55 protein-coding genes and 2 tRNA genes (1 of these 57 running past the window's edge) are annotated in these 55,646 nt (G+C 67.8%); 31 read left to right on the top strand and 26 right to left on the bottom strand.

Annotation, left to right across the window (positions count from 1 at the left end; translation table 11 throughout):
• From FL625_RS18620 to FL625_RS15705, 5 genes are all read right to left on the bottom strand, one after another.
• Window positions 1-657, bottom strand: the 5' end (the start) of a protein-coding gene (locus FL625_RS18620) for an aminotransferase class V-fold PLP-dependent enzyme (protein WP_354001263.1). It extends 1,317 nt beyond the left edge of the window; the window shows 657 of its 1,974 coding nt (coding positions 1-657); the start codon lies at window positions 655-657; its stop codon lies beyond the left edge, outside the window.
• Window positions 658-728: 71 nt separating this feature from the next.
• Window positions 729-1,517: an inositol monophosphatase family protein gene (locus FL625_RS15720; RefSeq protein WP_160147801.1), complete on the bottom strand. Its 789-nt coding sequence runs from the start codon at window positions 1,515-1,517 to the stop codon at window positions 729-731.
• Window positions 1,518-1,664: 147 nt separating this feature from the next.
• Complete coding sequence (locus tag FL625_RS15715; RefSeq protein WP_149589625.1) at window positions 1,665-1,979, bottom strand: 2Fe-2S iron-sulfur cluster-binding protein; 315 nt, start codon at window positions 1,977-1,979, stop codon at window positions 1,665-1,667.
• A gap of 9 nt (window positions 1,980-1,988) precedes the next feature.
• Complete coding sequence (locus FL625_RS15710) at window positions 1,989-3,281, bottom strand: type I glutamate--ammonia ligase (RefSeq protein WP_149589624.1); 1,293 nt, start codon at window positions 3,279-3,281, stop codon at window positions 1,989-1,991.
• A gap of 15 nt (window positions 3,282-3,296) precedes the next feature.
• The gene (locus tag FL625_RS15705; protein ID WP_149589623.1) at window positions 3,297-4,553 is read right to left on the bottom strand and encodes a cytochrome P450; all 1,257 of its coding nucleotides are present in this window, start codon (window positions 4,551-4,553) and stop codon (window positions 3,297-3,299) included.
• A gap of 61 nt (window positions 4,554-4,614) precedes the next feature.
• On the opposite strand from FL625_RS15705, the gene FL625_RS15700 reads away from it, so the two are divergent.
• Entirely contained in the window at window positions 4,615-5,361 is a 747-nt protein-coding gene (locus tag FL625_RS15700; RefSeq protein ID WP_235019451.1) for a type 1 glutamine amidotransferase, read from the top strand.
• Here the strand turns inward: FL625_RS15700 and FL625_RS15695 are convergent.
• On the bottom strand, window positions 5,353-6,018 hold the full coding sequence (locus FL625_RS15695) for a GntR family transcriptional regulator (RefSeq protein ID WP_149589621.1): 666 nt from the start codon (window positions 6,016-6,018) through the stop codon (window positions 5,353-5,355). The genes FL625_RS15700 and FL625_RS15695 overlap by 9 nt on opposite strands.
• Before the next feature lie 262 nt (window positions 6,019-6,280).
• Between FL625_RS15695 and FL625_RS15690 the strand changes: the two genes are divergently transcribed.
• From FL625_RS15690 to FL625_RS15615, 16 genes are all read left to right on the top strand, one after another.
• Window positions 6,281-7,294 (top strand): BMP family protein, encoded by a 1,014-nt coding sequence (locus tag FL625_RS15690; protein WP_149589620.1) that lies wholly within the window; start codon window positions 6,281-6,283, stop codon window positions 7,292-7,294.
• Window positions 7,291-8,826 carry an ABC transporter ATP-binding protein gene (locus tag FL625_RS15685; RefSeq protein WP_149589619.1) on the top strand — a complete coding sequence of 512 codons (1,536 nt, stop codon included), beginning with the start codon at window positions 7,291-7,293 and terminating at the stop codon, window positions 8,824-8,826. Before FL625_RS15690 ends, FL625_RS15685 begins: the two co-directional genes overlap by 4 nt.
• Window positions 8,816-9,859 (top strand): ABC transporter permease, encoded by a 1,044-nt coding sequence (locus tag FL625_RS15680; protein ID WP_149589618.1) that lies wholly within the window; start codon window positions 8,816-8,818, stop codon window positions 9,857-9,859. Before FL625_RS15685 ends, FL625_RS15680 begins: the two co-directional genes overlap by 11 nt.
• Window positions 9,856-10,800, top strand: coding sequence for an ABC transporter permease (locus tag FL625_RS15675; RefSeq protein WP_149589617.1), 945 nt, complete (start codon window positions 9,856-9,858; stop codon window positions 10,798-10,800). Before FL625_RS15680 ends, FL625_RS15675 begins: the two co-directional genes overlap by 4 nt.
• Before the next feature lies 1 nt (window position 10,801).
• Window positions 10,802-12,070 (top strand): amidohydrolase family protein, encoded by a 1,269-nt coding sequence (locus tag FL625_RS15670; RefSeq protein WP_149589616.1) that lies wholly within the window; start codon window positions 10,802-10,804, stop codon window positions 12,068-12,070.
• 324 nt (window positions 12,071-12,394) lie between these two features.
• Window positions 12,395-14,683 carry a protein kinase domain-containing protein gene (locus FL625_RS15665; protein ID WP_149589615.1) on the top strand — a complete coding sequence of 763 codons (2,289 nt, stop codon included), beginning with the start codon at window positions 12,395-12,397 and terminating at the stop codon, window positions 14,681-14,683.
• Window positions 14,684-14,984: 301 nt separating this feature from the next.
• Complete coding sequence (locus FL625_RS15660) at window positions 14,985-16,100, top strand: LysM peptidoglycan-binding domain-containing protein (RefSeq protein ID WP_149589614.1); 1,116 nt, start codon at window positions 14,985-14,987, stop codon at window positions 16,098-16,100.
• Between the two features lie 177 nt (window positions 16,101-16,277).
• Window positions 16,278-17,372, top strand: coding sequence for a LysM peptidoglycan-binding domain-containing protein (locus FL625_RS15655; RefSeq protein WP_149589613.1), 1,095 nt, complete (start codon window positions 16,278-16,280; stop codon window positions 17,370-17,372).
• A 154-nt stretch (window positions 17,373-17,526) separates the two neighbouring features.
• On the top strand, window positions 17,527-18,363 hold the full coding sequence (locus FL625_RS15650) for a MurR/RpiR family transcriptional regulator (RefSeq protein WP_149589612.1): 837 nt from the start codon (window positions 17,527-17,529) through the stop codon (window positions 18,361-18,363).
• A 65-nt stretch (window positions 18,364-18,428) separates the two neighbouring features.
• Window positions 18,429-20,339 carry a bifunctional 5-dehydro-2-deoxygluconokinase/5-dehydro-2-deoxyphosphogluconate aldolase gene (locus FL625_RS15645; RefSeq protein ID WP_149589611.1) on the top strand — a complete coding sequence of 637 codons (1,911 nt, stop codon included), beginning with the start codon at window positions 18,429-18,431 and terminating at the stop codon, window positions 20,337-20,339.
• On the top strand, window positions 20,336-22,177 hold the full coding sequence (gene iolD, locus FL625_RS15640) for a 3D-(3,5/4)-trihydroxycyclohexane-1,2-dione acylhydrolase (decyclizing) (protein ID WP_149589610.1): 1,842 nt from the start codon (window positions 20,336-20,338) through the stop codon (window positions 22,175-22,177). The genes FL625_RS15645 and iolD overlap by 4 nt, the downstream gene beginning before the upstream one ends.
• Window positions 22,178-22,187: 10 nt before the next feature.
• Complete coding sequence (iolE, locus tag FL625_RS15635) at window positions 22,188-23,096, top strand: myo-inosose-2 dehydratase (protein ID WP_149589609.1); 909 nt, start codon at window positions 22,188-22,190, stop codon at window positions 23,094-23,096.
• Between the two features lie 8 nt (window positions 23,097-23,104).
• A complete protein-coding gene (iolB, locus tag FL625_RS15630) occupies window positions 23,105-23,911 on the top strand; it encodes a 5-deoxy-glucuronate isomerase (protein ID WP_149589608.1) in 807 nt (268 codons plus the stop codon).
• A gap of 226 nt (window positions 23,912-24,137) precedes the next feature.
• Window positions 24,138-24,923 (top strand): 5'/3'-nucleotidase SurE, encoded by a 786-nt coding sequence (surE, locus tag FL625_RS15625; RefSeq protein WP_149589607.1) that lies wholly within the window; start codon window positions 24,138-24,140, stop codon window positions 24,921-24,923.
• Window positions 24,920-25,591 (top strand): protein-L-isoaspartate(D-aspartate) O-methyltransferase, encoded by a 672-nt coding sequence (locus FL625_RS15620; RefSeq protein WP_149589606.1) that lies wholly within the window; start codon window positions 24,920-24,922, stop codon window positions 25,589-25,591. Before surE ends, FL625_RS15620 begins: the two co-directional genes overlap by 4 nt.
• A 56-nt stretch (window positions 25,592-25,647) precedes the next feature.
• Window positions 25,648-26,823 (top strand): M23 family metallopeptidase, encoded by a 1,176-nt coding sequence (locus FL625_RS15615; RefSeq protein ID WP_149589605.1) that lies wholly within the window; start codon window positions 25,648-25,650, stop codon window positions 26,821-26,823.
• A gap of 15 nt (window positions 26,824-26,838) precedes the next feature.
• On the opposite strand, the gene FL625_RS15610 is transcribed toward FL625_RS15615, so the two are convergent.
• Genes FL625_RS15610 through FL625_RS15590 form a run of 5 tightly spaced genes read right to left on the bottom strand, consistent with a single transcriptional unit; the run spans window position 26,839 to window position 30,715 of the window.
• On the bottom strand, window positions 26,839-28,113 hold the full coding sequence (locus FL625_RS15610) for a hemolysin family protein (protein ID WP_149589604.1): 1,275 nt from the start codon (window positions 28,111-28,113) through the stop codon (window positions 26,839-26,841).
• Window positions 28,114-28,164: 51 nt separating this feature from the next.
• Entirely contained in the window at window positions 28,165-29,004 is an 840-nt protein-coding gene (locus tag FL625_RS15605) for an ATP-binding protein (protein ID WP_149589603.1), read from the bottom strand.
• Window positions 29,001-29,906, bottom strand: coding sequence for a twin-arginine translocase subunit TatC (tatC, locus tag FL625_RS15600; protein WP_149589602.1), 906 nt, complete (start codon window positions 29,904-29,906; stop codon window positions 29,001-29,003). The genes FL625_RS15605 and tatC overlap by 4 nt, the downstream gene beginning before the upstream one ends.
• The gene (gene tatB / locus FL625_RS15595) at window positions 29,903-30,475 is read right to left on the bottom strand and encodes a Sec-independent protein translocase protein TatB (RefSeq protein ID WP_149589601.1); all 573 of its coding nucleotides are present in this window, start codon (window positions 30,473-30,475) and stop codon (window positions 29,903-29,905) included. The genes tatC and tatB overlap by 4 nt, the downstream gene beginning before the upstream one ends.
• 27 nt (window positions 30,476-30,502) lie before the next feature.
• Entirely contained in the window at window positions 30,503-30,715 is a 213-nt protein-coding gene (locus tag FL625_RS15590) for a twin-arginine translocase TatA/TatE family subunit (protein ID WP_149589600.1), read from the bottom strand.
• Window positions 30,716-30,874: 159 nt separating this feature from the next.
• Between FL625_RS15590 and FL625_RS15585 the strand changes: the two genes are divergently transcribed.
• A complete protein-coding gene (locus tag FL625_RS15585; protein ID WP_149589599.1) occupies window positions 30,875-31,231 on the top strand; it encodes a helix-turn-helix transcriptional regulator in 357 nt (118 codons plus the stop codon).
• A 15-nt stretch (window positions 31,232-31,246) separates the two neighbouring features.
• Here FL625_RS15585 and FL625_RS15580 read toward each other — a convergent pair whose 3' ends face one another.
• Window positions 31,247-32,329, bottom strand: coding sequence for an ABC transporter ATP-binding protein (locus FL625_RS15580; protein ID WP_149589598.1), 1,083 nt, complete (start codon window positions 32,327-32,329; stop codon window positions 31,247-31,249).
• Window positions 32,330-32,560: 231 nt separating this feature from the next.
• On the opposite strand from FL625_RS15580, the gene FL625_RS15575 reads away from it, so the two are divergent.
• Window positions 32,561-33,025, top strand: a complete 465-nt coding sequence (locus FL625_RS15575; protein ID WP_235019449.1) for a hypothetical protein — start codon at window positions 32,561-32,563, stop codon at window positions 33,023-33,025.
• Window positions 33,026-33,031: 6 nt separating this feature from the next.
• Here FL625_RS15575 and FL625_RS15570 read toward each other — a convergent pair whose 3' ends face one another.
• Both FL625_RS15570 and FL625_RS15565 read right to left on the bottom strand, forming a co-directional pair.
• On the bottom strand, window positions 33,032-33,808 hold the full coding sequence (locus FL625_RS15570; RefSeq protein WP_149589596.1) for an SDR family oxidoreductase: 777 nt from the start codon (window positions 33,806-33,808) through the stop codon (window positions 33,032-33,034).
• 109 nt (window positions 33,809-33,917) lie between these two features.
• Entirely contained in the window at window positions 33,918-34,976 is a 1,059-nt protein-coding gene (locus FL625_RS15565; protein ID WP_160147800.1) for a sugar-transfer associated ATP-grasp domain-containing protein, read from the bottom strand.
• A gap of 517 nt (window positions 34,977-35,493) precedes the next feature.
• On the opposite strand from FL625_RS15565, the gene FL625_RS15560 reads away from it, so the two are divergent.
• Window positions 35,494-37,089: a peptide chain release factor 3 gene (locus tag FL625_RS15560; protein WP_149589594.1), complete on the top strand. Its 1,596-nt coding sequence runs from the start codon at window positions 35,494-35,496 to the stop codon at window positions 37,087-37,089.
• 74 nt (window positions 37,090-37,163) lie between these two features.
• Window positions 37,164-38,039: a hypothetical protein gene (locus FL625_RS18120; protein ID WP_160147799.1), complete on the top strand. Its 876-nt coding sequence runs from the start codon at window positions 37,164-37,166 to the stop codon at window positions 38,037-38,039.
• Window positions 38,040-38,084: 45 nt separating this feature from the next.
• Here FL625_RS18120 and FL625_RS15550 read toward each other — a convergent pair whose 3' ends face one another.
• Window positions 38,085-38,681 carry a histidine phosphotransferase family protein gene (locus FL625_RS15550; RefSeq protein WP_149589593.1) on the bottom strand — a complete coding sequence of 199 codons (597 nt, stop codon included), beginning with the start codon at window positions 38,679-38,681 and terminating at the stop codon, window positions 38,085-38,087.
• A 26-nt stretch (window positions 38,682-38,707) separates the two neighbouring features.
• Here FL625_RS15550 and FL625_RS15545 point away from each other — a divergent pair, with 26 nt between their 5' ends.
• The 3 genes from FL625_RS15545 (at window position 38,708) to olsA (ending at window position 40,608) form a co-directional block, all read left to right on the top strand.
• Window positions 38,708-38,890 (top strand): DUF3553 domain-containing protein, encoded by a 183-nt coding sequence (locus FL625_RS15545; protein WP_149589592.1) that lies wholly within the window; start codon window positions 38,708-38,710, stop codon window positions 38,888-38,890.
• 120 nt (window positions 38,891-39,010) lie between these two features.
• A complete protein-coding gene (gene olsB, locus FL625_RS15540) occupies window positions 39,011-39,790 on the top strand; it encodes an L-ornithine N(alpha)-acyltransferase (protein ID WP_149589591.1) in 780 nt (259 codons plus the stop codon).
• Complete coding sequence (gene olsA / locus FL625_RS15535; RefSeq protein ID WP_149589590.1) at window positions 39,787-40,608, top strand: lyso-ornithine lipid O-acyltransferase; 822 nt, start codon at window positions 39,787-39,789, stop codon at window positions 40,606-40,608. Before olsB ends, olsA begins: the two co-directional genes overlap by 4 nt.
• 73 nt (window positions 40,609-40,681) lie before the next feature.
• Here the strand turns inward: olsA and FL625_RS18615 are convergent, their stop codons facing one another.
• From FL625_RS18615 to FL625_RS15520, 4 genes are all read right to left on the bottom strand, one after another.
• Complete coding sequence (locus FL625_RS18615; RefSeq protein ID WP_200833967.1) at window positions 40,682-40,765, bottom strand: hypothetical protein; 84 nt, start codon at window positions 40,763-40,765, stop codon at window positions 40,682-40,684.
• Window positions 40,765-40,959 carry a DUF2200 family protein gene (locus tag FL625_RS18420; protein ID WP_200833965.1) on the bottom strand — a complete coding sequence of 65 codons (195 nt, stop codon included), beginning with the start codon at window positions 40,957-40,959 and terminating at the stop codon, window positions 40,765-40,767. Before FL625_RS18420 ends, FL625_RS18615 begins: the two co-directional genes overlap by 1 nt.
• 25 nt (window positions 40,960-40,984) lie before the next feature.
• Window positions 40,985-42,253: a lytic murein transglycosylase gene (locus tag FL625_RS15525; RefSeq protein WP_149589589.1), complete on the bottom strand. Its 1,269-nt coding sequence runs from the start codon at window positions 42,251-42,253 to the stop codon at window positions 40,985-40,987.
• A gap of 205 nt (window positions 42,254-42,458) precedes the next feature.
• The gene (locus tag FL625_RS15520) at window positions 42,459-43,196 is read right to left on the bottom strand and encodes an RNA methyltransferase (protein WP_149589588.1); all 738 of its coding nucleotides are present in this window, start codon (window positions 43,194-43,196) and stop codon (window positions 42,459-42,461) included.
• A 133-nt stretch (window positions 43,197-43,329) separates the two neighbouring features.
• On the opposite strand from FL625_RS15520, the gene FL625_RS15515 reads away from it, so the two are divergent.
• Window positions 43,330-43,950 (top strand): thiamine phosphate synthase, encoded by a 621-nt coding sequence (locus FL625_RS15515; protein ID WP_149589587.1) that lies wholly within the window; start codon window positions 43,330-43,332, stop codon window positions 43,948-43,950.
• An 82-nt stretch (window positions 43,951-44,032) separates the two neighbouring features.
• Here FL625_RS15515 and FL625_RS15510 read toward each other — a convergent pair whose 3' ends face one another.
• From FL625_RS15510 to FL625_RS15495, 4 genes are all read right to left on the bottom strand, one after another.
• On the bottom strand, window positions 44,033-44,572 hold the full coding sequence (locus tag FL625_RS15510; protein WP_149589586.1) for a GNAT family N-acetyltransferase: 540 nt from the start codon (window positions 44,570-44,572) through the stop codon (window positions 44,033-44,035).
• Between the two features lie 189 nt (window positions 44,573-44,761).
• Window positions 44,762-45,031, bottom strand: coding sequence for a 50S ribosomal protein L27 (gene rpmA / locus FL625_RS15505; protein WP_149589585.1), 270 nt, complete (start codon window positions 45,029-45,031; stop codon window positions 44,762-44,764).
• A 6-nt stretch (window positions 45,032-45,037) separates the two neighbouring features.
• Window positions 45,038-45,511 (bottom strand): 50S ribosomal protein L21, encoded by a 474-nt coding sequence (gene rplU / locus FL625_RS15500; RefSeq protein ID WP_149589584.1) that lies wholly within the window; start codon window positions 45,509-45,511, stop codon window positions 45,038-45,040.
• 181 nt (window positions 45,512-45,692) lie between these two features.
• Window positions 45,693-46,550, bottom strand: a complete 858-nt coding sequence (locus tag FL625_RS15495) for a DUF2059 domain-containing protein (RefSeq protein WP_160147798.1) — start codon at window positions 46,548-46,550, stop codon at window positions 45,693-45,695.
• A 187-nt stretch (window positions 46,551-46,737) separates the two neighbouring features.
• Between FL625_RS15495 and FL625_RS15490 the strand changes: the two genes are divergently transcribed.
• The 5 genes from FL625_RS15490 to FL625_RS15470 all read left to right on the top strand — a co-directional run bounded on the left by FL625_RS15490 (window position 46,738) and on the right by FL625_RS15470 (window position 51,320).
• Window positions 46,738-46,827: transfer RNA gene (locus FL625_RS15490), tRNA-Ser, on the top strand.
• Between the two features lie 103 nt (window positions 46,828-46,930).
• Entirely contained in the window at window positions 46,931-47,965 is a 1,035-nt protein-coding gene (locus FL625_RS15485; protein WP_149589582.1) for a cysteine synthase A, read from the top strand.
• Entirely contained in the window at window positions 47,962-50,403 is a 2,442-nt protein-coding gene (locus tag FL625_RS15480) for a DUF3772 domain-containing protein (protein ID WP_149589581.1), read from the top strand. The genes FL625_RS15485 and FL625_RS15480 overlap by 4 nt, the downstream gene beginning before the upstream one ends.
• Entirely contained in the window at window positions 50,400-51,113 is a 714-nt protein-coding gene (locus tag FL625_RS15475; RefSeq protein WP_149589580.1) for an alanyl-tRNA editing protein, read from the top strand. The genes FL625_RS15480 and FL625_RS15475 overlap by 4 nt, the downstream gene beginning before the upstream one ends.
• 117 nt (window positions 51,114-51,230) lie before the next feature.
• Window positions 51,231-51,320: transfer RNA gene (locus FL625_RS15470), tRNA-Ser, on the top strand.
• A gap of 265 nt (window positions 51,321-51,585) precedes the next feature.
• Here the strand turns inward: FL625_RS15470 and FL625_RS15465 are convergent.
• Both FL625_RS15465 and FL625_RS15460 read right to left on the bottom strand, forming a co-directional pair.
• The gene (locus FL625_RS15465) at window positions 51,586-52,302 is read right to left on the bottom strand and encodes a M48 family metallopeptidase (RefSeq protein WP_149077448.1); all 717 of its coding nucleotides are present in this window, start codon (window positions 52,300-52,302) and stop codon (window positions 51,586-51,588) included.
• Window positions 52,299-54,437 carry a type I restriction endonuclease subunit R gene (locus tag FL625_RS15460; RefSeq protein ID WP_200833964.1) on the bottom strand — a complete coding sequence of 713 codons (2,139 nt, stop codon included), beginning with the start codon at window positions 54,435-54,437 and terminating at the stop codon, window positions 52,299-52,301. Before FL625_RS15460 ends, FL625_RS15465 begins: the two co-directional genes overlap by 4 nt.
• On the opposite strand from FL625_RS15460, the gene FL625_RS15455 reads away from it, so the two are divergent.
• A complete protein-coding gene (locus tag FL625_RS15455) occupies window positions 54,406-54,771 on the top strand; it encodes an Rrf2 family transcriptional regulator (RefSeq protein ID WP_200833963.1) in 366 nt (121 codons plus the stop codon). The genes FL625_RS15460 and FL625_RS15455 overlap by 32 nt on opposite strands.
• A gap of 481 nt (window positions 54,772-55,252) precedes the next feature.
• Here FL625_RS15455 and FL625_RS15450 read toward each other — a convergent pair.
• The coding region (locus tag FL625_RS15450) for a multicopper oxidase domain-containing protein (protein ID WP_235019448.1) at window positions 55,253-55,646 on the bottom strand (394 nt) is incomplete at its 5' end.

The raw sequence follows: 55,646 nt of genomic DNA, 5'->3' as shown, positions 1-55,646 counted from the left end.
AAGGATCCCCGCGCCGGGCGTGCCGCACAGCCATTTCAGGCTGGTCGAGACGACGAAATCCACTTTCGGGTTCATCGCATCGAAGGGCATCAGCCCCGCCCCTTGCGTGATGTCGGCGACCATCAGGCTGCCCATGGCCCGGCCATGCGCGACCAGCGCCGGATAATCCATCTTCGACGAGCCGATCGAGGTCACCCAGGTCAGCAGCGCCAGCCCCACATCCGGGCCCCAGTGGGCGAGAAAGTCCTCGGTCTCCACCCAGGCGCGGCCCTCGGACAGCGGCACGGTGGTCAGCGTGAAGCCCATCTTCGGCGCCAGACCCTGCAACAGGAAATGCAGCGAGGGGAAACAGTCCGCCGCCGTCAGCACCCGTTTCCCGCGCAGCATCCCGTCCGGCAGCGCGCGGAGGATCTTCTGCAACCCCTCGGTCACGTTGTCCACCGTGGTCAGGCTGCCCTTGGGGACGTTGATCAGCCGCCGCCAGCGGTCGATGAAATCCTGCCGCTTGCGCAGCACATAGCCCCATTGCCTGTCATCCGGGGCAGACCAGACCGCCGAGAACTCGGCCATCGCGCGGGCGAGGTCGTCCTCCTTGCCCGGATAGATGCCGATGGAATGATAGAGGAAATACCCCCCCGCCGTGCTGTTCGTGGCCAAGTGATCCCGTCCTTCCCGCCCGGTTCGCGCCCCGGCAGGTTAGGGGAAGTGCCGGGCGGCCTCAAGATGTTTCAAGCTTGAAAAGTCTGACGCTCTCCCGGCACCAGATCCGCGGCCCAGGGCCTGCCTTCGACCAGGCCGAACACCTCGCCCGCCACAAGGTCCACCGTCCCGTCCGCATGGGTCCGGAAGGCGGTCGGCAGGCCGGCGGCCCGGCAGAGGGCAAGGCCTCCGGCGCAGTCCCACAGGCCACCGACCCGGGCCTCGACATAGCCGGCCAGCCGTCCGGTCGCGACCAGCATCAGCGCCAGCGCGCAAGAGCCGAGGACGCGCGGCGCAAGGCCCGCGGTCTCGCAGGCGGCCTCGACGGCATGGCGGTCGGCCACCGGCCAGCGCGGGTTGCGTCCAAGGCCGATGCAGCCGGGCATGGCGGCGCGCGATCCGGCGGCAAGGCCGGTCTCGTGCAGGGGGCCGGCGCCGCCGCCCACCGCCATCAAGCCCAGCGCCGGGGCGATGATGCCCCCGGCAACGGGGCGGCCTTCGTCCATCAACCCGACGGAAATGGTCCAGAACGGCAGACCGGAGAGGAAGTTCGCCGTGCCGTCGATCGGATCCACGGCCCAGAAGCGACCCTTCGACGTGCCGCCCATCTCCTCGCCCAGGATGCCGTCGCCGGGGAAGTCGTGGGCCAGAAGGCGGCGGAGCGTCGCCTCGACCGCGCGGTCGGCGTCCGACACGAGGTCGCCGGGCGCCTTGGCCTCGATGGCACGGTCGGCGAGAGTGTCGAAGAAGCCCAGCGCCTGTGTGCCCGCTTCGGTCAGGATTCTGGACAGGCGGTCAAGGTCGATCAGGTCGGTCATGGGCGCATCCTCTGGCTCGCCGTGGCAGGCTAGCCGGACCACATCACCGGCGAAAGACAAGCTGCCCTCCTCGTTCGGCTTCGCCTTCTCGTCGGGGGCACCAGCGAGGAGTGCCGAAGGCATCGACGAGCGATGCCGGGGGAAGGGTCAGCCCTGCGGCACCCGAACGACGATCCCGTCCAGCGCCGCGCTCATCCGGATCTGGCAGGACAGGCGCGAGGTCGGCTCGCGACCGGCCTCGGTGATGTCGAGCATGTCCTCCTCGAAGGCGCCGGGCGGGCCGGCGCGGTCGGCCCAGGCGGGATCGACGACGACATGGCAGGTCGCGCAGGACAGCGAGCCGCCGCATTCGCCGATGATGCCGGGCACCCCGTGCCGGGTGGCGGCCTGCATCAGGCTTTCGCCCTCCGGCACGTCCAGGGTGATCTCGCGGCCATCGGCCAGTTTCCAGGTGGCGTGCATCGCGGGCCCTCAGACATACCAGATGTAATAGTCGCGCAATGCCGCGCCTTCGAGGCCAGCGGTCTTGTCCACCTCGATCCGCTTCATGAACAGGTGGTGTTCCACGAGTTCGGGGCCCAGCGCCTTTGCCAGGGCGGTATCGGCGGCCAGATCGTCCATCGCCTCGGACAGGGACCCGGCCACGCCATGCCCGGCATCGGTGCGGTCGAAGCCGTCGCCGGCCTCGGGCGCGGGAAGCGCGTGGCCGGCCTCCACCCCCAGCCGGCCGGCCTGCAACAGCGCGGCCAGCGCGGTATAGGGGTTGCAGCTGGCATCGGCCATCCGGTGTTCCAGCCGCGTCTTGGGGCCGCCCTCTTCCGACACGCGGACCGTGACGCCGCGATGGTCGCCGCCCCAGTTGCACCAGTAGCCCGACATCGAGGCCGGTTGCAGCCGCAGGTAGCTGCCGACCGTGGGCGCCAGAAGGCCCGCAAGCCCCTTGTGGTGATGCAGCCAGCCCGCAACGACACCCCTGGCCAGATCATTCATGTGCCCCGGCCCGCCCTTCGGCCCGGTCATGAGTGCGTTCGCCCCGGTCCTGTCGGCGAAGGAGATATTGAAATGCAGCCCCGAGCCGCCCTTTTCCGGGATCGGTTTCGGCAGGAATGTCAACAGGATGCCGTGGTCCAGCGCCACTTCGCGCGTCATCTGGCGGAAAAGGACCATCTCGTCCACCGCACGCACCGCCTCGTCATAGGCGAGGGTGAACTCGAACTGCGGCGTGTCGTACTCGGCGGTGATGAGCTCCAGCCGGAAGCCCGCCGCCTCGGCCCGCTGCCAGATCGCGTCGGTGAAACCGGCGGGATCGGCGAAGGGGCCGGTGCCATAGACGATGCCGCCCGGCGCGCGCATCGGCGCGACGCTGCCGTCCTCGGCGATCTCGAAGGCATAGGCTTCCAGCTCGATCCCGACCTTCGGCGTCAGACCCTGCGCCGCCCAGTCGGCCACCGCGCGTTTCAGCGCCCCGCGCGGGCAGAGCGGGATGCGCTGGCCCTCGCTGTCGTAAAGATCGCCGGTGACGACCTTCGTGTCGGGCTCCCAGCCGTCGCGGATTTCCTCGGCGACCCAGCGCAGCTCCATGTCCGGGATGCCCTCGCGGCATTTCGTATGGGGGGCGTCGAGGATCAGGTCCTTGTCCCAGTGCACGGAGAAGGTCGGCCGCGCCAGCCGCGTGCCGTCGGATTTCAGCTTGTGCGCGGGCAGATACTTGCCCCGCATCAGGCTGAGGTGGTCGCAGAACATCGCGCGCAGGCGGTCGGCCATGTCATCCCCCCTTGGTCAGTGCAGCGTCACGCGCACCGGCAGACTTTTCAGTCCGGCCACGAAATTCGAGCGCAGGAACTTCTGCTCTCCGGCCGGCTCGACGGACTTGATGCGCCTCGCCAGTTCCTGGAACAGCACGCGCACCTCCAGCCGCGCCAGCCACATCCCCAGGCACAGATGCGGCCCCCCCTGGCCGAAGGCGAGGTGCTTGTTTGGGCTGCGCGCGAGATCGACGCGGAAGGGCTGGTCGAACACCGTCTCGTCGCGGTTGGCGGAAGCGAACCAGTAGAGCACCTTGTCACCCGCCCGGACCTGCTTTCCGTGCATCTCGAAATCGCGGGTGGCAGTGCGGCGAAAATAGGCGGTGGGGCTGGCCCAGCGGATGATCTCGTCGGCCATGGTCTCGTCCACGGCGCCCGACCGGATCAAGGGCAGAAGCTCGGGCTGATGCGCCAGAGCCTGGATGCCGGCGGCGATGGAATAGCGCGTGGTATCGTTGCCCGCCGCCACGATCAGGCAGAAGAAATTGCGGAACTCGTGCTCGGGCATCACCGACCCGTCGTGACCCGGTTGCAGGATCATGTGCAGCACGCCCGAGGTGTCCCCCGCGGCCTCCTTCCGCGCCATCAGGTCGCGCGCATAGGCGTAAAGCTCCGCCCCCGCCGGAGAGTTGAACGGCATCATGCGGAATTCGTCGGTCGTCAGCTTGTCCAGCACATGGCTGGTGAAATCGGGATCGGTGTTGGCGATCAGCGCATCGCCCTTTTCCACCAGCCATGGCAGGTCCCCGTCCGGCAGGCCGACGATGCGGCCCAGCATGCGCATGGGCAGTTCGCGGGCGATCTCCTTCGTGGCGTCGAACGTGCCCTTCTCCAGCGCGGCATCGAGGATCGTCGTGCAGAGGTCGCGGATTGCCTGCTCGAACCCGGCGATCACCGGCTTGGAGAAGGCCTTCGCCACCTTCACCCGGGTCAGCATGTGTTCGGGCGGGTCGGTTTCCTGAAAGGTGCGGCGCGCGAGGTATTCCTCGTAGCTCTGGTCCTCCATCCGGATGCCGCGGGCCGAGGACAAGAGGTCGGGCTGGCCGTTCAGGCGCAGGATGTCCTCGTGCCGGGTGACCGACCAGAAGCCCTGCCCCTGGGCGTAGTCGGTCCAGTGCATCGGGTCCTCGCGGCGCAGGCGCGCGAAAGTGTTGTGCGGCGCGCCCTGCACGAAGGTGTCGTGGCTGGTCAGGTCGGCATAGCCGTCATCCTTCGGCACCCAGATCGTCATGCTTGCCCCTCCCCTGCTTTTGCATAATGATACGCATGTTAAATATGTAAAGGGAAATCTCATGCATATCGCGGTGCTGGCCACGAACACCGACGACAGCGCCTTCGCGGCCCGCCATCCGCGCGATGTCGAGAAGTTCCGCAGCCTGATCCACGCGGTCCGGCCAGGCTGGACGGTGAGGGCCTTCGACCTGCCGAAGGGTGCGTTTCCCGCAGATATTCAGGGCTTTGACGGCTTCCTGATCGGCGGAAGCCCCTCATCGGTCCATGATGACGAGGCCTGGATCGACCGGCTTCTGAAGCTGATCCGTGATGCCTTTGCCGCGGGCAAGCCCATGGCCGGGGCCTGCTTCGGGCACCAGGCCATTGCCAAGGCCCTCGGCGGGACCGTGGGGCCGAATCCCGGCCCCTTCGTGCTTGGAATCGCCGAGACCGAGGTCATCGCCCCCGCCCCCTGGATGGACCCGGTGGACCGCTTCCGCCTCGCAGCCGCGCATGGCGAGCAGGTGACAGTGCTGCCGCCGGGCGCCGAGGTCATCGGCCGTGCGCCCGGTTGCCCCGCGGCCTGCTACCGCATCGGCGACCGGGTTTTTGCCACCCAGTATCACCCGGAAATGAGGCCGGAGTTCCTGGCAGCCCTGGTCGAGGAATTCGCCCCGAAACTTCCCGAGCCGGTCGGCCGGGACGCGCGCGCCTCGCTGCCGCGGGGCACCGAGGGCCCCCGCTTTGCCGAATGGATCGCCCGCTTCATGGAGCAGACGCAAGCCCAGGATCTTTCGACGAAAAATCTTGGGCAGGCCTTACGATAGCGCCGCGAGCAAGTCCATCGCGGTCACCTGGTCGAACTGGACATGGGCCTGCATCAGCGCTTCGGCCCCGGCGGCGTCGCGGTCGAAGATCGCCTGGGCGATCCGGCGATGGTCGGCCGCCGAGGCCGGGATCGCGCCGGCGAAACGATACCGCGCCCGGTAATAGGCCAGCAGCCGCCGCGCATTGGTCTTGAGGCTTTCCAGCAGCACGCCGTTGCCCGAGGCCGTGGCGACACAGGCATGGAAGCGCAGGTTCAGCTGGTAGTAGCCGTCCGGGTCGCTGTCGGGGCTGGCCTCCGCCTTGGCCTCGCAGGCGCGGACGGCAGCCTCCAGATCCTCGGCCCCCTGCCGCGACAGCCGCCGCGCGGCCAGCCCCGCCGCCTGGCCTTCCAGCTTGGCATGGACCTCGAGGATGGCGAGGAATTCTTCCAGCGTCGGGCGGAAGATCATCGCCCCCTTGCGCGGCAGGCGGCGCACCAGGCCCAGCGCCTCGAGATAGAGGATCGCCTCGCGCACGGGGGTGCGGGACACCCGGTGCGCTTCGGCCAGTTCGGCCTCGTCCAGAAGATCGCCGGGGTTCAGCTGGCCAAGGTCGATCCGCTCGAGGATGCGCTGGACCAGGGCGGGGATCTGCGGGCCGGCAAAGGGAATGGTCATCGCGTCGCCTCCTGCTCCCGACCCTGCCACGAGGCGCAGGCCAGGTCGATTCCCTACGATTGATGGCTTCCGGTTTCACAAGACGCTTGAAAAACAGCCGACAACGGCCTGAAACGCCTTGCCTTTCACCAATCCGCAAGCCTTCGGTCTGGCGCTTGCCCGCAAGACCTGTCCGGCCAAACTGAAGCTTGTAACGAATCGGTAAAGAGTTTTACCTTTTGGTAAAAATTACCGAAAACCAGCAACAGGGATAGGCACTCACATGACCACAGCAAGCTTCACGGTCTCGCGTCGCGGTCTGCTTCTGGGCGGGGCGGCGGCCTCGGTCGCGGCGAATCTGCCGCGCATGGCCCTTGCGCAAGAGCCGATCAGGATGGCGGGCATCTACACGGTGCCGGTCGAACAGCAATGGGTCAGCCGCATCCACATCGCGGCCGAGGCGCTGAAGGCCGCCGGGACGGTGGACTATACCTACACCGAGAACGTGGCGAACACCGACTATCCCCGCGTCATGCGCGAATACTGCGAGGCCGGCGTCAAGCTGATCGTGGGCGAGATCTTCGGCGCCGAGGCCGAGGCGCGCGAGGTCTGCGCGGAATACCCGGATGTGGCATTCCTGCTGGGGTCCTCCTTCATGCCGGACGAGGCCGCGAACCCGAACCTCGCGGTCTTCGACAACTACATCCAGGACGCGGCTTACCTATCGGGCATCGTCGCGGGTGGCATGACCAAGGGCAACATCGGCATGGTCGGCGGCTTCCCGATCCCCGAGGTCAACCGGCTGATGAATGCCTTCATGGCGGGCGTGCGCGAGGTGAAGCCGGACACGAAGTTCCAGGTTTCGTTCATCGGGTCCTGGTTCGATCCGCCCAAGGCCAAGGAAACCGCCTTCGCGATGATCGATGGCGGCGCGGACCTGATGTATGCCGAACGCTTCGGCGTGTCGGACGCGGCCAAGGAACGGGGCGTGCTGGCCATCGGCAACGTGATCGACACGCAAGGCGACTATCCCGAAACCGTCGTCACCTCGGCGCTGTGGCACTTCGAACCGACGCTGAACGCCGCCGTGGCCGCAGTGCAGGCGGGCACCTTCAAGGCCGACAACTACGGCGTCTATTCCTACATGAAGGCGGGCGGCTGCTCTCTGGCGCCGCTCGGCACCTTCGAGGGCAAGGTTCCGGCCGAGGTCATGGCGCTGGTGGCCGAGAAGGAGGCCGCGATCAGGGACGGCAGCTTCACCGTGACCATCGACGACACCGAGCCGAAGTCGTCGTGACCACCGGACCAGCGGAGGCGGAGGTCGTCCTCCGCCTCGACCGCATCACCAAGCGCTTCGGCGCGCTGACCGCGAACGATGCGGTCAGCCTGACCCTGCGGCGCGGCGAAGTCGTGGCCCTGCTTGGGGAAAACGGCGCCGGCAAGACCACGCTGATGAACATCCTCTTCGGGCACTATGTGGCCGACGAGGGGACGGTGGAGGTCTTCGGCCAGCCGCTGCCGCCCGGCACCCCGCGCGCGGCGCTGGCGGCGGGGGTGGGGATGGTGCACCAGCACTTCACGCTGGCCGGCAACCTGACCGTGCTGGAGAACATCACGCTTGGCACCGAAAGCCTCTGGTCGCGATCGCACGGCGGCGCGCGGGCGAAGGTGGAACGCCTGTCGCGCGATTTCGGGCTGGCCGTCCACCCCGACGCCAAGGTCGGCCGCCTGTCGGTCGGCGAACGCCAGCGGGTCGAGATCCTGAAGGCGCTGTACCGCGACGCGCGCATCCTGATCCTGGACGAACCGACCGCCGTGCTGACACCGCAGGAATCGGACGCGCTTTTCGCCACCTTGCGCAAGGCCACGGCGCTGGGGCTGTCGGTCATCTTCATCAGCCACAAGCTGCACGAAGTCATGGCCATCGCCGACCGCTGCGTGGTCTTGCGGCACGGCCGCGTGGTGGGCGAGGTCGATACCCATGCCACCGACAAGGCGGCACTCGCGGCGCTGATGGTGGGGGGAGAGTTGTCCCTGCCGCGCGCCGAGGCGCGGGCGCCGGGACCGGTGCTGATGCGGCTGGAGGGGGTCTCGACCCCCGACCGCGGGGCAGCGCCGGGGCTGAAGGCGGTGACGCTGGAACTGCGGGCGGGGCAGATCACCGGGCTTGCCGGGGTGTCGGGCAACGGGCAAGCGGCGCTGGCCGAGATCGTCGGCGGGCTGGCCGTGCCTGCGGCGGGGCAGCTGTCGCTGCATGGGCAGGAGCCGAAGGTCTGGAGCCCGGGCGAAGCCCTGGCGCGCGGCGTGGCGCGGATCCCCGAGGACCGGCACCACCAGGGCTCGATCGCCGATTTCGACCTGACCGAGAACGCGGTGCTGGAAGCCTATCGCAGCCGCTTTTCCCGGCGCGCCTGGATGGACTGGCGCGCGGCACGGGCCTTCGCGGAAGGGATCATCAAGGACTACGATGTGCGCTGCCCGGGGCCATCGACGCGCATCCGTCTCCTGTCGGGCGGGAACATGCAGAAGCTGATCCTGGGCCGGGCGATGGCGCCGGGGCCGGACATCATCCTGGCGAACCAGCCGGTGCGGGGGCTGGACGTGGGCGCGATCGCCTATGTGCAGGGCCAGCTGATCGCCGCGCGCGACCGGGGGGCGGCGGTCCTGCTGATTTCCGAAGACCTGGATGAAATCATGGCCTTGTCGGATGTCATTCATGTGATGTCTCAAGGTCGCCTGTCGCCCGGTTTTGCGCGCGGGACGATGACGGCGGCGGACCTCGGTCTGTGGATGGCCGGGCAGAAGTTCGGGGACACGGATGCGGCTTGAACCCATTCCCAACCCCTCGGCCGCGCGGCGCCTCGGGCTACCGGCGCTCGCGCTGGTCGCCACGCTGGGCGTCGCCATGGCGCTTGCGCTGATCGCCGGGGCGAACCCCCTCGCAGTCCTCGGCCAGATCGCCAAGGGCGCGCTGGGGTCGAAGCTCGCGATCCTCGAGACGCTGAACCGCGCGACGCCCCTGATCTTCACCGGCCTTGCCGTCGCCGTCGCCTTCCGGGCCAAGCTGTGGAACATCGGCGCCGAGGCGCAGCTTTATGCGGGGGCGATCGTCGCGGTCCTTCTGGGCACCGGGGCTCTGGGTAGCCCGCTGGTCCTGCCCGTGTCGGCGCTGGCGGCGATGCTGGCGGGGGCGGCGCTGCTGCTGGGGCCGGTGCTGCTCAAGACGCGGCTGGGGGTGGATGAGGTGGTCACCACGCTGCTTCTCAACTTCATCATGCTCCTGTTCGTCAGCTACCTTCTGGAAGGTCCGCTGAAGGACCCGATGGGCATGGGCTGGCCGAAATCCCCGGCCCTGATCCCCGAGGCCCGCCTGCCCCGCATCGTCGATGGATTGCGGCTGCACTGGGGCTTCGCGCTGGCGATCATCGCGGCAGTCGTGGTCTGGGTGATCCAGACCCGCACGACGCTCGGCTTCGAGATCCGCGCTGTGGGGCAGAACCCCGAGGCCGCGCGCTTTGCGGGCATGCCGGTCAACACGGTGCTGGTGAAGACCGCGCTTCTGTCCGGCGGCCTCGCCGCGCTCGCCGGCTGGTCCGAGGTGGCGGGGCTTAAGGGGCATCTGTCGTCGGACCTGTCGCCCGGGTTCGGCTATACGGGCATCATCGTCGCCATGCTGGCGCTCTTGCATCCCCTGGGCGTGATCCTGACGGCGATCTTCGTGGCGGGGATCTTCGTCGGCTCCGACGCGATGAGCCGCGCGGCGGGCGTGCCGACCTATATCGCCGACATGCTGCTGGCCACGGCGCTTCTGTTCATGGTGCTGGCGATCCTTCTGACCAGGGTCCGGGTGGTGCGGGGATGAGCGAGATCGTCGATATCCTGATCTCGGCCAGCTTCTGGGCCGCCGTCATCCGCATCGCCTCGCCGCTGATCCTGGCGACGATGGGGGAACTCATCTGCGAACGCGCGGGCGTGCTGAACCTTGGCATCGAGGGGATCATGGTCATCGGCGCCTTCACCGGCTGGATGGCGGTCTATCAGGGGATGCCGCTCTGGGGCGGGGTCGCGGTGGCGATGGCGGCGGGGATGCTGTTCGGGCTTCTGCACTCCACCCTGACCGTGCCCTTCGGCCTGTCGCAGCATGTCGTCGGGCTGGGGGTAACGCTGTTGGCCACGGCGTCCGCCTCCTTCGCCTACCGGCTGATGCTGCCCGAAGTCACCAGCCCGCCGAAGATCCAGCCCTTCCAGCCGCTGTCGATCCCCGGCCTGTCCGACCTGCCCTGGATCGGCACCGCCCTGTCGCAGACGGCGCTGACCTGGGCCGCCTTCGCGGTGGCTGGACTGGTGGCCTTCACACTGTATCGCACGCCGCTTGGGCTGGCGGTGCGCGCAGTGGGCGAGAACCCGGCGGCGGTCGAGGCGCAGGGACTGTCGGCCACCGGGCTGCGGATGGGGGCGGTGATCGTCGGGTCCGGGCTGATGGCGGTGGGGGGCGCGTTCCTGACGCTGTCGGCCTTTTCGTCCTTCTTCTTCGAGATGGTCAATGGCCGCGGCTGGATCTGCATTGCGCTGGTCGTGTTCGGGGCCTGGAAACCCGGCAAGGCGGTCCTGGGCGCGATCCTCTTTGCCGCCTTCGATGCCCTGCAGATCCGGCTGCAACAGACCTCGCTGGGCGCGGTGCTGCCCTATCAGCTGTTCCTCGCCCTGCCCTTCATACTGTCGATCCTGGCGCTTATCCTGATGTCGCGACGGGCCGAGGTGCCGGCGGCGCTGATGGTGCCCTACAACAAGGGGGAACGCTGAGATGTTCGACATCCTGGTCAAGGGCGGGACGCTCCCCGACGGGACGGTGGCCGATATCGGGATCACCGGCGACCGGATCGCCGCCGTGGGACGCCTCCCGGCCGAGGCAGGCCGGGTGATCGACGCGACCGGAGACCTCGTCTCGCCGCCCTTTGTGGACCCGCATTTCCACATGGACGCGACGCTGAGCTACGGCCTGCCCCGGGTGAACGCCTCGGGCACGCTGCTGGAGGGCATCGCGCTCTGGGGGGAGTTGCGCGAGATCGCCACGGTGGAGGAGATGGTCGCCCGCGCGCTGACCTATTGCGACTGGGCGGTCAGCATGGGCCTTCTGGCGATCCGCACCCATGTCGATACCACGCCCGACCACCTGCGCGGGGTCGAGGCGATGCTGGAGGTCAAGCGGCGGGTAGCCCCCTACCTCGACCTGCAACTGGTGGCCTTCCCGCAGGACGGGCTTTACCGCACGCCCACGGGCCGGCAGAACGTCCTGCGCGCGCTGGACATGGGCGTGGACGTGGTCGGCGGCATCCCCCATTTCGAACGCACGATGGAGGAAGGCGCGGAAAGCCTGCGCGACCTCGCCCGCATCGCCGCCGAGCGCGGCCTGATGTGGGACGTGCATTGCGACGAGACCGACGATCCGATGTCCCGCCATGTGGAAACAATGGCGCGCGAGGTGACGCGGCATGGCCTCGGCGGGCGGGCGGCGGGCAGCCACCTGACCTCGATGCATTCGATGGACAACTACTATGTCTCCAAACTTCTGCCGCTGATCGCCGAGTCGGGCATGACCGCGATCCCGAACCCGCTCATCAACATCACCCTGCAAGGCCGCCACGACACCTATCCCAAGCGGCGTGGCCTGACACGGGTGAAGGAGATGCAGGCCCTGGGCATCCCCGTCGGCTGGGGACAGGACTGCGTGCTGGACCCCTGGTATTCGCTTGGCACGGCGGACATGCTGGACGTGGCCTTCATGGGCCTGCATGTCGCGCAGATGACGCATCCGGCGGAAATGGCACGCTGTTTCACCATGGTGACCGAGACCAACGCGCAGATCATGGGGCTTTCGGACTACGGCCTGCGCCCCGGCTGCCTGGCAAGCCTCGTCGTGCTCGACGCCGGCACCCCGACCGAGGCACTGCGCCTGCGGCCCGACCGGCTGGCGGTGATCTCGAAGGGCCGTCTGGTGGCCGAACGCCAGCGCAACGATGCCCGGCTGGACCTGCCGGCGCGCCCGGGAACGGTGCGGCGCAGGCTCGGCTGAGGCCCCGATTCGCGCCGTGCGCCGGATCCGCCCGGCCAGAGGCTGATTCATTCCGGCCAAGAAACAACGCACTGCCGCCCGACCGGGCAGCGAGCGGATAGATGGGGTCGAACCGCCGCCTCGCGTCAGGGTTGAAAGGATCCATCCTTCAAATCTCCTCTTGATCGCCCCATTTTCGCCCTCATCCACAACCATCACGGTTGCGATGAATTGATGCGTTGGTGTGGACGATTGTCCGTGCGCCGGGTCCCGTCTTGAAGTCCGGGGGCTCTGCAGGGGCCAAGGCGGCTGAACCCACGCATCGGTGTCGGAAGGGTGAACGAGATGGCGCAACAGAAGGCGGCAGAACCCGCGGTCGACGAGGTCGATGACCTGATCGACGAACTGCAGCCGGGCACCAAGCTGCTCAAGGGGCAGTACACGATCACCCGCTACATCAACTCGGGCGGCTTCGGGATCACCTATCTGGCCAAGGACAGCCTGGACCGCGACGTCGTCATCAAGGAATGCTTCCCCTCTTCGGTCTGCCGCCGCTCCAAGGTCATGGTCGCCGCGCGGTCGCGAGCCCATTCGGCCGAGCTGCGCTCGATCGTCCAGCTCTTCGTGCGTGAGGCGCGCAGCCTGGCCAAGATCGTGCATCCGAACATCGTCGCCGTGCACCAGGTGTTCGAGGACAACGGCACCGCCTACATGGCGATCGACTACATCGACGGGATGGACCTGCAACAGATCATCGACGGTGAAGGTGCGCCGCTGTCGAAGCAGCACATCGTCGAGATCACCACCAAGCTTCTGAAGGCGGTCGGCTTCATCCACGAAAACGACATGCTGCACCGGGACATCTCGCCGGACAACGTGCTGATCGACAAGGCGGGCGAGCCGATCCTGATCGACTTCGGCGCGGCACGCGAAAAGGCCAGCCAGACCAACCGCGCCATGTCGGCGCTGCGGGTCGTGAAGGACGGCTATTCCCCGCAGGAGTTCTACATCGCCGGGTCCGAGCAGGGGCCCTGGAGCGATCTCTACGCCCTTGCCGCCACCCTCTATCACGTCATCTCCGGCGAGGCGCCGGTCAACGGTCAGGCCCGGCTCGCCGCCCTGGCCGAGGACCGGCCCGATCCCTTCGTCCCGCTGAGCGGTCGCATCCAGGGCTATCCGAAAGGGTTCCTGGAAGCGATCGACAAGGCATTGAACACACTGCCGAAACAGCGCATCCAGTCGGCCGCGGAATGGCTGACCATGTATGACAGCAGTGCGCCCTTCGCCGCGGTTCCGGCCGAACCCGCGCCGGGAACCGAAGATGCGGTGCACCGGCTGGTCCGCGATTTCAGGCGCGACACGGGCATGACCATCGACGGCATTTCGGGTCAGGACAGGGCCATGGCAGTCCCCGCCGAAGCGGATCTCGCACGCGCCCCCTCGGCCCGGGCGCCCTCCGTGGCGGCACCGAACCAAGAGCCCGCCGCGCGGCAGCGTGGCAGAGGGTCGATGCCCGTGATCGCCGGCGTGGCCGTGGCCGTGGCGGTTGCGGCGGGCGGCTTCGTCTACTTGTCCGACGCTCCGGTCGTTCCGGAGGCAGGGCCGGACAGCCTTGTCGCGACCGCGACTGAAGTGCCGGCCGCGGTGCCGGCCGCCGACGTCGCCGTCGCGTCGCCGGATGCCCCCGAGACCCCGGCAGCGGTCACTGATCCCGCCCCCACGCCCCCGGCAGACCAACCTGCGTCCCCGGTGCCAGAGACGGAGGGGACCGAGGCGGCGACCCGGATTCCGGCGGCGACCCCGACAAGCGAACCCCCTTCAGACCCCGCCCCGGCGACTGCTGCCGAAACCGGTTCCGCCGCCACCGATTCCGCGCCCGTTGCCGACCAGAGCACCGACACGCCCGCCGAGGCCACCGTCGCGGCAGCGCAGGATCCGGCAACCGCAGCAGACGCACCGGCCGCACCGGAAGCCTCGGCCGCGGTCACGCCCGCCACCGAATCGCCGACCGCACCCGCCGGCGCTCCGGCACCGGCGCAGGTGGCCTTTGCCGTCTGGGATGCCGTGATTCCCTTCACCGCCGACGACCGGATCGTCGGCGGCAAGCCGGTCGCGCAGATCCTGCGCATTTCGCCTGAGGCCGACCTCGCCTCGGCCGGGCCTTGGTTGCAGCAGGGGATGGTCATCCACTCGATCAATGGCAGTCCCACCCCCACGGCCAAGGCGCTGACAGCGGCCATTCTGAACGCGATGCAGGTCGATGGCGACGGCAAGGCGCGCATGGTGGCCGACTATTCGACATCGAACGGGGAACGCAACTCGGGCCTTCTGACCGTCGATGCCCAGCGCCTCGTCACCCTGGCGAACGGCATCCAGCTGCGCACGCTGACGGTGGACGGGGTGTGGAAGACGGAAGTCACCGGCGTTGCCCAGCAAGGGATGACCACGCTGCGCCCCGGAGACCTGCTGTTCCGCGACAAGAGCACCGGGGTCGCGCTGGACGGTCCGACCTCGATCGAGGACATCCTCGGCCAGCTGGTCGACCGGAAGGCGACGCGGACCGAATTCTCTATCGTCCGCGACAACAAGGTGGAGACGGCAGACATGAACCTTGCCCTGGCTGCGGCACCATGAGGCCCATCGTCGCCAACCACCGGGCCAGAACGGCCATGCCAGGCCCCGGTCCGGCTCTGGCGCAGGGGGGATCCGCGCGCGACACCCTGCTCCCCGGCCATGGCACGACAAGCCTTGACGAGCTGGTCAATGCCCTTGACCGGGCGGTGGCGAGATCGGCGGCGGGGAGACAGACGGGCCCTGCCCTACCGGGTCGGGCGGACTGAGGCCGGCAGGCAGAAATGGCAAAGCCAGACTTACGCCCCGACGGGCTCGGCCGAACGGTCGCCGGGCCGATCAGACGGAACAAGGAGCAAGCAACATGAACGTCTCGCGCATATTCCTGCTTGGCACCACGGCTCTGCTTCTGACCGGGGCGGCCGCCGTGGCGCAGGAGGCCTGCTCTTCCTACACGGTGCGCGCCGGCGACAACCTGCGCCGGATCGCCAACAAGGCCTATGGCGACGGCGACCTCTACCGGCGGATCTATGACGCCAATGTCGCCGTGATCGGCGAGAAGGCCGACCTGATCGAAATCGGTTCGGTTCTGACGATCCCCTGCGCAGAGCCGACAGCCGAAGCGGCACCGGAAGGCGTGACGCCGATCAGCGCGGCGGCAGCCAACGCGACGCCGACAAGCGCGACGCCGGTCAGCGCAACGCCGGACACCCAGCCCGCCCCCGCTACCGAGCGGCCCCTGGCCATCGTCACCGGCAACGGCTATGCGCCCTTTGCCGACAAGACCCTGCCCGGCGGCGGCATGATGACCCAGCTTGTCGAGATGGCGATCTTCCGCGCCGACCCGTCCATTCCCTACACGATCAGCTTCGTGTCGGACTGGCAGGCGCATATCGATGCGCTCTTGCCCTCGGGCGCCTACGACCTGAGCTTTCCCTGGATCCGTCCCGACTGCGAAGGCGCTGCCATGCTGTCGCCCGGGGACCAGGCCCGCTGCAACGACTTTGCTTTCTCGGGGCCCTTCTACGAGATCGTCGATGCCTTCTTCGCCACGCGCGACAGCGGGCTGATGGCGGCAACCAGCTATGCCGAGTTCGAGGGCAAGCGGATCTGCCGTCCCGAGGGCTACACCGCAGGCGTGCTCGATGCGGCCGGCCTGACGGCAAATGTCGTGACGCTGGTGCGCGGCGAGAACGTCAAGGAATGTTTCCGGGCGCTGGCCGCAGGCGAGGTGGACCTGGTCTCGGTCGACTCCGAGGTCGGCGACTCGACCGTTGCCAAGCTGGGCCTCATCGCGACGATCGGTCAGAATCCGCACCTGTCCACGATCCTCAGCCTGCATGTCATCGCGCACAAGTCCAATCCCCGCGCCGTTGCCATGCTGGGGGCTCTCGATGCCGGGATGATCGAGATGTACGAATCCGGCGAGTGGTACGACATCGTCTCGACCGCGCTGAACCAGCAGCGCCAGTCGGAGTGATCCATGCAGGCCCGATCGCCCCAAGTCACAGGCCCCGACGTTTCCAGTTTGGCTGCGAATGACCAATCATTCGCCTTATTCGCGCCATCTACTCAACCCTATGCTGTGCCAAGACCAGTCTTGTTTCGTTTGTTGCGCGTCATCAGTCCCATCAAGCACCCCACGAGGAAACCCGCCATGAGAACCGCTTCGCATCTGCACCGGCTTCCGATTCTCGCGGCTGCGATGATTTCGCTGCCGTTCATCGCCTCGGCCCAGGAAGCCTGCACCACCTATACCGTGAAGGACGGCGACACGCTGGGCTCGATCGCCCAGGCCGCCTACGGCACCTTCGACTACCAGATGATCTTCAACGCGAACCGCGACGCGCTGGCGGCCAACCCGAACAGCCTGCCGGCCGGGATGCAGCTGATCCTGCCCTGCGAGGACGGCCGCCTGACGCCTGACCAGGAGCTCAGCTCGATCATCGAGGCCGAAACCAAGAAGCAGGAAGCCACCGCCAAGAAATCGAACATCTACGAACCCCCGCTGAAATTCGTCACCTCGAACAACTGGAAACCGTTTACCGACGAATCGCTGACCGGCGGTGGCATCTTCGTGCGCATGGCCGCAACGGCCATGCAGCGCGGCGGCAACGACCGGGACTATACCGTCGCCTATGTGGACGACTGGATGTCGCACATCGACACGCTGCTGCCCTCGGGCGCCTTCGACGTGTCGATCGCCTGGGAATCGCCGGACTGCTCGAAACTCGACATGCTGGGCGAATTCTCGGCCCGGATGTGCACCGACTTCGACTTCTCGCTGCCGATCTACGAGGCGGCCTATACCTTCAACACCCTGCCCGACAGCAAGTATGCCAATGCCCGGTCCTTCGCGGAATACGCCGGCGCCAAGATCTGCCGGCCCGAAGCCTGGCCGCTGGGCGACCTCGAAGTGCAGGGCCTGACCCCGCCGATCGTGGAATACGTCGCGCCGAAGAATCCGATCGACTGCGCCAACATGCTGCTCAAGGGCGAGGTCGACATCTACTCGATCGAGACGGAAACCTCGGTGGCGAACTTCAAGGAACTGGGTGTCACCGACAAGGTGGTGACCAACCCGGCCCTGACCACCTTCATCTCGTATCACTTCCTGACCTCGAAGAACAATCCGCGTGGCCGGGTCTACATCGCCATGCTGAACCGCGGCATCACCGAGATGCGCGAGTCGGGCGAATGGTACGACATCCTCGCCACCGGCCTGGCCGAGTACAACAAGCTCAGCCAGTAACCCGTCCTGCCTCACACCAGCGCAGGCCCCGGTCGCCATGACCGGGGCCTGCTGCCTTCTCGGGGGCCTGGCCCGTCGCATCCCGCAGGGAAGAGAAGGCTTGGAACATTTGTTCCATATGCTATGCTGGTCCGGCAGCCGCCAAGAGACCCGAATGTCCAAGGACGACTCCGAACTTGCCGCACGCGATACCCCGCAATCGGTCGAAGCCTTCCGTGACCGGTTGACGGGCCTGAACGGCCAGCTTCCCCGCCGTCTGCAGCAATGCGCCGACCACATCGCGCGGCACATGGACTCCATCGCGCTGTCCACGGTGGCCCAGATCGCCGAGGGCGCCGGCGTGCCGCCCTCGGCGGTGATGCGCTTCTGTCAGATCATGGGCTTCTCCGGCTATGCCGAGATGCAGCGGCTGTTCCGCGAGGCCCTGACTCGCGCCGCGCCCGACTATGCCACGCGGCTGGCGAACCTGAAGGCCGGCGGCGCCGGCCGGCCCGCGACCCTGGTCGCCGAATTCGTCGATGCCGGCCGGCAGTCCATGGAGGCGCTCGCCCGAAATCTCGACGAAATCGCGTTGAATCAAGCAGTTGCGACGCTGGCCCAGGCCAGGGCCATCCATCTGGCAGGGTTCCGGCGGTCGTTCCCCGTGGCCTCTTACCTCGCCTATGTCTTCGACAAGCTGGGCGTCGCGGCGGTGTTGCACGATGGGGTGGCCGGGCTTGGCCAGCGCGCGTCGCTGCTGCCGGGCGATGCGCTCATCGCCATCACCTTTGCGCCGTGGTCCGAGGAAACCCTTGCGCTGGCGGCCCTGGCCCGGGATCGCGGCCTTCCGGTCGTCGCGCTGACGGACCCGCCCGGCACCCAGGTCTCTGCCGTCGCCGATACCGTGCTGACCGTGGCCGAGATCGACTTCGGCGCCTTCCGGTCGCTGTCCGCCGTCATCGCGCTGGCGCTGTCCCTCGCCGTCGCCGTCGCCGCCCGGCGCGAAACTTAGGGCTTCCGTCAGGGGCGAAAATGGAATATTCATTCCATGCAGCTGCCCGAGTCGGAGCCCAGCCGATGCCCACCCCGAAATCCCTCGATGTCATCACCATCGGTCGCTCCTCGGTCGATCTCTACGGCGCGCAGGTCGGCGGCAGGCTCGAGGACATGGGGTCCTTCCAGAAATACATCGGCGGCTCGCCCACCAACATGGCCGCCGGGACCGCGAGGCTTGGCCTGAAATCGGCGCTCATCACCCGCGTCGGCGACGAACACATGGGCCGCTTCATCCGCGAGGAACTGGCGCGCGAAGGCGTTGACGTGCGGGGCGTCAGGACCGACCCGGAGCGTCTGACCGCGCTCGTCCTTCTCGGCATCCGCGACCAGCACCAGTTCCCGCTGATCTTCTACCGCGAGAACTGCGCCGACATGGGCTTGAGCGAGGACGACATCGACGAAGGCTTCATCGCCGAGGCGCGGTCGGTCGTGGCCACCGGCACGCATCTCAGCCACCCCCGGACCGAGGCCGCCGTCCTGAAGGCGCTGACCCTGGCCCGGAAACACGGGGCGCAGACCGCGCTCGACATCGACTACCGGCCGAACCTCTGGGGCCTTGCCGGACATGGCGCGGGGGAAAGCCGGTTCATCGAAAGCGCGGCCGTCACCGCCAAGCTGCAATCGACCCTGCACCTCTTCGACCTGATCGTGGGCACGGAAGAGGAATTCCACATCGCCGGCGGTTCGACCGACACCATCGCCGCCCTGCGCGCCGTCCGTGCCGTCAGCGGCGCGACGCTGGTCTGCAAGCGCGGTCCGATGGGCGCCGGCGCCTTCACCGGCGCCATCCCCGACAGCCTGGACGAGGGCGAGAGCGGCCCCGGCTTTCCGATCGAGGTGTTCAACGTCCTCGGCGCGGGCGACGGGTTCATGTCGGGACTCCTGAAGGGCTGGCTCGACGGCGAACCCTGGCCCGTGGCGCTGAAATACGCCAACGCCTGCGGCGCCTTCGCCGTCAGCCGCCACGGCTGCACCCCCGCCTACCCCAGCTGGGAGGAATTGCAGTTCTTCCTGAACCGCGGCGTGGTCGAAAGGGCGCTCCGCAAGGACCGCGCGCTGGAACAGATCCACTGGTCCACCAACCGGCACGGCGACTTGTCCACGATGCGCGTCTTCGCCTTCGACCACCGGATGCAGCTGGAACAGATGGAGGGCGCCACGCCCGACAGGATCGGCGCCTTCAAGCAGCTGTGCCTGGATGCAGCCCTCAAGGTCGCGGACGGCAAGCCCGGCCACGGCATCCTCTGCGACAGCCGGCTGGGGCGCGATGCGCTCTACCGCGCGGCGGGCACCGGCCTCTGGATCGGGCGGCCCGTCGAATGGCCCGGCTCGCGCCCCCTGACGCTGGAGCCCGAGCTTGGCCCCGACCTCGGCGGGTTGCAGGAATGGCCGCTGTCCCATGTGGTCAAGGTCCTGTGCTTCTACCATCCCGCCGACGACGCGGCGACGAAGGCCGCGCAGGAGGAAACGGTCCTGCGCCTCTTCCACGCCTGCCGCCGCAACCGGCTGGAGATGCTCTTGGAGATCATCCCCTCCAAGGTCGCCCCCGTCACCGACGAGACCAGCGCCGAGGTCATCCGCCGCTTCTATGCGCTTGGCGTCTATCCCGACTGGTGGAAGCTGGAACCCTTCACCTCCGACGCCGCCTGGACGAAGGCCTGCGCCGCGATTGCCGAGAACGACCCCCATGTGCGCGGTGTCGTCGTCCTTGGCCTCGACGCGGCCGAGGCAGACCTTGCCGCCTCGTTCCGGCTTGCGGCGCGCCAGCCGCTGGTGAAAGGTTTCGCCGTCGGCCGCACGATCTTTGCCGATGCCGCCCGCGCCTGGTTCCGGGGCGAGATCACCGATGGGGCGGCGGTGGCGATCATGGTAGAGAAATACGCAAGGCTCTGCGCCATCTGGGACGCCAGCCGCGAGGGAGGAAAGTCATGACCACGACCCGCCACGAAACCGTGCGGCTGACCGCCGCCCAGGCCATGGTGCGCTGGCTGTCGCTGCAACAGGCCGAGGACGGCTCCCGCTTCATCGAGGGCGTCTGGGCGATCTTCGGCCATGGCAACGTCGCGGGCCTGGGCGAGGCGCTGCACGCCCACCGCGACGCCCTGCCCACCTGGCGCGGCCACAACGAACAGACCATGGCCCATACCGCCATCGCCTATGCCAAGACGATGCGGCGGCGGAAGGCCATGGCGGTGACGACCTCGATCGGGCCGGGGGCCACGAACCTCGTCACCGCGGCGGCGCTGGCGCATGTCAACCGGATCCCGGTCCTGATGATCCCCGGCGATGTCTTTGCCTCCCGCGCGCCGGACCCGGTGCTGCAACAGGTCGAGGATTTCGGCGACGGCATCGTTTCCGCCAACGACTGCTTCCGCCCCGTGGTGCGCTACTTCGACCGTATCAGCCGGCCGGAGCACATCCTGACCGCGCTGCCCCGCGCGCTTCAGGTGATGACCGATCCCGCCACCTGCGGGCCGGTCTGCCTTGCCTTCTGCCAGGACACGCAGGCCGAAGCCTATGATTATCCTGTGGAATTCTTCACCCCCCGGGTCTGGCAAATCCGCCGCCCCGAACCCGACCAGCGCGAGCTGGAGGCCGCCGTCGCCGCGCTCAAGGCTGCCGAACGGCCGCTGATCGTCGCGGGCGGGGGCGTCCTCTACTCCGGCGCCGAGGCCACGCTTCTGGACTTCGCGCGCCGCCACAACATCCCGCTGGTCGAGACCCAGGCGGGCAAGGGCGCGGTGGACTGGGAAGAGCGGCTCAACTTCGGCACGCCCGGCGTGACCGGCTCGGACTGCGGCAACAAGCTGGCGGCCGAGGCCGATCTGGTGCTGGCGGTCGGCACGCGGCTTCAGGACTTCACCACCGGCAGCTGGACGATCTTCAGGCGGCCTGGGCGCAGGATCCTGTCGATCAACGTCCAGCCCTGGGATGCCACCAAGCGCGGGGCGCAGGCGTTGGTCGCCGATGCGAAGGTCGCGCTAGAGCGGCTTTCGGCCGCTCTGGGCGCGCACCGCTTTGCCGATCCCGATTTCGCCGCGCGCGACGCCTGGTTCGCCACCACCGCTTCGCTCATGGCCGCGCCGGTGGGCAATCAGCTGCCCAGCGACGCGCAGGTCGTGGGAGCGGTGAACCGCAGCGCCACGCCAGAGACCATCGTGATGGGCGCGGCGGGGTCGATGCCGGGCGTCCTGCACACGCTCTGGCGCGGCGCGCAGGGCGGCTATCACATGGAATACGGCTTCTCGACCATGGGCTACGAGATCGCGGGCGCCCTGGGGATCAAGATGGCCCGGCCCGACCGCGACGTGATCTGCATGGTCGGCGACGGGTCCTACATGATGGCCAACAGCGAACTCGCCACGGCCGTCATGATGGGCGTGCCCTTCACCGTGGTCCTGACCGACAACCGCGGTTTCGGCTGCATCAACCGCTTGCAGAAACACACCGGCGGCGCGCCGTTCAACAACCTTCTCGACGACGCCTATCACGTGAACCCCAGCCACATCGACTTTGTCGCCCATGCCGCGGCGATGGGGGCGAAGGCGGTCAAGGCCGACGGCATCGCGGGGCTCGAGGCCGCGCTTGAGGCGGCGAAGGGGGCGACCGTGCCCACGGTCATCGTCATCGACACCGACCCCGGACCCGGCACCGGCGCGGGCGGCAGCTGGTGGGAGGTGGGCGTGCCCGAGGTCTCGACCCGGCCCTCGGTGCTGGAAGCGCGCAAGGAACATGAGGCCGGCGCACGCGCGCAATGGCTGGTGAACTGAGGACAGACGAATGAGCGTGAAGATCGGGATCTCTCCCATCTCCTGGCAGAACGACGACCTGCCGGACCTGACCGCCGCCTACACGATGGAGCAGGCGCTCCGCGAGGCGCGCGAGATCGGCTATACCGGCGTCGAACGCGGGCGGCGGATGCCGGCGGATACCGAAGGGCTGCGGTCCTATCTGAACGCGAACGGACTTTTCCTTTGCGGCGGCTGGTGTTCCGGCAATCTCCTCAGAAACGACGTGAAGACGGAAATCGAGGCGGTGCGCCAGCAGGTCGAACAGTTCGCGGCGCTGAAGGCCCCCTGCATCGTCTATGCGGAATGTTCGAACACCGTGCAGGGCGACATCGCCGTGCCGGTGAACAACCGCCCGAAATTCGCCGCCGCCGAAGTGCGGGCCTACGGCGCGAAGCTGTCCGAACTGGCGAAGTGGATGGCCGATCAGGGTGTTACGCTGGCCTACCATCACCACATGGGCTCGTTCATCGAGAGCGAGGATGACGTGAACGCGCTGATGGAAGGCTCCACCCCCGAGGTGAAGCTTCTCTTCGACACCGGGCATCTCCTCTTCGGCGGCGCGGACGTGATGCGCGTGTTGCACAGCTGGGCGTCCCGCGTCCACCACGTCCATTTCAAGGACATCCGGCCCGAGGTCGTGGCGGACGTTCGGAAGAACAACCGCAGCTTCCTCGACGCCGTGATCGCCGGGGCCTTCACCGTGCCGGGCGACGGCTGCATCGACTTCCAGGCGGTGGCCGACAAACTGAAGGCAATGGATTACGCGGGCTGGATCGTGGTCGAGGCCGAACAGGACCCCGCCAAGGCCCCGCCCTACGAATACTCGAAGATGGGCTACGAGCACATCCTGAAGGTCTGCGCCAAGGCCGGCCTGACCATCGACCACTCGCGTCCGTGAGGCAAGCCATGCCCGACCTCCTGCGCCATCCCACCGGCACCCGCGGCAAGGTGCATGAGATCACCCCCGAAAGCGCGGGCTGGGGCTATGTCGGCTTCACGCTCTACCGGCTGGAGCCGGGCGACGTAGCCGAGGAGACAACCGGCGAGACCGAGGTGATCCTGGTGATCGTCGAAGGGAAGGCGAAGGTGCAGGCCGCCGGGCAGGACTGGGGCGAGATGGGCGAGCGGATGGATGTCTTCGAGAAGACCCCGCCGCATTGCCTCTACGTTCCGAACGGCACGACCTGGCGCGCCGTCGCCACCACCCCCTGCACCATCGGCGTCTGCAAGGCTCCCGGCAAGGGCGGGCACAAGGCCCAGCGCCTCGGCCCGGACGGGATCGAGCTGACCCCGCGCGGCAAGGGCACCAACACGCGACACGTCAACAACATCGCGATGGAGGGCCGCGAGGTCGCCGACAGCCTTCTGGTGACCGAGGTCTTCACCCCCGCCGGCCACTGGTCGAGCTACCCCAGCCACCGCCATGACGAGGACGACTTCCCCCGGATGACCTATCTGGAGGAAACCTACTACCACCGCCTGAACCCCGCCCAGGGCTTCGGCATCCAGCGGGTCTATACCGAGGACGGCAGCCTGGATGAGACCATGACGGTGAAGAACCACGATGTCGTGCTGGTCCCTAAAGGGCACCATCCCTGCGGCGCGCCCTACGGCTACGAGATGTATTACCTGAACGTCATGGCCGGTCCGATCCGCAAGTGGCGGTTCCAGAACGACCCCGACCACGAATGGATCGCCAGGCGCGACGCCTGATCTCGTCCACACGCGACCGGATGGCGATCCCCGCGCCTCGCGGACATCTTTCTTCGGGCGTCAAACTGGGCTCAGGCTCGAGCGAGGCTGCTCGTCGTGCGCTGCGCTTCTCCTCGCCCCCCCCCCCGCGAGGAGGAGACGAAGTCGAACGACGAGCCTGTCCTGTGCCTTGAAGCGCCCCCCGCCCTCGTCTAATCAGGGGCAGGTCCGAAGGAACCCCCGACACATGCGCATCCTCATCACCAACGACGACGGCATCAACGCGCCGGGGCTTGAGGTTCTGACTGCCATCGCCACCGAGATTGCCGGCCCAAGCGGAGAGGTCTGGACCGTGGCGCCGGCCTTCGAGCAATCGGGCGTCGGCCACTGCATCAGCTACACCCACCCGATGATGATTGCCGAGCTTGGCCCCCGCCGGTTCGCCGCCGAAGGCTCCCCGGCCGATTGCGTGCTGGCCGCGATCTACGACGTGCTGGACGGCGCGCGGCCGGACCTCGTGCTCTCTGGCGTCAACCGGGGCAACAACGCGGCCGAGAACGTCCTGTACTCCGGCACGATCGGCGGGGCGATGGAGGCGGCCCTGCAGGGCGTCCCCGCGATCGCCCTGTCGCAGTTCTTCGGGCCCGAGAATGTCCGGCTCTCCGATCCTTTCGAAAGCGCGCGCGTCCATGGCGCGGGGGTGGTGCGGGCGCTTCTGGACAAGGGGCTCTGGACGCAGGACGATTACCGGGTGTTCTACAACATCAACTTCCCGCCTCAGCCAGCCGCCGCGACCCGGGGCATGCGGGTCGCGCCGCAGGGTTTCCGCCGCGACACCGCCTTCAGCGTCGAGCCGCACATGTCGCCCTCGGGGCGCAAGTTCCTCTGGATCAAGGGCGGTCACCAGCACACGCCCACCCTGCCCGGATCGGACGCGGCGGTGAACCTGGACGGTTTCATCTCGGTCACGCCGATGCGCGCGGACCTCACCGCGCACGACCTTCTGGCCGACCTCGAGGCCAGGCTCGCATGACCGAGGGACCGGAGGACCGCCCCACCTCCGAAGAGCTTGCCGAACGCAAGATGCGCTTTCTCTTTGCCCTCCGATCACGCGGCGTGACCGACACCCGCGTCCTGACCGCGATGGAGAAGATCGACCGCGGCCTTTTCGTGCGCAACATCTTCGCCGACCGCGCCTACGAGGACATGCCCCTGCCCATCGCCTGCGGCCAGACGATCAGCCAGCCCTCGGTCGTCGGCCTGATGACCCAGGCCCTTCAGGTCAGCCCGCGCGACACGGTGCTGGAGGTGGGCACCGGGTCCGGCTACCAGGCCGCCGTCCTGTCGCAGCTGGCCCGCCGGGTCTATACCGTGGACCGCTACCGCCGCCTGGTGCGCGAGGCGTCCGAGCTGTTCCGCGAACTGGGTCTGGTGAACATCACCGCGATCCCGGCCGACGGCTCGCACGGGCTGCCCGACCAGGCGCCCTTCGACCGGATCATCGTGACGGCGGCGGCCGAGGATCCGCCCGGCCCCCTGCTGGAGCAGCTGAAGCCCGGCGGGATCATGGTGGTGCCAGTCGGCCAGTCGGATGCGGTGCAGTCGCTGATCAAGGTGACGCGGACCTCACGCGGGTTTGATTACGAGGAACTCCGCCCGGTGCGCTTTGTTCCACTGGTAGAGGGGATGGGCTCCGAGTAGACTGCGGGCCCACAAAACCGGGCCGAACCGGGCGGCGGATGATCAGGCGGGACCAGATGGCGAGAACGACAAGACTTCGGGCGGGTTTGCTGCTGAGCGCGGGGGCCCTGGCCCTGTCGGGCTGTATCAATACCGGGGCGCTGGACTGGGATCTGCGTCAGGGTGCCGGCGACACCTCGAACGCGGCCTTGCAGGCGACGGCGGCGGCGCCGCAGCCGGACGCGAACGGCATCATCTCCTACCCCGATTACCAGATGGCGACGGCCCGTCGCGGCGAAACGGTCGCCAGCATGGCCGGCCGGCTGGGGATGAACCCCGAAGAGCTGGCGAGGACCAATGCGCTGCGCGCGACCGACCCCCTGCGCGAGGGCGAGATGCTGCTGCTGCCGAAACGTGTCGCGGCCAGCCCGCAGCCGGCGGTGATCGGCGGAACCGGCCCGTCGGCGGGCGGCGGGATCGACATCACCTCGATCGCCACCACTGCGCTCGACACCGCGGCACCGGCGACGAAACCGGCCGCGGGCACCTCTCCCGCCGCTTCGAAGCCGATCTCCGGCCAGCCGCTGACCCACCGCGTCGCGCGGGGCGAGACCGCCTTCACCATCGCGCGGACCTACAACGTCTCGGCCAAGGCCCTGGCCGACTGGAACCAGCTCGGCGCGGACATGGGCGTGCGCGAAGGGCAGACGCTGATCATCCCGATCGCGACCGGGCCTGCGCCGAACCCCGAACCCGTCCCGACCCCGCCGGGCGTCGGCAGCCCCACGCCCGAGCCGCCCTCGGCGAAAAAACCCCTGCCGGACGAAAAGACCGAGCCCACGGGCACCAAGCCCAAGGGCACCCCGCCCTCGCCCGACCTCGGCGCGGCGAAGTCCACGCCCTCGAAGATGGCGATGCCGGCCTCGGGCAAGATCATCCGCGGCTACGACCCGAAGAAGAACCAGGGCATCGACATCGCCGCACCGGCCGGCAGCCCGGTGGTCGCCGCCGAAGCCGGAACGGTGACGGTCATCTCTTCGGACACCACCGGCAAGGGCATCGTCATCATCCGCCACGCGGGGGATCTTCTGACGGTCTATGTCGGCGTGACCGGAATGACGGTGAAGAAGGGCGATGCGGTCAAGCGCGGCCAGGCCATCGGCAAGGTCGCGGCGGGCGATCCCGCCTTCGTGCATTTCGAGGTGCGCAACACCTCGAAGCAGAGCTTCGACCCGGTGGGCTATCTGCAATAGTCCGCCGGACCCGGCTCAGCCACCCGGGCGCGAGACCAGCACCTTGTCGATCCGCCGCCCGTCCAGGTCGATGACCTCGAAGCGGTAGCCATGTGCGGTGAAATGCGCGCCAAGCTCGGGGATCCGGCCCATCTGGTGCAGGATCAGCCCGGCCACGGTATCGTAATCCCCCGCCATCTCGCGCGGCAGGCCCAGGCGGTCGCAGAATTCGTCCACCGGCATCCAGCCCGCGACCAGATGGCTGCCGTCCTCGCGCGTGACCAGCGCGGGTTCGTCCGCCTCGCTGGCCGCCACGGCGCCGGTGATCGCCTCCAGCACGTCGCCGGTGGTGAGGATGCCCTCGAAGGTGCCGTATTCGTCATAGACCAGCGCGAAATGGTGTTCGGATTTCTGCAGGATCTCCAGCACGTCCAGCGCCTCGGCCCGGTCCGAGACCACCGGCACCTCGCGCACCAGCGCCCGGATCTCCAGCGGCTCGCGGCGCGAGACGGCCTGGAAGGCATCGGCCAGCAGCACGATGCCCACCACCTCGCCCTCGGCATTGGCCACCGGCATCCGCGGGCGGGCGACGCGGCGAACGGCGGCCACCGCCTCGGCCCCGGTGGCCTCCAGCGGCAGCATCTCCACCTCGTGCCGGGGGGTCATCAGCGCCCGCGCGGTGCGGTCCGACAGGCGCATCACCCCGGTGATCATCTCGCGCTCCTCGGTCTCCAGCACCCCGCCCTCGTGGGCTTCGGCCAGAAGGACATGCACCTCCTCTTCGGTGACGCGGTTCTCGCCCGCGCCGCGCTGGCCGAGCAGCCACAGAAGCAGGCGGCCGGACCGGTCCAGGAACCAGACCAGCGGCGCGGCGACGACCGACAGAAGCGTCATTGCCGGCGCCACGCGCATCGCCAGTCCTTCGGCATTGCGCAGCGCCAGCTGTTTCGGGACCAGTTCGCCCACGATCAGGCTGACATAGGTGATCGCCACCACCACCCCGCCCACCCCCAGCGTCGCGGCCCAGTCGGTTGCCACGCCCTGCCCGACCAGCCAGATTTGCAACCGCTGGCCCAACGTCGCCCCAGACAGCGCGCCCGACAGGATGCCGACCGCGGTGATGCCGATCTGCACGGTGGACAGGAACCGGCCCGGATGCTCTGCCAGCCGCAAGGCCATGCGCGCGCCGCGGCTCTTGCCTTCCAGCGGCTTCAGACGGGCCGGACGCGCGCTGACGATGGCCAGCTCGGACATGGCGAGCACGCCGTTCAGGACGATCAGGGCGAGGATGACAAGGATCTCGGTCAGCATGATGGCTTGCGCTCAGGATACACGTCGCCGGGCGCGAAGGCAAACCCGCCGTCAGGCCCGGAGGCGCACCCCCTCGCGGGCGGCGAGGTCGCAGAAGAACTGCCAGGCCACCCGGCCCGACCGCCCGCCCCGCGTTGCCTGCCATTCGATCGCCTCGGCGTGCAGCCGCTCTTCGGGGACGTTCACGCCATGCGCCGCACAATAGCCGCGGATCATGTCCAGGTAATCGTCCTGGCCGCAGGGATGGAACCCCAGCCACAGCCCGAAGCGATCGGACAGCGACACCTTCTCCTCCACCGCCTCGGAGGGGTTGATCGCGGTCGAGCGTTCGTTCTCGATCATGTCGCGCGGCATCAGGTGCCGGCGGTTCGAGGTGGCGTAGAACAGCACGTTCTCGGGCCGTCCCTCGATCCCGCCGTCCAGGACCGCCTTCAGCGACTTGTAGTGCTGGTCGTCGTGAGAGAACGACAGGTCGTCGCAGAACAGCAGGAACCGGTGCGGCGCGGCGCGCAGGTGCGCCAGCAGGCGCTGCACCGAGGGCAGGTCCTCGCGGCTCAGTTCCACGATCTTCAGGTCATGGCCTTCCGCCCGCACGGCGGCATGGACCGCCTTGACCAGGCTCGACTTCCCCATCCCCCGCGCGCCCCACAAAAGCGCGTTGTTCGCAGGCAGGCCGGCGGCGAAATGCCGGGTGTTCTCCAGGAGCGTGTCGCGCGCGCGGTTGACGCCGACCAGCAGGCCGATGTCCACCCGCGAGACCCGCGCCACGGGTTCCAGCCGGTCGGGCCCCGTGTGCCAGACGAAGGCCTCGGCCGCGAAATCGGGCGCGGGCATCGGCGCGGGGGCCAGCCGCTCCAGCGCGGCGGCGATGCGGTCAAGCGGGTCGGTCATGCCTTGGGCTCGGCCGTGTCGGAGGGGCCGTCGGTCTCGTCATCCCAGAGCCCCTCGGCGCGCAGTTCCGCCTCGCGGCGCTTTTCGATGCGGCGGATCAGGAAGATCGACACCTCGTAGAGCGGATAGACGGCGAAGAACAGGATCAGCTGGCTCATCACGTCCGGCGGCGTGACGAGCGCGGCGACGATCAGGATGACGACGATGGCATACTTGCGCATCCCCGCGAGGCCGGCCGAGGTCGCCAGCCCCGCCTTGCCCATCAGCGTCAGAAGGACCGGCAGCTGGAAGCATAGGCCGAAGGCGATGATCAGCTTAAGACTGATGTCCAGCGTCTCGTTCACCTTGCCCTGGAAGACGATCTCGATGCCTTCCTTCGGCGCCGCGGCAGGCACGTCGGCGGGCACATCGGTCAGCATCGGCGCCAGCACCGACAGGATCGAGGCGCTGTCGGCAAAGCCGAGGAAGAAGCGCATGGCGATGGGCGTCACCACATAATGCGCAAAGGTCGCGCCCAGCAGGAACAGCACCGGCGAGGCGATCAGGAAGGGCAGGAAGGCCTGCTTCTCGCTGCGGTAGAGTCCCGGCGCCACGAAGCGCCAGAGCTGGTAGGCGATGACCGGAAAGCTGACCATCAGCCCGGCCACGACCGAGATATGGACCAGCGTGAAGAAATATTCCTGCGGCGCGGTGTATTGCATCACCGGGTTCGGGTTGCCCAGCTCGCGCATCGCCTGCTCGATCGGGCGCAGCAGGAAGTTCAGGATCGGGTCGGCCACCACGAAACAGGCCAGCATGGCCACGATGAAGGCCGTGACCGACCAGATCAGCCGGTTGCGCAGTTCGGCCAGATGCTCGACCAGGGGGGCCGAGCTGTCGTCGATCTCGTCCTTCGCGCTCATGCTGCGTCACCACCCTGCGGGTCGGCCTTCCTGCGCCGCCGGCCGGGCGCCTTGGCGGCGGGCTGGGCCTCGGCGGCTGCGGGTTCGGACAGGGCGCGCAGCCTGGCCGCCGCCTCGTCCACCACCGCCTTGCGCGCGGCCTTCTGTTCGTAAAGCGCTGCCGTGGCCGGGCCCGCACCTTCCGGCACCGCGGGTGCCGCCGCGGCCGTGGCGGCCTCGGCCACCGGCGCCGCGGTCATCGCCGCCGGCATCGGTGCAGGGGTCAGGGGCTTCGTTGGCTTGGCCGCGTTCTTCAGCGGATCCCATTTCTCGAACTTGTCGGCGGCGGACTTCACCGCATCCAGCCCCATGGCCTTGGGCGAGGTGACCTTCTTCAGGTCGTCGGCCACGTCCTTGACGCCCGACTCCTTCGCCGCCTGTTCCATCGCCCGGCTGAACTCGCGCCCCATCGACCGGACCTTGGCGGTGAACCGGCCAAGCTCGCGGAACATGCCGGGCAGATCCTTCGGGCCGATGAAGATCAGCGCGACGATGCCGACGACCAGAAGTTCGGACCAGCTGAGATCCATGTCCCGTCTCCCGGACGGCCTGTCAGGTCAGGCCTTGTCCTTTTCGGCAGGCGTCACATCCTTGGCGGCCTCGGCCTTGGCGTCCTCGATTTCCTTCGCGCCGTCGTTCACGCCCTTCTTGAAGGCCGTGATGCCCTTGCCGACCTCGCCCATCAGACTCGACACCTTGCCCTTGCCGAACAGGACCAGCACCACGATCGCAATCAGGAGCAGGCCGGGAAGACCGATGTTGTTGAGCATGAGAACCCCTCCATGCAGGCCCCGATGCCGGGGCGGAATCCGTTACTGCCCCCAATTACGCCCCCGATTGCCCGGCTTCCAAGACCCAAGCCGCTTGGCAAATGCAGTCAACTGACAGTATTTTGTCAGTAAGTCCCTCCCCTTCCCCGGTCCGGCCCCATGAAACGCGACGCCCGCCTTTACGACATCGTCCAGGCCCTGCGCGACGGGCGGCTGCACACGGCGGCCGAACTTGCCGCGCGCACCGGGGTCTCGACCCGCACGATCTGGCGCGACATGGAGATGCTGGCCGCCACCGGCATGCCGGTCGAGGGCGAACGGGGCCTCGGCTACATCCTGCGCTCGCCGCTGGTGCTGCCGCCGACCATGCTGACCCCGGACGAGCTGGAGGCGCTGGTCGAGGGGCTGCGCCACGTGGGCCAGGAGGGGAACCCGCGCGCACGGGCGGCGCGCAGCCTGCTCTACAAGGTCACGACCCTCTTGCCCCAGTCCGGGATCGAGGCCGAACCGCCCTGACCCGGACCGCCGCCGTCACACGCCGAAGACGAAGCAGCGGTCGCGGCGGATCATCAGCCACAGGACGGTGCCGGGTTTGGGCAGGAAGACACCGGGCACGCTGGCGGTCAGCTTCGTCCCCGCGACATCCATCCTGAAATCCACCAGGCTCTCGCGACCCAGATAGCGGCTGCGGACCACCGTTCCCCGCGCGGGCACGCCGTCCTCGGGCGTGGGGTTGGGGCCGCGCCCGCCGCGGTCGAAGTCGATGCGCAGGTGCTGCGGGCGGATCACGATCTCGACCTCGGCGCCGTCGGCATGGCCAGGGGTGAGGAAGGCGCCGAAGGGCGTCTCGGTCAGCGCGCCCTTCGAGACGCCCCGGATCACGTTGATGTCGCTGAAGAAGGCCGCCGCCGCCTTGTCCACCGGAGCGTTGTAGACGTTGTAGGGCGCGCCCTTCTGCACGATCCGGCCCGCGCGCATCAAGGCGATCTCGTCGGCCATGCGCATCGCCTCGTCGGGTTCGTGCGTGACCAGAAGCACCGCCGCGCCCGCCTCCTTCAGGATCTCCAGCGTCCGGTCGCGGATCCCGTCGCGCAACCGGTTGTCCAGCCCCGAGAAGGGCTCGTCCATCAGCATCACCCGCGGGTTCGGCGCCAGCGCCCGGGCCAGCGCCACGCGCTGCTGCTCGCCGCCCGACAGCTCGTGCGGATGCTTCGGCCCGAAGCCCGCCAGATCGACCTTTTCCAGCAGCTCGCCCACCCGCCGCGCCTTCTCGGCCCGGTCCATGCGCAGGCCGAAGCCCACGTTCTCGGCCACCGTCAGATGCGGGAACAGCGCGAAGTCCTGGAACATCAGCCCGACCGAGCGCACCTCGGGCGGGACATGCACCCCCGGCCCGGCGACGGTCTGGCCATCCAGCCGCACCTCGCCGGCATCTGCGCGCTCGACCCCGGCGATCATCCGCAGCGTGGTGGACTTGCCGCAGCCCGAGGGGCCAAGCAGACAGGTCACCTGCCCGGCCGCCACCGACAGCGAAACCCCGTCCACCACCTTGCGCCCGCCGAAGGACCGGCCAAGGTTGATGACGTCCAGGCGCAGGGGCGGGGTATCGGGCATGGATACTCAAGCAAATCCGTCAGGCTTTCCCCTAGCAGCGTGAGTCGGGCCGGGCAAGACCAGACCTGCGGGGCGTCGCCGCACTCTGGACGGCTGCGCACCAAACCCGGCATGCGGCGCGGGATTGATGCGGCCATCGCGCCAATTCCGGCTCTCGCGCAAGGGAAAATTGACGCAATCCGCAACCGGTGTTTCGCTTGCAGGATTGATCCGCCGAAAGGTGCCCCGATGTTGACACGTCCGCTTGCCCTTGTTGCCGCGCTTGCCATTCTTGCCAGCCTCTTCCTGCCTTGGCTTTCCTCGCCTTTCGGCGAAAACGTCGTGCCCTGGACCGTGCTGCGCGAGATGGACGCGGCCCGAGCCCATGACATCCTGGCCGGCGCCCGACCCGAGACCATCGCCTATGGCTGCTCCTTCGTGCTGGCCGCGCTGTTCGTCGCCTTCGCCCTGATCGGGCGCGAGTCGCGGCTTCTGGCCTTCCTGACCGGGGCGGTGCCGGTCGCGCTGGTGGCCTGGGCGCTTCTGTCGCTGATCGGCCAGGCCGAGGCGACGGGCCTGTCCTTCTCGGGCTCGTCCATCCCCGAGATGACCCAGCGCATGCTCGGCGCCGGGGCCTGGGCCTGGGCCATTGGCGCAAGCCTTCTGGCGACGCTGGGGGTTCTCGATCCCGGACGGCGGCGGTCGGCCTACGGCTGACCGCTGCTACAGCGTCGTATTGGTAGCCCCGCCGTCCAGCAGGATGTTCTGCCCGACGATGAAGCCGGCGTGCTGCGAACAGAGGAATGCGCAGGCCGCGCCGAACTCGGCCGGGGTGCCGTAGCGTCCTGCGGGGATGGTGGCGGCGCGTTCCGCGATCGCCTCCTCCATGCTGATGCCCCGGGCCTTGACGACAGCCATGTCCAGGGCCACCGCCCGGTCGGTGGCATGGATGCCGGGCAACAGGTTGTTGATCGTCACTCCCTTGCCCGCCACCTGCCGCGAGGTGCCGGCGACGAAGCCGGTCAGCCCCGCCCGGGCCGAGTTCGACAGGCCCAGCACCGAGACGGGCGCCTTGACCGAGACGCTGGTGATGTTGACCACGCGGCCCCATCCTCGCGCCATCATCCCCGGCAGCACCGCCTGCATCAGCGCGATGGGCGTCAGCATGTTGGCATCCAGCGCCTTGATGAAATCCTCGCGCGTCCAGTCCGACCACATCCCCGGCGGCGGCCCGCCGGCATTGGTCACCAGGATGTCGAACGGCCCATGCGCCAGCACCGCCGCCCGCCCCGCGTCAGAGGTGATGTCCCCCGCCACCGCGACCACCTTCACCCGGTGCCTTGCCCGGATCTCTTCCGCCGCCGCCTCCAGCGCCTCGGCGCCCCGCGCGTTCATCACCAGATCGACGCCCGCCTCGGCCAGGGCCTCGGCGCAGCCCCGCCCCAGCCCCTTGGACGAGGCGCAGACCAGCGCCCGCTTTCCCCTGATGCCCAGATCCATCGCAGTCCTCCTGTCGCGGCCCAGCCTATCAGGCCGTGCCCGGCGCACAAGCGCGTCCTCGTCGCCGGGATCCCGATGGGCCGGACCTGCCCCCGGGCAACCCGCCGGCCTAGGTCGGCCGGCGCAGGCGGTGCCAGCCGAGGTCGGCAAAGCACGGGCCTTGCGTCGCCTCGGTGAACTTGATTCCGGTATGGCCGCCGTTCCATTCCAGGATCCGCACCGCGCCCTGATCGTCCACGGTCACGTCCCAGCCGATGCAACGCACGAAGGGAAGGCGCGCGTGGTAGCGCAGGGCGACATCCCGGCACGCTTCCCACTCCGGCAGTTCGAAGCCCGCGAAAAGGACGCCGGAATCCGGGTGGCGGTCGGTGCGCTGCCAGTCGGGAACATAGCCCACCGGTGACATCTCGCCTGTGGCAGGATCGACGGGCACCAGCGCATCCGTCCCCGCCCGGATATGCACGTCCCCGGCCATCCCGATGCAGAGAAAGGCCGCCCGAACCTGCGGCGTGCCGCTGTCGTCGGTCGCCGTGGTCAGGCGCAGCGTGGTCACCGCCGTGCTGTTCCCGATCCGGTGGAACTCGGGATGCTGCCGGACGAAGGGCTGGAACACGCCCGCTCCAAGCCGCCCTATCCCGTCAGGGTCGAACGAGGCGCGGTCCAGCACCCGAAGCCCAAGACCGGACTGCGTGGCGTCGCTCTTGAACACGATGCGGTCGCCCTGCCCGAAAAGCACGGCGGTCAGATCCTTGCGCGCGACCGGCTTGCCATCCCGTCCGATCACCATCCCGTTGATCTGCACGGCAAGGTCGGGAAACTCGGGCGCGTCGAACAGGATGCCGTTGAGGCTGCGGAACTGCGACAGCTCGCCATGCCTGCCCGAGTTGTGCGGCAACACGCATTCGTCGAAGAAGTTGTCGGGGATCCAGCCCTCCCGGAATTCCCCGGCCACATGCGAATAGACGTAAAGCCAGGGGGCGAATTTCGCGTGGCCCAGCACCTCGACCGCGTAGGCATCGCAGCGGCCGCGGTCGGCAGCGCTCAGAGGCCCGTCGCGGCGTTCCAGCATCTCCAGGGTCCCGCGCGCGGCCCTCAGATGATTGCGGCTGCAATGATGCCGCAGCACGCGCTTGCCGATGCTCCTGGCCGTTCGGAAAAGAACTTCCATGCAATGCCTATGAGTAGGGACAGAATTCGCTGGCAGCAGAACGGTCGGGTTTCCCCGCAAACTCGGCAAGAACATGTCGCGCTCCAGTCTTGCCGAAACGGCTTGACCTGGTCCAGCCTCCATTTCGACGATCGCTTCCTCGTGCAGCGGTGACTCCGCGCCATGCCCTCTGTCTTGCCCTGCTCCCGGCCTCGGCCTCCGGCACCGGAAAGCAAGGTGTGCGGCGACACCGCGCTGGATCGGATGCTCCCGGCCTTCTTGTGCGGCATCGGCGGCAATGCGGTCTGTCCGTGGCTCAGGATCCTTCCTTCCGCGCCGGAGGGTTCCGTCCCCTTCCCTCTCGAGTATCCGCGCGGCATCCTTTCGGCCTCAGTCGAATGCAAGGCTGCGGCGATTGCCGGCTCGACCTGTCGCGAAACGGATGCCCGCTGCTGCCCCCGGGGCGTCCCGGTGATCCGCCTGCCCCCGGACCGAGCCGATCCTTGCACTGGGCCGGCGCGGCGGATATGTCGCGCCCATGTCGAACCGTGCCCCCCTTCCGCCTGAAATCGCCCGCCGCCGGACCTTTGCGATCATCTCGCACCCCGACGCCGGCAAGACCACGCTGACCGAAAAGTTCCTGCTGTTCGGCGGTGCGATCCAGATGGCGGGCCAGGTCCGCGCCAAGGGCGATGCCCGGCGCACCCGGTCGGACTTCATGAAGCTGGAACAGGAGCGCGGAATCTCCGTTTCGGCCTCGGCCATGTCGTTCGACTACCGCGATTTCCGCTTCAACCTGGTCGATACCCCCGGCCACAGCGACTTTTCCGAGGACACCTACCGCACGCTGACCGCCGTTGATGCCGCAATCATGGTGATCGACGGGGCCAAGGGCGTGGAATCCCAGACCCGCAAGCTGTTCGAGGTCTGCCGGCTGCGCGACCTGCCGATCCTGACCTTCTGCAACAAGATGGACCGCGAAAGCCGCGATACCTTCGCCATCATCGACGAGATCCAGGAAAACCTCGCGATCGACGTGACGCCCGCCTCCTGGCCGATCGGCATGGGACGCGACTTCATTGGCGCCTATGACCTTCTGCACGACCGGCTGGAGATCATGGACCGCGCCGACCGCAACCGGGTGGCGGAATCGATCAAGATCAGCGGGGTGGACGACCCCAAGCTTGCCGAACACATCCCCGCCGACCTGCTGGCGAAGTTCCACGAGGAACTGGAAATGGCGCGCGAGCTTCTGCCCGCCTTCGACCGCACGGCCTTCCTCAACGGCTCGATGACGCCGATCTGGTTCGGCTCGGCGATCAACTCCTTCGGCGTGAAGGAACTGATGGATGGCATCGGCGAATACGGGCCCGAGCCGCAGCCGCAGAAGGCCGCCGAACGTCAGATCGACCCGTCCGAACCCGCCGTCACCGGCTTCGTCTTCAAGGTCCAGGCCAACATGGACCCGAAGCACCGCGACCGGGTGGCCTTCGTCCGCCTCGCCTCGGGCCATTTCGAACGCGGCATGAAGCTGTTCCATGTGCGCTCGAAAAAGCCCATGTCGATCACCAATCCGGTCCTCTTCCTCGCCGCCGACCGCGAACTGGCCGAGGAAGCCTGGGCGGGCGACATCATCGGCATCCCGAACCACGGCCAGTTGCGCATCGGCGACGCGCTGACCGAAGGCGAATCCCTGCGCTTCACCGGCATCCCGAGCTTCGCGCCGGAACTTCTCCAGACCATCCGCGCCACCGACCCGATGAAGGCCAAGCACCTGGAAAAGGCGCTGACCCAGTTCGCCGAGGAAGGCGCGGCCAAGGTCTTCAAGCCGATGATCGGCTCGGGCTACATCGTGGGCGTCGTGGGGGCCTTGCAATTCGACGTGCTGGCCAGCCGGATCGAGCAGGAATACAGCCTGCCCGTCCGCTTCGAGGGGTCGAACTTCACCTCCGCCCGCTGGATTTCCGGCGACAAGGCGGAGATCGAGAAGCTCGTGAACGTCAACAAGGGCCATATCGCGCATGACAGCGACGGGGACCTCGTGTTCCTGACCCGCCTGCAATGGGACATCGACCGCGTGGTGCGCGACTATCCCGGCGTCAAGCTGACCGCGACCAAGGAGATGATGGTCTAGGCCAGGGCATTGACCGCCCGGCCCCCGCGCCCTAGCCTCCGCCCACCCTCGCGGCGCCGGAGGCCCCTGACCGCATGACGACCCCCGAGCTCGATCCGCCGGAACCCGATCCGCCAGAACCCGATCCGACCGAGCCCGATCCGGAGACCGGGGTTGAAACCTACCCGGATGCCCCGGACAGCCTGATCGGGATCTGGGGCCAGCGCCGGCGCCGGCTGAAGCTCGCGGCGCGCGACTGGTTCCCGCCCGCCGACCTCGACCTCGCGTCGCTGCTGGCCGCGCGGATCCCGCACGACCTGCCGCCGCTGGAAGGCTCGCAGACGCTGCATGCCCGCAAGCTGCACCAGATGCGGTTGGAACTGGCAGGCAAGCCGGAACTCGCGGCCGTCAACGCCATCCTGATCGCGCATCTGCGCAAGCAGCGGTATCCGGCCCATGCCCCCGCCCTCTTCCGCCGCATCTGGGCCGAGGCGGGGCCGGCCTTGATGCCGCACCTGCCGGGGCGCTGGCTGATATCGTCCGCCATCACCTTCGGCGACCATGGCGAGACCGAGGCCCAGCGCCGCGTGGGCCTGTCGATCAACGTGCTGTTTTCGCTGATGAAGCTCTACGAATACGAACGCCTGCACTCCGGCCTCGACGCCGCGACCCCCTTCCCGATCGGCCGCATCCGGGGCCGGAGCCTGCCGCTCGACATGCCGCATTTCAACCTGGCCACCGGCGGGCTCGACATCAACCTTCTGGCCCAGATCTGGAACGAGGCGCGCAAGGCCCCCGTCGTCGGGCCGCTGGCCTGCCACCTGTTGCAACGCCTGAACAGCGACCCGCGCGGGCTGTTCCGCCGGATCGGCATGATGCGGGCGGGCAAGCAGATGGACCGCATCGACCGGGTGTTCGAGGACCTGTCGCCGCCGACGCCCGAAGACGACACCGGCGCGGACGGGGCTTGAGGCCCGGCGCTCCTGCGGCGGGCGACGGCAAATTCGGATTGCAGCCTAGAACGTCAGCCGGATCGTCGTTTCGCCGATCTCGGTGACAAGGCGCCGGCCCTGCCGGGCCAGTTCCTCTGGCACCAGCGCGAAATGCACCTGGTTCGCGCCGATCTCGGCCGGTGCGCGCGGCTCGGTCAGCACCTCCCACAGCGCGGGATCGACCTTCAGCCGCGGCGCCTCGGCCAGGACCGACCAGCCGGTCTCGGACCGGGTGACGTTGATCCGCCCGCCATAGGCCAGCGCGCTTTCCAGGCATTGCAAGAGCAGGAAGGCAAGCCGCACCTCGCGGCGCGGCAGGTCGCCGGGGCTGGTCCAGGCATAGCTGATCCGCCCCCCGCGCCCCAGGTCGCCCAGGATCGCCACCACTTCGGACCGCGCGATCCGCTGGTCGCTGCCGGCCTGGCCAAAACAGACCCGGAAGAACCGGATCCGCGCATTGGCATTGGCCACGCTTTCCGAGATCAGCGCCATTTCCGGCCGCGCGCCCCCCGGCTCCATCGCCAGAAGCTCCACCCCGTTGCCTATCGCCCCGATCGGGCTGATAAGGTCATGGCAGATGCGCGAGGCGATCAGGGCGGCGAGGTCGGGCTTGTCTTGCATCATCGAACCGGGCGAAAGGACAGGATATGGCGGGACTTCTCGAACCGGGAATGCTGGTGCGCCACCCGGACCGGGAAGACTGGGGTCTGGGTCAGGTACAGTCGAACATCGACAGCAAGGTAACAGTGAACTTCGAACATGGCGGAAAGGTCGTGATCGACAGCAAGCGGGTCTTCCTTCTGCCGGTGGCGGGAACTGATCACCCATAGTGCGAATCCGCCGGTGAAACTCAACCGGGAATTGACAGGCCCGCCCGCCGTCCGGCAAACGGTTGCAAAACGGGCGCCCGCTGGCTAAGTCACTCGCGTTGGAAGTCCAGAACCGGGTCGATGTCTGCCGCAGAGTCTCCCTACGCCGTCCGGCTTGCGACCACGCCCGAGGATCTGGCAGCAGCGCAGGCCCTGCGCTACCAGGTCTTCGTGCGCGAACTTGGCGGCGACGGCCCGCTGGTGGACCATGCGGCCGGGCTCGAGCGCGACGAGTTCGACCCGCATTTCGACCACCTGATCCTGGTCGACCGCCGCATCGACCCTGCCACCCTGACCCATGTCATCGGCGCCTACCGCATCATGCCCGGTGAACGCCGCGCCAGTGCCGGCCGCTTCTATTCCGAGTCCGAGTTCGACCTGACGCCCCTCCTCGCCTCGGGCCGGCATCTCCTCGAACTCGGCCGCTCCTGCGTCCATGCCGACCACCGCGGCGGCACGGCGATGTTCCACCTGTGGAACGGGCTGGCCGACTATGTGCTCGACCGCGGGATCGAGGTCCTGTTCGGCGCCGCCTCCTTCCACGGCACCGACATCCCCGCCCTGGCCCAGCCGCTTTCCTACCTCCATCACCACCATCTCGCCCCGCCCGAGATGCGGGTCCGGGCGCTCCCCCCGCACCGGCAGGAGATGGACCTGGTCCCCCCCGCCAGCCTCGACCGCCGCGCCGCCATGGCCGCGACGCCCGCGCTGATCAAGGCCTATCTCCGGCTCGGCGGTTTCGTCGGCGACGGCGCCTGGATCGACCGCGACTTCAACACCACCGATGTCTGCCTGGTGATGGACACGGGCCAGATGTCGGCCCGCCACCGCGAATTCTACGTCCGCAAGGCCGGCGGATGAGCGACTGGCACACCGCCGCCCCGCCGCCGCTGCGCATCACCCCCGCGGGCTGGCTCCGCGTCCTCTGGCGCGGCACCCTGCTCGGCGCGCTCACCTATGGCGGCCTTGTCGTCCTCCTCCTCGTGCGCCTCGTGGAATGGCCGCTCTGCGGCCAGGCCCGCCCCGTGACCCCCCACATCACCAAGGCCGTCTGCCGCGGTGCCCTGCGCATCCTGCGCCTGCCGCTCACGCTCCACGGCCGCCCGATGACCCGGACCGGAGCCATCGTCGCCAACCATTCCTCCTGGCTCGACATCTTCGTGCTGAACGCCGCCCAGACCGTCTATTTCGTCGCCAAGGCCGAGGTCGCCGACTGGCCCGGTATCGGCTGGCTCGCCCGTGCCACCGGCACCGTGTTCATCGCCCGCAAGGGGACCGAGGCGAAGAAACAGCAGCAGATCTTCGAATCCCGCCTCCAGGCCGGCCACCGGCTTCTCTTCTTCCCCGAAGGCACCTCGACCGACGCGATCCGCGTCCTGCCCTTCAAGTCCACGCTCTTCCAGGCCTTCTTCGCCCCGGCGCTGGTGCGGTCCATGCACATCCAGCCCGTCACCGTGATCTACCACGCCCCCGAAGGAGAGGATCCGCGCCATTACGGCTGGTGGGGCGACATGGACTTCGCCAGCCACCTCTTGAAAACCCTCGCCACCCGCCGCCAGGGCCGGGTCGAGGTCATCTTCCACCCCGAAGTGCCCGTAGATGCCTTCGACGACCGCAAGACGCTGTCGCAGCATTGCGAGCGGGTGATCCGCACCTCGCACCCGCACGCCGCCGCCTGACGCAAGGCCCCTGCCCTTGCCCTTTTCCAAAAACTCCCGCCGGAGGCATCCGCCCGCAGTCCCGCGCGCGCCCTCAGCCCTGTCGCAGCACCTTCGCCAGCGGCCGGCCCCTGGCGGTTCCGTTCACCAGCTTGTCCAGGCTGCGATTCTCGCGCATCAGCGGCTCCTCGATCGCCTCCGGCGTCTCGTCGCGGGGTGCGCCAGAGCGAGGAGCGACGCAGTCGGACGACGAGCGGTCAGCCAGAAGATCACCGCGTCCAGCTCGGCCCGCGTCCGGCCCGTCCGCTCCACCTTGGCCAGATAGAGCGGATAGACCTTCGCCACGCTCATCGCATGGACGCGCTGCGTCATCCGCCCCTTCCCGTCCAGGACCGCCTCAGCGCAACCGGCGCAGCAGTTCCAGGCTCGGCTCGCCCGTCACCGGCACCCCGATGCTGCCCTGATAGGCGCTGATCGCGGCCCTGGTCCTGGCCCCGATCACCCCGTCCGTGCCGCCTGTGTCGAAGCCGCGCGCGGTCAGCAGCCGCTGCAACTCCTGCCGGTCGGCCTTGGTCAGCCCGTTCGCATCCGGCCCGAACGAGGCCTGCACCGGACCCCGGCCCAGGATCCGGTCCGACAGGTGCCCAACCCCGATCGCGTAGTTCTGCGCGTTGTTGTAGCGCAGGATGGTGGCGAAGTTCTGCGTCAGCAGGAAATACGGCGCTCCGCCCGCATTGCCGCCCGCGATGATCGACCCGCCCGCCAGCGCCCGCCCGTCCGCCGACCGCACGCCCAGCGCCTGCCAGTCGGCCGCCGATTGCCCTTTGCCGCGCCCCAGAAGCCCCGTGTTGAACCCCGCGGGAAGCGTGACTTCCATCCCCCAGGGCAGGCCGCGCGTCCAGCCCGACCTGGCCAGATAGGCCGCGGTCGAGGCCAGCGCATCGGTCGGATCCTCCGACCAGATGTCGCGTCGCCCGTCGCCGTTGAAATCCACCGCATAGGCCAGGTAGCTGGTCGGGATGAACTGGGTATGCCCCATCGCCCCGGCCCAGCTGCCGGTCATCGCGCTGGCCGAGACATCGCCCGCCTGCAGGATCATCAGCGCCGCGAGCAACTGGCTTTCGAAGAAGGCGCCGCGCCGGCCCTCGTAGGCCAGCGTGGACAGGGCCGAGACCACCGGCACATTGCCGCGCCGCGTCCCGAAGAAGCTTTCCAGCCCCCAGACCGCCGCGACCACGTTGCCCTCGACGCCATAGCGCGCCTCGATGGCCGACAGCACGCCCCCGTATTGCGCGTATTTCTGGCGGCCAAGGCTCACGCGCTCGTCAGAGGCGGCGATGTTCAGGTAATCCTCGAGGCTGCGCTTGAACTCGGTCTGGTTGCGGTCCTTCTCGATCACCTCGGGCAGGAAACCCGCGCCGCGGAAGGCGGTGTCCAGCGTGCCCCGGCTGATCCCGCCCGCCGCCGCGCGCGCCCTGAAACCCTCGACCCAGGCATCCCAGCCCGGGTTCGGCACCGCCCGCGGTACCGGATCGGGCGCGCGGTAGCCGCCCCCTCCCCCGCCGCCCGACCGCCCGCCGCTCACGCAGGCCGACAGCATCGCCGCCGCCCCCGTCAGCATCAGTCCCCGCCGGGAAACCCCCTCTGTCGTCCTTGCCTGTGCCATGCTGCCTGCCCGTTTCTGCTGTTATGCGGCAAGCATAGCCCGTCAGGCCGCACCAGACCAGACCGCGACATGGCGCCCGGCGGGATCGCCCGCCCTCAGCCTCAGGTCGGGGTCGGAAAAAGCACGTTAACGAACGGTATATGTCCGCGAGCAAGGCATTGCTCTTGCAGGATTATCCGGAAATGTCCACCGTGGACAGACTGGCCTAGTCGCCCTGCTTCTTCAGCTTCCAGGCGATCTGGCGCAGCATGCCGTGGAAGGTCTGCACCTCGGCCCGGGTCAGGCCCAGCCGGCCCCACATGTTCCGCAGGTTGGCCTTCATCCCCTCGACCTTGGTGGCCGGAAAGAAGAACCCCGCCGCCTCCAGCCGCTCCTCGAAATGGTCGGCCAGCCGGTCCACCTCCTCACGGCTGGCAAACTCGGTCCGTGCCAGTTCCATGACCGAGGCCGGCACCTCCCCCGCCTGCCGCCGCCATTCGTAGCCCAGAAGCAGCACGCATTGCGCGAGGTTCAGCGAAGGGAAATCCGGGTTCACCGGCACGGTGACGATGGCATTGGCCCGGATGATGTCCTCGTTCTCCAGCCCCGCCCGTTCCGGCCCGAAGAGGACGCCCACCCGCTTCCCCTCCGCCCCCATCGCGCGGGCCATATCCATCGCGCGCTCCGGGGTCACGACCTCCTTCACCAGCTCCCGCCCCCGAGCGGTGGTGGCGAAGACGAAGTCGCAGTCCGCGATGGCCCCGGGCAGGTCTGGAAACAGTCCGGCATGGTCCAGCACCCGCCCCGCCCCGCTGGCCATCGCCACCGCCTTCGGGTTCGGCCAGCCGTCCCGCGGCCCCACGACCCGCATCCGCTCCAGCCCGAAGTTCAGCATCGCCCGCGCCGCGGCGCCGATGTTCTCGCCCATCTGGGGCCGGACGAGGATGAAGACGGGAGGGATCATGCGGGACTCCTGGAAGGCGTCCCGGCCAGATAGGGGACGGACCGGGTGCTGGCAAGCGGACAGCGCGACCCGGCAGGTAGCCAAGCCGCAGAAAGGCTGATAGACGGGCCGGAAGACGAATTCGGAGCCCATGATGGCCGCAGACGACCGCCCGCAGATCACCCTGATAACCCCCCCGACCTTCGATCCCGAGACCTTCTCGGATCGCCTTGGCCAAGTCCTCGACGGGGTGGAGATCGCCTGCCTGAGGCTGTCGCTGGCAACGCGGGACGAAGACATCCTGATGCGCGCCGCCGATGCGGCGCGCGAGGCGGCGCATGCCCGCGACGTGGCGGTGGTGATCGAAAACCACCTGATCCTGGCCGAGCGGCTGGGGCTGGACGGAGTGCACCTGACGGACGGGGCGCGGAACGTGCGAAAGGCCCGCAAGGACCTGGGCCCCGACGCCATCGTCGGCGCCTTCTGCGGCAGATCGAAACATGACGGCATGACCGCCGGCGAGGCCGGTGCCGACTACTGCAGCTTCGGCCCCATCGGCGAGACGCGCCTCGGCGACGGCAGCCGCGCTCCCTTCGAGCTGTTCGAATGGTGGTCAGAGGTGATCGAGGTCCCGATCATCGCCGAAGGCGCGCTGACGGCCGAGCTGGTGGCGAAGTTCGGCCCCGTCACCGATTTCTTCGCCGTGGGCGAGGAAATCTGGGGGGCCGACAACCCGCTGGCCGCGCTGAAGGCGCTGCTGGCGCCCCTCGACTGACCGCCCGTCGTCCGACTTCGTCGCTCCTCGCTTCGGGCCCGCCCCGCGACGAGGAGCCGAAGGCGAACGAGGAGCCGCCGATTCAGTCGAGCTTGCGGATGTAGGTCCAGGTCGGCACCGTGACCCCGCGCGCGACCGAGAAGCTTTCGGCGTCGCCCAGATACTGGAAACCCGCATTGGTCAGCACGCGCGCCGAGCCGGGATTGTCCTGGAAGGCCTCGGCGAACATCGTGCAGTTCTTCTGCGGATTGGCCGCGACCAGCGCGTTGACCGCCTCCGACGCGATGCCGTGGTTCCAGAAGGCGGGGGCGACCCAGAAGGCAACCTCTGACTGGCCGCGGTCCATCTTCTTCAGGCTGATGACCCCCAGCACCTCGGGCAGGCCCGAGCGGGTGCCGTCCATGACCCAGATGTCCTCTTCCCCGCCGGACGCCATGGCACGGGCGCAGAAGGCCTCGGCCGCGCCGGGCGGCAGGGGATGCGGGATTCCTTGCGTCGCCTCGGCCACGCGCTTGTCCCCGGCGTAAAGCGCGAAGAGGCCGGCGTCGGACTTCCGCACCGGGCGCAGCGTGAACCGTTCGGTCGCAATCTCGACCGGACTGGCGATCTTCTCCAGGATCATGGCTCCCTCCCTTTTGAAGCACATGTGGGAATTGCCGGTTACCCGTGCAATCGCCCGATTGTTTGACCGTTTCACGGTCACGTCATGGCGAGGCGCCACATTCGCGACCGGGAACGGTCCCTCGAGACGAGAAGGGGGACCGGCCCTTCGGCCGATCCCCCATCTACAATCCGATTGTAAAGGTTCGGCTTACTCAGCTGCCTCCGACACGGGGAGCACCGAAATGAAGGTGCGGCCCTTGAGGCCCTTCTTGAAGGTCACGCGGCCCTCGACGGTGGCGAAGATCGTGTGGTCGGTGCCCATGCCCACGCCCTCGCCCGGGAACCACTTGGTCCCGCGCTGACGGCAGATGATGTTGCCGGGAATGGCATGCTGGCCGCCGTAGAGCTTAACGCCCAGGCGACGACCGGCCGAGTCGCGACCGTTGCGGGACGAACCGCCTGCTTTCTTGTGTGCCATGGGGTCTTACTCCTGCGCTGCAGCGGCCTTGGCGGCACGCTTCGGTTTCTCGGCGGCCTCGGGCGCGGCGGCGGCCTTGACCGGCTTTTCGGCCTTGGCGGCACCGGGGGCCTCGTGCGCGGCGCGGCGGGCGGCAACGGTGCCGATCGCGGCCTTGACGCCCGTCTTGTCGCCACCCTTTTCCAGGACCTCGGTCACGCGCACCAGCGTCAGGTGCTGGCGGTGGCCCTTGGTGCGCTGGCTGGAGTGCTTCCGGCGGCGCTTGACGTAATGGATGGTCTTCTCGCCCTTGATCTGGTCGATGACCTCAGCCTGCACGGCGGCGCCCTTGACGAAGGGCATGCCGATGGTCGTGCCGACCATCAGGATCTCGTTGAACTGGATCTTGTCACCGGCCACGGCATCCAGCTTCTCAACGCGCAGCACGTCGCCCGCCTGCACCTTGTACTGCTTGCCGCCGGTCTTGAGGACCGCAAACATGGTCTTTCCTTCCATCGCTCCGCGCCCTGTGGCCCCCTTTCGGGCGTTCTCGGGGTTTCCCCGCCTCGGACAGCGCGCCCCGGATGGGGCGTCAGTTAAAACATAAACCCCGGCCCAGAGTCGCCCCTGGCCAGGATGCGCGCTTATGCGGTGAAGCGGGTCTGCTGTCAAGCGCTCCGCTTCAGATTTCGCGGCCCAGCATTGCCCGTCCCGCGGCCCGACCAAGGTCGAGCGAGACGGGACGGAACACCCGGTCGAAGGCCACGAACAGCGCCGCGTTCAGCCGCTGGCCTGCCGGGCTTTCCCAGAATGCCACATAGGAGGCAAGCTCGTCTTCCGACAGCGGGGCATAGGCAAAACCCAGATAGGCGGCCAGCCAGGTCGAGACGTCCGACCGGATCTGTTCCTCGCGTGACCAGATATCGGCCAGGATCTCGTCCTCGGGCATGGTTCGACCGTAGACGCCGGTCTCGGCCATGCCGGTCATGAAGGCGAGGTTGCCGGACATCGTGCTCGCGACGTTGGCTTCCAGAAGGTCGGCGACCTCGATCATCCTGCGGATCAGCGCGACCTTGGGATCGCGCGATGCGGCTGCCTCGTCGGCTGCGACGCGGGCAGCCTCTTCGGCGGCCGTGTCAAGAAAGGCCCGCCGTGCCTCGATCTCGAGACCGAGGATCCGCTGGCCGAGTTCCGAGCCGTAGAAGGCGACGATGCCGTCAAGGACAGCGGGGTCGTTGCCGATCTCTTCTGCAAGTGCGGCTTCGAATTCCGGTCGCAGACGATCCAGATCATAGATCCGTGACACTGTTCCGGCCCATTCCGCACCGCCGCGGGATGGGAACATGTCCGTCTCCAGAGTGCGGCCATGGTCGAGCCCCTCCTCGCGCAGAACCTCGAACAGTTCCTCAAGCCGCATGACCTTGCCGAGTTCGGTCACCGACTGCTCGGCGCCCTGCGTCTTGATTGCGGTTTCCGCCGCCAGGGGCGAGGCCGCCGCGAAAAGGGCTACAAGTGCGAGACGAGGCAGGAACTTGGGCATCGGTCCCCCGAATAAGGCGTCGGCCTTGCTGGAAGAGGTAATGCGTTCCCCAGGCCTTGCCAAGGCGCTGATCCCGCAACTGCCCGTGATCGCGGCACTTCGCAGCCTGTCCATTTTGCCGAATGCCCCTTGCGCATCGGAACGCTCCCGGTTAATGACCGCCGGACATAGACGACCCCTGAAGCGCGGAGAGGTGACGGAGTGGTCGATCGTGGCGGTCTCGAAAACCGTTGTAGGTTTGCGCCTACCGTGGGTTCGAATCCCACCCTCTCCGCCACCTGCAGCATCGGGGTGCGCTGGCATCGCCCGACCTTCCCCCTCGCAGCTTGAGTTTGGCGGCCGCCGCACATACACCTTGGAAACCAAGGAAGGACCGCCCAATGCGCATTCACCAGGATCTTGCCGATACGATCGGGAACACGCCGCTTCTAAAGTTGAAGAAGGCTTCGGAGTTGACGGGCTGCACCATCCTCGGCAAGGCCGAGTTCATGAATCCCGGCCAGTCGGTAAAGGACCGGGCGGCGCTCTACATCATCCGGGACGCGGTGGCGAAGGGTCTGCTCAGGCCTGGCGGCACCATCGTCGAGGGGACGGCGGGAAATACCGGGATCGGTCTGGCGCTGGTCGGGGCCTCGATGGGGTTCCGCACGGTGATCGTGATCCCGGAGACCCAGAGCCAGGAGAAGAAGGACATGCTGCGTCTGGCTGGAGCGGAACTGGTGCAGGTGCCGGCTGCGCCCTACCGCAACCCGAACAACTATGTCCGCTATTCCGGCCGTCTGGCCGAGGCGCTGGCCAAGACCGAACCCAATGGCGCGATCTGGGCCAACCAGTTCGACAACGTGGCCAACCGCCAGGCCCATATCGAGACCACGGGCCCCGAGATCTGGGAGCAGACCGGCGGCAGGGTGGACGGCTTCATCTGCGCCGTGGGCTCGGGCGGCACGCTGGCGGGCGTCGGCATGGCGCTGCAACCGAAGGGCGTGAAGATCGGCCTTGCCGACCCCGAAGGCGCGGCGCTGCACAGCTATTACACCACCGGCAAGCTCGAGGCCCCCGGCACGTCCATCACCGAGGGCATCGGCCAGGGCCGGATCACCGCGAACCTCGAAGGCTTCCGGCCGGATTTCAGCTACCGCATCCCCGATGCCGAGGCGCTGCCGATCATCTTCGACCTCCTGACGGAAGAGGGGCTGTGCATGGGCGGCTCGACCGGCATCAACATCGCCGGCGCGATCCGCATGGCGCGCGAGATGGGGCCGGGCAAGACCATCGTCACCATCCTGTGCGACTACGGCAGCCGGTATCAGTCCAAGATCTACAACCCGACCTTCCTGAAGGAAAAGGGCCTGCCGGTTCCCGGCTGGCTTGACCGGCCGGCCCGCGCGATCCCCACGGTCTACGAAGACGCATGAGGCGGCTTCTCCTCTGCCTTGGCCTCGCTCTGGGGATCGGGCTGGCAGCAGCGCCCGTGCCGGCGCAAGACCAGACGGGGACGGCGACAGAGGTCGAGGCCCCGGCAACGGACGGTACCGAGCTTGACTATGCGCTGTGGGAGCGGATGGCCGAGCGGGCGGAAACCGAGATCGAGGACCGCAACACCTCGTCCGAGCGGCTGGAGGAAATCCGCGGCCAGCTGGCCAAGTGGCGCGCGGCGCTGCTGGGCGCACAAAGCGCCAACTCGGCCCGCATCGCCACCCTGCGCCAGCAGATCGACGCGCTGGGGCCCGCCCCGACCGATGGCGCCGCGGAGGCGGAAGAGATCTCGGCCCGCCGGCAGGAGCTGGCGAGCCAGCTCGTCAAGGCCCAGGCCCCCGGCATCGCCGCCGAGGAAGCCTATCGCCGCGCCGACGGCCTGATCGACGAGATCGACCGCACCCTGCGCGAACGCCAGGCGGACCGGCTGCTGCAGCTCTGGCCCTCGCCGCTGAACCCCGGCAACTGGCCGGAGGCCGCGATCGGCCTGGCCGACACGGTGCAGCGGCTGTGGGACGAGACTTCGGAGGCCTGGAGCCGGCCAGCGGCGCGGGAAGAACTGTTCGACAACCTGCCCCTGATCCTGGTGCTGATCGTCGTGGCGCTGGCGCTGGTGATCTATGTGCGCCGCTGGATCGAACGGTTTTCCGAGCGCTTGCAGGTCGGCGCCTCGGTGAGGGGGCGGCATTTCTGGTCGCTGATCGCCTCGCTGGGCGGGATCGTCCTGCCAAGCCTGGGCGTTGTGGCGCTGTCCTGGGCGCTTCTGGCCAGCGGCCTGCTGGGCGAGGTCGGCACGATGATCGCCGTCACCCTGCCCTTCGCCGGGGTCATCGTCTTCGGCTTCGCCTGGATCGGCGCGCGGGTGTTTCCAAGGGTTCAGGACGATGATCCGGTCCTGCCGCTGCCGCCCGAACGGCGGGCCGAGGGGCGCTTCCTGTCGGTGCTGATGGGTCTGGTGATGGCCGCCAACCTGTTGCGCGCCGCCGCGATGGACGCGCAGGCCTATTCGGACGCCACGACGGCCGTGATGTCCTTCCCGATCCTGCTGACCGGGGGACTGGTCCTGATCCGCCTGGGCCGCACCCTGCGCGGCGTTGCCGAGGCCGATGCGAAGGCCGCCAGCTACGGGCTGCGGCTGATCCTGCTTCTCGCGCGGGGGTTGACGGCGGTCGGCATCGCCGGCCCGGTACTGGCGGGCTTCGGCTATGTGCAGGCCGCCGAAGCGATGATCTATCCGGCGATGCTGTCCTTTGCGCTGATCGCCATCCTGTTCATCCTGCAACGCCTGATCGGCGACGGCTGGGCGCTGATCACCCGGTCGGACCAGTCGGCACGCGATGGCCTCGTGCCGGTGCTGGCGGGGTTCGCGCTCTCGATCGCCTCGCTGCCGCTGCTGGCGCTGATCTGGGGCGCGCGCGCCTCGGACCTGACCGAGCTCTGGGCGCGGTTCACCGAGGGCTTCCAGGTGGGCGGCACGCGGATCTCGCCGTCGAACTTCCTGATCTTTGCCGCCATATTCCTGATCGGCTACATGCTGACGCGCCTGTTCCAGGGCGCGCTGCGCACCTCGATCCTGCCCAAGACGCGGATGGAGCCGGGCGGGCAGAACGCCCTGGTCGCGGGCGTGGGCTACGTCGGGGTGTTTCTCGCGGCGCTGATCGCGATCAACGCGGCGGGCCTCGATCTGTCCGGCCTGGCCATCGTCGCCGGTGCCCTTTCCGTCGGTATCGGTTTCGGCCTGCAGAACATCGTGTCGAACTTCATCTCGGGCATCATCCTGCTGGTCGAACGTCCGGTCAGCGAGGGCGACTGGATCGAGGTCGGCAACGTGCAGGGAAAGGTGCGGGCGATCTCGGTCCGCTCCACCCGGATCGAGACCTTCGACCGCAACGACGTGATCGTGCCGAACGCCGACCTGATCACCGGAAGGGTGACGAACTGGACCCGCTTCAACCTGTCGGGCCGGATCATCGTGCCCGTGTCGGTGGCCATAGGGTCGGACACGAGGGCGGTCGAGAAGATCCTGCGCGAGGTGGCCGAGGAACAGCCGCTCGCGATCCTCAACCCGCCGCCGCTCGTTGTCCTGATGGGCTACACGCCGACGCAGCTGAACTTCGAGGTCCGGGTGATCCTGCGCGATGTGAACTTCGGGTTGCAGGTGCGCAGCGACATGAACCACCGCATCCTCGAACGGCTTCGCGCCGAGGGCATCCACATCGTGCCCCCCCCGGCCCCGCCCGCGGAACCCGACCCGATCCGCACCGCCGAGACGGTGCTGGCGCTTGCCGACCTGGTGGGCCGCGACAAGGTGTCCGCAGCACACCGGAAACCCGCCGGCACCGCTGCTCCGTCCGACGTGAAAGGCGCAGACCGATGACTGACCTGCTGTTCCGCGAGGATGCCTACCTGACCACGGCCGACTGCCGGATCACGGGCCACACGCCCGAAGGGGGGCTGATCGTCGACCGCTCGGTCTTCTACGCCACCGGCGGCGGCCAGCCCGGCGACAGCGGCGTGCTGGACTGGGGCGGTACCCGGATGCCGATTGCGACCGCGCTGAAGGTCGAGGGCGGCATCGCGCTGATCCCGGCCGAGCCTGCGCCGATGCCCCCGATCGGTGCTCCGGCCCGCCAGCAGATCGACTGGGGTCGCCGGCACAGGCACATGCGGGTGCACACGGCGCTGCATCTGTTGTCGGTGGTGATCCCGCTACCGGTCACCGGCGGCCAGATCGCGGCCGACAAGGGTCGGCTCGACTTCGACATGCCTGACCCACCCGGCGATGTGGCCGCGCTGGAAGAAGAGCTGAACGGCCTGATCGCGCGCGATCTGACGGTCAGCGACCGCTGGATCACCGACGAAGAGCTGCTGGCCAACCCCGGCCTGGTCAAGACCATGTCGGTCCGCCCGCCCATGGGCCAGGGCCGGGTGCGCCTCGTGTGCATTTCTGACGGTGAGGCCCAGATCGACCTGCAACCCTGCGGCGGCACCCACGTCCGCCGGACCGGCGAAATCGGCCGGGTCGAAATCGGCAAGATCGAGAACAAGGGCCGCCAGAACCGCCGCGTGTCGGTTCATCTTGCCTGAGCCAGCCATCCGCGGCATGGCGGACGCCAGCACGCGGCGGCCTCGCCGCCGGAAAACCGGTTTGCCGCCAGATAGCCCCTTGAAGAGCCGCCCAAACCCGGAGTATCAGCGCCGGACGGACAGTTGGCCGAGTGGTCGAAGGCGCACGCCTGGAAAGTGTGTAGGCGGGGAACCGTCTCGAGGGTTCGAATCCCTCACTGTCCGCCACTTGCCCTCGCGAAAGCGTTCTCCCCATCAGGTTCCGGCCTGATTTTTCCGTTGTTTTCGAGGGTTATGCGGGAGGGGCTGAGCACTGCCCCTGCTGACAGGTGGCCCGAAAGCGGTCTCTCAGGGCCGATATTCTCTGGACCTCATGACTGCGCCATTTTGGTGAATTTCTCATAAGCCCCTGTAGATATTGACGAAATATAAGCCATTGAAATTCCTTGGATTGGAGTCGCGTTTGGGCTGCCGCGACCGGGTTCGGAAGTTCTCAGGCCATGGCCCGTTCCAGTCTCTGCTTCCGGCGCTCCCAGTCGGGCATCACCTTGTCGAGGAGATCGAAGAAGGCTGCCCCGTGATGGGGTTCGGCCACGTGGCAGAGTTCGTGGGTGATCACGTAGTCGATGGCATCGACCGGCGCCTGCACGAGGCGGCGGTTCAGTAGCAGACGTCCGGCCGGTGACATGGACCCCCATCGCTGCCGGGTCTGACGTACGATGAGACCCTTCGGCCTGAATGCCTCCGGATCCGGGAAGTGGCCGAGACAGAGCTCGATCCGCTCCGGAAACTTGATGTGTGCCCGGTCCCGGTACCATGCCTCGACCAGTTCGCGTGTCACCTCCGGCCTGGTCGACCGGTGTGTCTGCACAACGATGAAGCCGCGGATCAGCTTCACGCATTCCTGTACATGCGGGACGACCTTCAGCCGGTACTGGCGCCCGAGGTAGAGATGGGTCTCACCGGCGATAAACCTGCGCTCCGGTGTTCTTGGAAGGAATTGGGCGAAGTACCGCTGCTGCCGCGTCACCCATGCCGCGCGCTTCCGCAGCTTGGCTTCTATGGCGTCGAGCGTCGCGTCCTCCGGGGCCGCGATCACCACCGACGCATCCGGCTCGACGGCGATCTCCAGTGTCTTCCTCGGGCGGCGGACGATTTCGTATCGGATCTCCTGCTCACCGTACTGCAGGCAATGCAATTCCCGCGTCATGCTGCGAACCGGGCCCGGGCGAGGTCCATGATCTTGAGTTCGAGGTCGTCGAGCACCTCCACGTGCAGGTCGACGCCCCTCTCGTCACGCAGAACATCGAAGAAGTAGTCATCGATGGCATTGCGCAGTTTGTTCTGGGCCACTTCGTTCGACCAGATGTCGACGATCAGGTGGGACTTGATGATGTCGATGATCTCCAGGGCGATGGATGCTGCTTCGTCGCCGGCCACCGGCTCATCGTCCTTGATCTTGAGCTGACCTTCCAGGACACCGAAGAACGCCTGTGCATCCTCATCGCCCCGGATGCTTTCAGGAACATCCCGGCCCCGATCCTTGCGTGCCACCTTGCTCGCGAGGTCCACGACGCTGTTCAGGTACTCGCGCTCGGAGAGCCGCTTCTCGCGATAGGCGCGAATGGTCTCTTCGAGCAGCTCGGAGAACTGTTTGTAGAACGTCGGGTCCTCATCCATTTTCTCGGTGATTGCCCGCCGGGTGGCGCTGGCGATGCGGTCCGCCCTCGAGGCTTCGGAGACGCCCGTCTCCTCGACGACCGCCTTCAGCGCATCAGGATCGTTGATGTTCACCACCTCGATGATGGTCTCGGCAGGCATCGCCACGACATGGTCGTCGAGCAGCTTCTGGATCTTCGGCTCGAACTCGCGGACATCGACCGTCTCCTGGTAGCGGAGCTGGACCGAGCGCTTGAGTTCGGAGAACTGCTTCCAGTCGCGTTTCAGGGCATCGATCTTGGCCTCGTCGAAGACATCGAACAGCTTGTCGGACGAGAGCGAGATGTGCAGGCAGCGGCTGAATGCCTTGAGGCGCCCGTAGAACTCATGGCGCAGCGCCTCGTCAGCGAGGTGCTGCTCGAACTGCTCCATGTCCTTCTTGTTTCGAACCGGTTTGAAGAGATCCCAGAGCTGATCGTGCAGCTGGGGCAGCTTGCGGATCTCCTCGCGGACGTCATGCACCGTTCCGGCGAGGTCAGCCGCCTCGTAGCCTTCGAAGGCGCTGTACGTCGTCAGCGCACTGTCCAGCTCGCCCAGCAGCCCCTCATAGTCGACGATGAAGCCGAACTGTTTCTCCGTTCCGCCGTCCTCGTAGAGCCGGTTCACCCGTGCAATCGCCTGCAGGAGATTGTGTTCCTTCAGGGACTTGCAGACATAAAGGACCGTGTTCCGGGGCGCGTCGAAGCCGGTGAGCAGCTTGGAGACGACGATCAGGATCTCCGGATCGCCGGAACCCTTGAAGGCATCGATGATCTGGCGATTGTACTCTTCCTCGGTCTTGTACCGCGCCATCATCTGCGACCAGAAGCGGCGGACGAGGTCCTTGGATTCCTGGTCGACCTCCTCGTTGCCCTCGTTCTCATCCGGCGGGGAGATGACGATCGCACTCGAGACATGGCCGATCTCGTCGAGAACCTCCTTGAAGCGGACGGCCGCGGCCTTCGAGGGGGCAACGAGCTGCGCCTTGAAGCCGGTCCCCTGCCAGTGCTGGCGATAGTGCTCGGAGATGTCGAACGCCTTGGCTCGGATGGCCTGGTCGGTCTTGGCCAACGCGTCCATCCGGGAGAACTTCCGCTTCAGATCACGCTTCTGGTCCTCGGTGAGCCCCTCGCTGATCTTCTCGAACCAGCGGTCGATCACGGTGCCAGAGACCTGCTGCTCCACAAGTCGTCCCTCGTAGAGCAGCGGCACGACGGCGCCGTCGGCGACCGCCTCGTCGATGGCGTAGCGGTGGATCAGCCGCCCGAAGGTCGAAAGCGTGTTCTTCTCCTTCTTCAGCAGGGGCGTGCCGGTGAAGCCGAGGTAGCAGGCCTTGGGCAGGAGGCGTCGCATCTTGGCGGCGAACTGGCTGTGGCCGCCGTAGCGCCCCGTCTGCGTCCTGTGGCTCTCGTCGACCAGCACGAAGATGTTCGGGTCGTCGTCCGCCAGCTTGCTGTTCCTCAGCGCCGTGTCGAACTTGTTGATGATCGTGGTGACCAGCGGAGCCTTGTTGTGGACGAGCTCCAGAAGATGAGACCCACTCGTCGCCCGAACCGGTTCGAGGTCACAGGACTTGAAGGTGTCCTTGATCTGCTTGTCGAGATCGTCGCGGTCCGTGACCAACGAACCCGACCGCGCCTTCACCACGGCCGAACTGGCCGACGAGTTTCGCATTTCGCGCAACCATCTGGCCAAGGTGATCTCAGCCCTGGCGGCGGCCGGCTACATCGAGGCCAGGCGCGGCGGGGGCGGCGGGGCGAAGCTTGCGCGACCCGCCTCGGAGATCCGCCTGGGCGAGGTGGTGGCACGACTGGAGGCGGGCAAGGCTCTGGTGGAATGCTTTGCCCCGGCCGGCAACAGCTGCACCCTGACGCCGCAGTGCCGCCTCAAGGCGCGGCTGGCCCATGCGGTCCAGGTATTCCTCGACGATCTGGACAGGACGACCTTGGCCGACTGCGCCTATCCCGCAGGTACGACATGACCCGCAGGGACATGAATCCGCGAGACATGATGCAGATACGGATCGCCGCCAGAGAGGGGCCGACGGGGTGTGAGGGTTTCCTGAAGACAGCGTTCCGCTGCCCGTTGGCAGCCTGCCCAACCCTCAAGGCGCGCGCCGCGTCCGAAGCAAGGTAGCACAAACCTGCGTCGTGCATGCGTTTCTGTCCGGCCGACCTCCAGCGAGGTGCATCCGAACGAAAGACGGGTGTCGTTCAGGCCCGTCCCTTCCGCCACCCGAACGCGACCGGGATCCAACTCGACTTGCGATGGCGGGGCGGCCACGCGATTCAGCTGCGACGCCAGCCCATTCCGGCACCCATGTCGTTTCAGCTCATGATGTCGTTCTCCTGCTTTCCGCGCTGCGAGAGGCCCATTACCGCGAGCTTCGCCAGAAAATGGTGGGGCGCGCCATCGCCTCGATCGAGAGGTCGGGGCGCCCGAGGCGAATGCCCCGCCTGCGGTCAGGCCGATGCCGTGACCGCGAACTCGGTCATCATGCCGGTCGACAGATGCGGCATGTGATGGCAATGCAGCATCCAGCGCGCGGCCTCGCCCGCGTCGAGCGCCACGTCGACCATCGACATCGGCGGCACGTAGACCGTATCGCGCAGGGCGCCGGCAACGCGCTGTCCATTGATGCCGACCACCTGGAACACGTGGCCGTGCAGATGAATCGGGTGCCCCATCATCGACATGTTGTGGAACGAGAGCACAACCCGCTCGCCTCTGCGCGCCGTGACCGGCTGGTGCTGGCCCCAGACGGCACCGTTGATCGTCCAGACATAGGGCTGCATCGGCTCTGATGATGTGACCGCCCCCCGACGGCATCGATGTGCCAAGGTGGGTCTGCGAGGA

Origin of the sequence: Tabrizicola flagellatus (assembly GCF_008271465.1) — a bacterium.
GTDB lineage: Bacteria > Pseudomonadota > Alphaproteobacteria > Rhodobacterales > Rhodobacteraceae > Tabrizicola > Tabrizicola flagellata.
This window is presented reverse-complemented; position numbering and strand designations above follow the sequence as displayed.

Coding starts and splice junctions, on each gene's coding strand:
- FL625_RS15720 (WP_160147801.1), bottom strand. CDS start 1,517: ATGACCGACCTGATCGACCTTGACCGCCTGTCCAGAATCCTGACCGAA.
- FL625_RS15715 (WP_149589625.1), bottom strand. CDS start 1,979: ATGCACGCCACCTGGAAACTGGCCGATGGCCGCGAGATCACCCTGGAC.
- FL625_RS15710 (WP_149589624.1), bottom strand. CDS start 3,281: ATGGCCGACCGCCTGCGCGCGATGTTCTGCGACCACCTCAGCCTGATG.
- FL625_RS15705 (WP_149589623.1), bottom strand. CDS start 4,553: ATGACGATCTGGGTGCCGAAGGATGACGGCTATGCCGACCTGACCAGC.
- FL625_RS15700 (WP_235019451.1), top strand. CDS start 4,615: ATGCATATCGCGGTGCTGGCCACGAACACCGACGACAGCGCCTTCGCG.
- FL625_RS15695 (WP_149589621.1), bottom strand. CDS start 6,018: ATGACCATTCCCTTTGCCGGCCCGCAGATCCCCGCCCTGGTCCAGCGC.
- FL625_RS15690 (WP_149589620.1), top strand. CDS start 6,281: ATGACCACAGCAAGCTTCACGGTCTCGCGTCGCGGTCTGCTTCTGGGC.
- FL625_RS15680 (WP_149589618.1), top strand. CDS start 8,816: ATGCGGCTTGAACCCATTCCCAACCCCTCGGCCGCGCGGCGCCTCGGG.
- FL625_RS15675 (WP_149589617.1), top strand. CDS start 9,856: ATGAGCGAGATCGTCGATATCCTGATCTCGGCCAGCTTCTGGGCCGCC.
- FL625_RS15670 (WP_149589616.1), top strand. CDS start 10,802: ATGTTCGACATCCTGGTCAAGGGCGGGACGCTCCCCGACGGGACGGTG.
- FL625_RS15665 (WP_149589615.1), top strand. CDS start 12,395: ATGGCGCAACAGAAGGCGGCAGAACCCGCGGTCGACGAGGTCGATGAC.
- FL625_RS15660 (WP_149589614.1), top strand. CDS start 14,985: ATGAACGTCTCGCGCATATTCCTGCTTGGCACCACGGCTCTGCTTCTG.
- FL625_RS15655 (WP_149589613.1), top strand. CDS start 16,278: ATGAGAACCGCTTCGCATCTGCACCGGCTTCCGATTCTCGCGGCTGCG.
- FL625_RS15650 (WP_149589612.1), top strand. CDS start 17,527: ATGTCCAAGGACGACTCCGAACTTGCCGCACGCGATACCCCGCAATCG.
- FL625_RS15645 (WP_149589611.1), top strand. CDS start 18,429: ATGCCCACCCCGAAATCCCTCGATGTCATCACCATCGGTCGCTCCTCG.
- iolD (WP_149589610.1), top strand. CDS start 20,336: ATGACCACGACCCGCCACGAAACCGTGCGGCTGACCGCCGCCCAGGCC.
- iolE (WP_149589609.1), top strand. CDS start 22,188: ATGAGCGTGAAGATCGGGATCTCTCCCATCTCCTGGCAGAACGACGAC.
- iolB (WP_149589608.1), top strand. CDS start 23,105: ATGCCCGACCTCCTGCGCCATCCCACCGGCACCCGCGGCAAGGTGCAT.
- surE (WP_149589607.1), top strand. CDS start 24,138: ATGCGCATCCTCATCACCAACGACGACGGCATCAACGCGCCGGGGCTT.
- FL625_RS15620 (WP_149589606.1), top strand. CDS start 24,920: ATGACCGAGGGACCGGAGGACCGCCCCACCTCCGAAGAGCTTGCCGAA.
- FL625_RS15615 (WP_149589605.1), top strand. CDS start 25,648: ATGGCGAGAACGACAAGACTTCGGGCGGGTTTGCTGCTGAGCGCGGGG.
- FL625_RS15610 (WP_149589604.1), bottom strand. CDS start 28,113: ATGCTGACCGAGATCCTTGTCATCCTCGCCCTGATCGTCCTGAACGGC.
- FL625_RS15605 (WP_149589603.1), bottom strand. CDS start 29,004: ATGACCGACCCGCTTGACCGCATCGCCGCCGCGCTGGAGCGGCTGGCC.
- tatC (WP_149589602.1), bottom strand. CDS start 29,906: ATGAGCGCGAAGGACGAGATCGACGACAGCTCGGCCCCCCTGGTCGAG.
- tatB (WP_149589601.1), bottom strand. CDS start 30,475: ATGGATCTCAGCTGGTCCGAACTTCTGGTCGTCGGCATCGTCGCGCTG.
- FL625_RS15590 (WP_149589600.1), bottom strand. CDS start 30,715: ATGCTCAACAACATCGGTCTTCCCGGCCTGCTCCTGATTGCGATCGTG.
- FL625_RS15585 (WP_149589599.1), top strand. CDS start 30,875: ATGAAACGCGACGCCCGCCTTTACGACATCGTCCAGGCCCTGCGCGAC.
- FL625_RS15580 (WP_149589598.1), bottom strand. CDS start 32,329: ATGCCCGATACCCCGCCCCTGCGCCTGGACGTCATCAACCTTGGCCGG.
- FL625_RS15570 (WP_149589596.1), bottom strand. CDS start 33,808: ATGGATCTGGGCATCAGGGGAAAGCGGGCGCTGGTCTGCGCCTCGTCC.
- FL625_RS15565 (WP_160147800.1), bottom strand. CDS start 34,976: ATGGAAGTTCTTTTCCGAACGGCCAGGAGCATCGGCAAGCGCGTGCTG.
- FL625_RS15560 (WP_149589594.1), top strand. CDS start 35,494: ATGTCGAACCGTGCCCCCCTTCCGCCTGAAATCGCCCGCCGCCGGACC.
- FL625_RS18120 (WP_160147799.1), top strand. CDS start 37,164: ATGACGACCCCCGAGCTCGATCCGCCGGAACCCGATCCGCCAGAACCC.
- FL625_RS15550 (WP_149589593.1), bottom strand. CDS start 38,681: ATGCAAGACAAGCCCGACCTCGCCGCCCTGATCGCCTCGCGCATCTGC.
- FL625_RS15545 (WP_149589592.1), top strand. CDS start 38,708: ATGGCGGGACTTCTCGAACCGGGAATGCTGGTGCGCCACCCGGACCGG.
- olsB (WP_149589591.1), top strand. CDS start 39,011: ATGTCTGCCGCAGAGTCTCCCTACGCCGTCCGGCTTGCGACCACGCCC.
- olsA (WP_149589590.1), top strand. CDS start 39,787: ATGAGCGACTGGCACACCGCCGCCCCGCCGCCGCTGCGCATCACCCCC.
- FL625_RS18615 (WP_200833967.1), bottom strand. CDS start 40,765: ATGCGCGAGAATCGCAGCCTGGACAAGCTGGTGAACGGAACCGCCAGG.
- FL625_RS18420 (WP_200833965.1), bottom strand. CDS start 40,959: ATGACGCAGCGCGTCCATGCGATGAGCGTGGCGAAGGTCTATCCGCTC.
- FL625_RS15525 (WP_149589589.1), bottom strand. CDS start 42,253: ATGGCACAGGCAAGGACGACAGAGGGGGTTTCCCGGCGGGGACTGATG.
- FL625_RS15520 (WP_149589588.1), bottom strand. CDS start 43,196: ATGATCCCTCCCGTCTTCATCCTCGTCCGGCCCCAGATGGGCGAGAAC.
- FL625_RS15515 (WP_149589587.1), top strand. CDS start 43,330: ATGGCCGCAGACGACCGCCCGCAGATCACCCTGATAACCCCCCCGACC.
- FL625_RS15510 (WP_149589586.1), bottom strand. CDS start 44,572: ATGATCCTGGAGAAGATCGCCAGTCCGGTCGAGATTGCGACCGAACGG.
- rpmA (WP_149589585.1), bottom strand. CDS start 45,031: ATGGCACACAAGAAAGCAGGCGGTTCGTCCCGCAACGGTCGCGACTCG.
- rplU (WP_149589584.1), bottom strand. CDS start 45,511: ATGTTTGCGGTCCTCAAGACCGGCGGCAAGCAGTACAAGGTGCAGGCG.
- FL625_RS15495 (WP_160147798.1), bottom strand. CDS start 46,550: ATGCCCAAGTTCCTGCCTCGTCTCGCACTTGTAGCCCTTTTCGCGGCG.
- FL625_RS15485 (WP_149589582.1), top strand. CDS start 46,931: ATGCGCATTCACCAGGATCTTGCCGATACGATCGGGAACACGCCGCTT.
- FL625_RS15480 (WP_149589581.1), top strand. CDS start 47,962: ATGAGGCGGCTTCTCCTCTGCCTTGGCCTCGCTCTGGGGATCGGGCTG.
- FL625_RS15475 (WP_149589580.1), top strand. CDS start 50,400: ATGACTGACCTGCTGTTCCGCGAGGATGCCTACCTGACCACGGCCGAC.
- FL625_RS15465 (WP_149077448.1), bottom strand. CDS start 52,302: ATGACGCGGGAATTGCATTGCCTGCAGTACGGTGAGCAGGAGATCCGA.